Source organism: Pseudonocardia terrae, assembly GCF_021343995.1.
Classification (GTDB): domain Bacteria; phylum Actinomycetota; class Actinomycetes; order Mycobacteriales; family Pseudonocardiaceae; genus Pseudonocardia; species Pseudonocardia terrae.
The window spans coordinates 114,653-172,323 of record NZ_JAJTTE010000005.1; the positions used below are offsets into that span (position 1 = coordinate 114,653).

49 protein-coding genes and 1 pseudogene (2 of these 50 running past the window's edge) are annotated in these 57,671 nt (G+C 71.6%); 32 read left to right on the plus strand and 18 right to left on the minus strand.

Going from position 1 to position 57,671, the window contains the following annotated elements; genetic code table 11:
* From LWC33_RS05075 to LWC33_RS05105, 7 genes are all read left to right on the plus strand, one after another.
* Positions 1 to 873: the 3' portion of a thiolase C-terminal domain-containing protein gene (locus tag LWC33_RS05075; RefSeq protein WP_233303035.1), read on the plus strand. 306 nt of this gene lie to the left of the window's left edge; only the last 873 of its 1,179 coding nucleotides appear in the window; the start codon falls outside the window, past its left edge; it ends in the stop codon at positions 871 to 873.
* A 48-nt stretch (positions 874 to 921) separates the two neighbouring features.
* Entirely contained in the window at positions 922 to 2,439 is a 1,518-nt protein-coding gene (locus tag LWC33_RS05080; protein ID WP_233303036.1) for a class I adenylate-forming enzyme family protein, read from the plus strand.
* A 121-nt stretch (positions 2,440 to 2,560) separates the two neighbouring features.
* Positions 2,561 to 4,111 carry an aldehyde dehydrogenase family protein gene (locus LWC33_RS05085; RefSeq protein WP_233303037.1) on the plus strand — a complete coding sequence of 517 codons (1,551 nt, stop codon included), beginning with the start codon at positions 2,561 to 2,563 and terminating at the stop codon, positions 4,109 to 4,111.
* Positions 4,112 to 4,266: 155 nt separating this feature from the next.
* On the plus strand, positions 4,267 to 5,502 hold the full coding sequence (locus LWC33_RS05090; RefSeq protein WP_233303038.1) for a cytochrome P450: 1,236 nt from the start codon (positions 4,267 to 4,269) through the stop codon (positions 5,500 to 5,502).
* A 48-nt stretch (positions 5,503 to 5,550) separates the two neighbouring features.
* Positions 5,551 to 7,071 (plus strand): class I adenylate-forming enzyme family protein, encoded by a 1,521-nt coding sequence (locus LWC33_RS05095; RefSeq protein WP_233303039.1) that lies wholly within the window; start codon positions 5,551 to 5,553, stop codon positions 7,069 to 7,071.
* Between the two features lie 12 nt (positions 7,072 to 7,083).
* The gene (locus LWC33_RS05100; RefSeq protein ID WP_233303040.1) at positions 7,084 to 7,680 is read left to right on the plus strand and encodes a metallophosphoesterase family protein; all 597 of its coding nucleotides are present in this window, start codon (positions 7,084 to 7,086) and stop codon (positions 7,678 to 7,680) included.
* A gap of 9 nt (positions 7,681 to 7,689) precedes the next feature.
* On the plus strand, positions 7,690 to 8,322 hold the full coding sequence (locus LWC33_RS05105) for a TetR/AcrR family transcriptional regulator (protein WP_233303041.1): 633 nt from the start codon (positions 7,690 to 7,692) through the stop codon (positions 8,320 to 8,322).
* 52 nt (positions 8,323 to 8,374) lie between these two features.
* On the opposite strand, the gene LWC33_RS05110 is transcribed toward LWC33_RS05105, so the two are convergent.
* Positions 8,375 to 9,061 carry a TetR/AcrR family transcriptional regulator gene (locus LWC33_RS05110; protein ID WP_233303042.1) on the minus strand — a complete coding sequence of 229 codons (687 nt, stop codon included), beginning with the start codon at positions 9,059 to 9,061 and terminating at the stop codon, positions 8,375 to 8,377.
* A gap of 87 nt (positions 9,062 to 9,148) precedes the next feature.
* On the opposite strand from LWC33_RS05110, the gene LWC33_RS05115 reads away from it, so the two are divergent.
* Positions 9,149 to 11,269 carry a molybdopterin-containing oxidoreductase family protein gene (locus tag LWC33_RS05115; RefSeq protein ID WP_233303043.1) on the plus strand — a complete coding sequence of 707 codons (2,121 nt, stop codon included), beginning with the start codon at positions 9,149 to 9,151 and terminating at the stop codon, positions 11,267 to 11,269.
* A 39-nt stretch (positions 11,270 to 11,308) separates the two neighbouring features.
* Positions 11,309 to 12,469, plus strand: coding sequence for an aromatic ring-hydroxylating oxygenase subunit alpha (locus LWC33_RS05120; RefSeq protein WP_233303044.1), 1,161 nt, complete (start codon positions 11,309 to 11,311; stop codon positions 12,467 to 12,469).
* Positions 12,470 to 12,472: 3 nt separating this feature from the next.
* On the opposite strand, the gene LWC33_RS05125 is transcribed toward LWC33_RS05120, so the two are convergent.
* Positions 12,473 to 13,072 (minus strand): TetR/AcrR family transcriptional regulator, encoded by a 600-nt coding sequence (locus LWC33_RS05125; protein ID WP_233303045.1) that lies wholly within the window; start codon positions 13,070 to 13,072, stop codon positions 12,473 to 12,475.
* Between the two features lie 110 nt (positions 13,073 to 13,182).
* Between LWC33_RS05125 and LWC33_RS05130 the strand changes: the two genes are divergently transcribed.
* Genes LWC33_RS05130 through LWC33_RS05140 form a run of 3 tightly spaced genes read left to right on the plus strand, consistent with a single transcriptional unit; the run spans position 13,183 to position 17,050 of the window.
* Positions 13,183 to 14,355, plus strand: a complete 1,173-nt coding sequence (locus LWC33_RS05130) for a CaiB/BaiF CoA transferase family protein (protein WP_233303046.1) — start codon at positions 13,183 to 13,185, stop codon at positions 14,353 to 14,355.
* Complete coding sequence (locus tag LWC33_RS05135) at positions 14,352 to 15,908, plus strand: class I adenylate-forming enzyme family protein (protein ID WP_233303047.1); 1,557 nt, start codon at positions 14,352 to 14,354, stop codon at positions 15,906 to 15,908. Before LWC33_RS05130 ends, LWC33_RS05135 begins: the two co-directional genes overlap by 4 nt.
* Positions 15,905 to 17,050 carry an aromatic ring-hydroxylating oxygenase subunit alpha gene (locus tag LWC33_RS05140; protein WP_233303048.1) on the plus strand — a complete coding sequence of 382 codons (1,146 nt, stop codon included), beginning with the start codon at positions 15,905 to 15,907 and terminating at the stop codon, positions 17,048 to 17,050. The genes LWC33_RS05135 and LWC33_RS05140 overlap by 4 nt, the downstream gene beginning before the upstream one ends.
* A gap of 8 nt (positions 17,051 to 17,058) precedes the next feature.
* On the opposite strand, the gene LWC33_RS05145 is transcribed toward LWC33_RS05140, so the two are convergent.
* From LWC33_RS05145 to LWC33_RS05175, 7 genes are all read right to left on the minus strand, one after another.
* Positions 17,059 to 18,642, minus strand: a complete 1,584-nt coding sequence (locus LWC33_RS05145; RefSeq protein ID WP_233303049.1) for a FadD3 family acyl-CoA ligase — start codon at positions 18,640 to 18,642, stop codon at positions 17,059 to 17,061.
* 27 nt (positions 18,643 to 18,669) lie between these two features.
* Positions 18,670 to 19,878 (minus strand): cytochrome P450, encoded by a 1,209-nt coding sequence (locus LWC33_RS05150; RefSeq protein ID WP_233303050.1) that lies wholly within the window; start codon positions 19,876 to 19,878, stop codon positions 18,670 to 18,672.
* 34 nt (positions 19,879 to 19,912) lie between these two features.
* The gene (locus tag LWC33_RS05155) at positions 19,913 to 21,076 is read right to left on the minus strand and encodes an LLM class flavin-dependent oxidoreductase (RefSeq protein ID WP_233303051.1); all 1,164 of its coding nucleotides are present in this window, start codon (positions 21,074 to 21,076) and stop codon (positions 19,913 to 19,915) included.
* A gap of 13 nt (positions 21,077 to 21,089) precedes the next feature.
* The gene (locus LWC33_RS05160; RefSeq protein WP_233303052.1) at positions 21,090 to 22,199 is read right to left on the minus strand and encodes an NDMA-dependent alcohol dehydrogenase; all 1,110 of its coding nucleotides are present in this window, start codon (positions 22,197 to 22,199) and stop codon (positions 21,090 to 21,092) included.
* Between the two features lie 9 nt (positions 22,200 to 22,208).
* Positions 22,209 to 23,270: a protein kinase family protein gene (locus tag LWC33_RS05165; RefSeq protein WP_233303053.1), complete on the minus strand. Its 1,062-nt coding sequence runs from the start codon at positions 23,268 to 23,270 to the stop codon at positions 22,209 to 22,211.
* Entirely contained in the window at positions 23,267 to 24,778 is a 1,512-nt protein-coding gene (locus tag LWC33_RS05170; protein WP_233303054.1) for a class I adenylate-forming enzyme family protein, read from the minus strand. Before LWC33_RS05170 ends, LWC33_RS05165 begins: the two co-directional genes overlap by 4 nt.
* A gap of 192 nt (positions 24,779 to 24,970) precedes the next feature.
* Complete coding sequence (locus LWC33_RS05175) at positions 24,971 to 25,603, minus strand: TetR family transcriptional regulator (protein WP_233303055.1); 633 nt, start codon at positions 25,601 to 25,603, stop codon at positions 24,971 to 24,973.
* A gap of 115 nt (positions 25,604 to 25,718) precedes the next feature.
* Here LWC33_RS05175 and LWC33_RS05180 point away from each other — a divergent pair, with 115 nt between their 5' ends.
* The 13 genes from LWC33_RS05180 to LWC33_RS05240 all read left to right on the plus strand — a co-directional run bounded on the left by LWC33_RS05180 (position 25,719) and on the right by LWC33_RS05240 (position 39,050).
* Entirely contained in the window at positions 25,719 to 26,471 is a 753-nt protein-coding gene (locus LWC33_RS05180; RefSeq protein ID WP_233303056.1) for an SDR family NAD(P)-dependent oxidoreductase, read from the plus strand.
* A gap of 133 nt (positions 26,472 to 26,604) precedes the next feature.
* Positions 26,605 to 28,020: an aldehyde dehydrogenase family protein gene (locus LWC33_RS05185; RefSeq protein ID WP_233303057.1), complete on the plus strand. Its 1,416-nt coding sequence runs from the start codon at positions 26,605 to 26,607 to the stop codon at positions 28,018 to 28,020.
* Positions 28,021 to 28,262: 242 nt separating this feature from the next.
* Positions 28,263 to 29,453 (plus strand): aromatic ring-hydroxylating oxygenase subunit alpha, encoded by a 1,191-nt coding sequence (locus tag LWC33_RS05190; protein WP_233303058.1) that lies wholly within the window; start codon positions 28,263 to 28,265, stop codon positions 29,451 to 29,453.
* 10 nt (positions 29,454 to 29,463) lie between these two features.
* Positions 29,464 to 29,898, plus strand: a complete 435-nt coding sequence (locus tag LWC33_RS05195; protein WP_233303059.1) for a Zn-ribbon domain-containing OB-fold protein — start codon at positions 29,464 to 29,466, stop codon at positions 29,896 to 29,898.
* A complete protein-coding gene (locus LWC33_RS05200; RefSeq protein WP_233303060.1) occupies positions 29,898 to 31,067 on the plus strand; it encodes a thiolase C-terminal domain-containing protein in 1,170 nt (389 codons plus the stop codon). Before LWC33_RS05195 ends, LWC33_RS05200 begins: the two co-directional genes overlap by 1 nt.
* Complete coding sequence (locus LWC33_RS05205; RefSeq protein WP_233303061.1) at positions 31,067 to 31,531, plus strand: cupin domain-containing protein; 465 nt, start codon at positions 31,067 to 31,069, stop codon at positions 31,529 to 31,531. The genes LWC33_RS05200 and LWC33_RS05205 overlap by 1 nt, the downstream gene beginning before the upstream one ends.
* Positions 31,532 to 31,569: 38 nt before the next feature.
* Positions 31,570 to 32,922 carry an MFS transporter gene (locus LWC33_RS05210; RefSeq protein WP_233303062.1) on the plus strand — a complete coding sequence of 451 codons (1,353 nt, stop codon included), beginning with the start codon at positions 31,570 to 31,572 and terminating at the stop codon, positions 32,920 to 32,922.
* Positions 32,919 to 33,377, plus strand: coding sequence for a lipocalin-like domain-containing protein (locus LWC33_RS05215; protein ID WP_233303063.1), 459 nt, complete (start codon positions 32,919 to 32,921; stop codon positions 33,375 to 33,377). The genes LWC33_RS05210 and LWC33_RS05215 overlap by 4 nt, the downstream gene beginning before the upstream one ends.
* A 35-nt stretch (positions 33,378 to 33,412) precedes the next feature.
* Positions 33,413 to 34,615: a cytochrome P450 gene (locus LWC33_RS05220; protein ID WP_233303064.1), complete on the plus strand. Its 1,203-nt coding sequence runs from the start codon at positions 33,413 to 33,415 to the stop codon at positions 34,613 to 34,615.
* A complete protein-coding gene (locus tag LWC33_RS05225) occupies positions 34,612 to 35,415 on the plus strand; it encodes an SDR family NAD(P)-dependent oxidoreductase (protein WP_233303065.1) in 804 nt (267 codons plus the stop codon). Before LWC33_RS05220 ends, LWC33_RS05225 begins: the two co-directional genes overlap by 4 nt.
* Positions 35,412 to 36,353, plus strand: coding sequence for an alpha/beta hydrolase (locus LWC33_RS05230; RefSeq protein ID WP_233303066.1), 942 nt, complete (start codon positions 35,412 to 35,414; stop codon positions 36,351 to 36,353). Before LWC33_RS05225 ends, LWC33_RS05230 begins: the two co-directional genes overlap by 4 nt.
* Positions 36,350 to 38,182 carry a flavin-containing monooxygenase gene (locus tag LWC33_RS05235; protein WP_233303067.1) on the plus strand — a complete coding sequence of 611 codons (1,833 nt, stop codon included), beginning with the start codon at positions 36,350 to 36,352 and terminating at the stop codon, positions 38,180 to 38,182. The genes LWC33_RS05230 and LWC33_RS05235 overlap by 4 nt, the downstream gene beginning before the upstream one ends.
* A gap of 16 nt (positions 38,183 to 38,198) precedes the next feature.
* Positions 38,199 to 39,050, plus strand: coding sequence for a TIGR03619 family F420-dependent LLM class oxidoreductase (locus LWC33_RS05240; RefSeq protein ID WP_233303068.1), 852 nt, complete (start codon positions 38,199 to 38,201; stop codon positions 39,048 to 39,050).
* 21 nt (positions 39,051 to 39,071) lie between these two features.
* Here the strand turns inward: LWC33_RS05240 and LWC33_RS05245 are convergent, their stop codons facing one another.
* From LWC33_RS05245 to LWC33_RS35795, 3 genes and pseudogenes are all read right to left on the minus strand, one after another.
* Positions 39,072 to 41,324: a molybdopterin-dependent oxidoreductase gene (locus LWC33_RS05245; protein WP_233303069.1), complete on the minus strand. Its 2,253-nt coding sequence runs from the start codon at positions 41,322 to 41,324 to the stop codon at positions 39,072 to 39,074.
* Between the two features lie 19 nt (positions 41,325 to 41,343).
* Positions 41,344 to 41,910: pseudogene (locus LWC33_RS36430) on the minus strand (phosphotransferase); the annotation flags it as partial.
* A gap of 283 nt (positions 41,911 to 42,193) precedes the next feature.
* A complete protein-coding gene (locus LWC33_RS35795; RefSeq protein WP_233303070.1) occupies positions 42,194 to 43,342 on the minus strand; it encodes a PucR family transcriptional regulator in 1,149 nt (382 codons plus the stop codon).
* Positions 43,343 to 43,589: 247 nt separating this feature from the next.
* Between LWC33_RS35795 and LWC33_RS05255 the strand changes: the two genes are divergently transcribed.
* From LWC33_RS05255 to LWC33_RS05275, 5 genes are read left to right on the plus strand one after another with little or no spacing between them, the layout of a single operon-like run.
* Entirely contained in the window at positions 43,590 to 44,831 is a 1,242-nt protein-coding gene (locus LWC33_RS05255; RefSeq protein WP_233303071.1) for an MFS transporter, read from the plus strand.
* A 32-nt stretch (positions 44,832 to 44,863) separates the two neighbouring features.
* Positions 44,864 to 48,328: an indolepyruvate ferredoxin oxidoreductase family protein gene (locus LWC33_RS05260; RefSeq protein ID WP_233303072.1), complete on the plus strand. Its 3,465-nt coding sequence runs from the start codon at positions 44,864 to 44,866 to the stop codon at positions 48,326 to 48,328.
* Positions 48,325 to 49,182 (plus strand): 2-keto-4-pentenoate hydratase, encoded by an 858-nt coding sequence (locus LWC33_RS05265; protein ID WP_233303073.1) that lies wholly within the window; start codon positions 48,325 to 48,327, stop codon positions 49,180 to 49,182. Before LWC33_RS05260 ends, LWC33_RS05265 begins: the two co-directional genes overlap by 4 nt.
* Positions 49,167 to 49,940: an SDR family NAD(P)-dependent oxidoreductase gene (locus LWC33_RS05270; RefSeq protein ID WP_233303074.1), complete on the plus strand. Its 774-nt coding sequence runs from the start codon at positions 49,167 to 49,169 to the stop codon at positions 49,938 to 49,940. Before LWC33_RS05265 ends, LWC33_RS05270 begins: the two co-directional genes overlap by 16 nt.
* Positions 49,941 to 51,155, plus strand: coding sequence for an alpha-hydroxy acid oxidase (locus tag LWC33_RS05275; RefSeq protein WP_308190909.1), 1,215 nt, complete (start codon positions 49,941 to 49,943; stop codon positions 51,153 to 51,155). It abuts the gene before it with no gap.
* 68 nt (positions 51,156 to 51,223) lie between these two features.
* Here the strand turns inward: LWC33_RS05275 and LWC33_RS05280 are convergent, their stop codons facing one another.
* The 4 genes from LWC33_RS05280 to LWC33_RS05295 all read right to left on the minus strand — a co-directional run bounded on the left by LWC33_RS05280 (position 51,224) and on the right by LWC33_RS05295 (position 53,812).
* Positions 51,224 to 51,772 carry an LOG family protein gene (locus tag LWC33_RS05280; RefSeq protein WP_233303076.1) on the minus strand — a complete coding sequence of 183 codons (549 nt, stop codon included), beginning with the start codon at positions 51,770 to 51,772 and terminating at the stop codon, positions 51,224 to 51,226.
* An 18-nt stretch (positions 51,773 to 51,790) separates the two neighbouring features.
* Positions 51,791 to 52,573 carry an IS630 family transposase gene (locus LWC33_RS05285; RefSeq protein ID WP_255690929.1) on the minus strand — a complete coding sequence of 261 codons (783 nt, stop codon included), beginning with the start codon at positions 52,571 to 52,573 and terminating at the stop codon, positions 51,791 to 51,793.
* The gene (locus LWC33_RS05290) at positions 52,462 to 52,932 is read right to left on the minus strand and encodes a helix-turn-helix domain-containing protein (protein ID WP_233303078.1); all 471 of its coding nucleotides are present in this window, start codon (positions 52,930 to 52,932) and stop codon (positions 52,462 to 52,464) included. The genes LWC33_RS05285 and LWC33_RS05290 overlap by 112 nt, the downstream gene beginning before the upstream one ends.
* Before the next feature lie 289 nt (positions 52,933 to 53,221).
* On the minus strand, positions 53,222 to 53,812 hold the full coding sequence (locus LWC33_RS05295) for an acyl-CoA-like ligand-binding transcription factor (protein ID WP_233303079.1): 591 nt from the start codon (positions 53,810 to 53,812) through the stop codon (positions 53,222 to 53,224).
* A gap of 98 nt (positions 53,813 to 53,910) precedes the next feature.
* Here LWC33_RS05295 and LWC33_RS05300 point away from each other — a divergent pair, with 98 nt between their 5' ends.
* On the plus strand, positions 53,911 to 54,759 hold the full coding sequence (locus LWC33_RS05300; protein WP_305080846.1) for a mycofactocin-coupled SDR family oxidoreductase: 849 nt from the start codon (positions 53,911 to 53,913) through the stop codon (positions 54,757 to 54,759).
* A gap of 182 nt (positions 54,760 to 54,941) precedes the next feature.
* Entirely contained in the window at positions 54,942 to 55,904 is a 963-nt protein-coding gene (locus LWC33_RS05305) for a phenylacetaldoxime dehydratase family protein (protein ID WP_233303080.1), read from the plus strand.
* Positions 55,905 to 55,996: 92 nt separating this feature from the next.
* Here LWC33_RS05305 and LWC33_RS05310 read toward each other — a convergent pair whose 3' ends face one another.
* Together LWC33_RS05310 and LWC33_RS05315 are read right to left on the minus strand one after the other, a co-directional pair.
* Entirely contained in the window at positions 55,997 to 57,571 is a 1,575-nt protein-coding gene (locus tag LWC33_RS05310; protein ID WP_233303081.1) for a class I adenylate-forming enzyme family protein, read from the minus strand.
* Positions 57,572 to 57,607: 36 nt separating this feature from the next.
* Positions 57,608 to 57,671, minus strand: the 3' portion of a protein-coding gene (locus tag LWC33_RS05315) for a biotin/lipoyl-binding carrier protein (protein ID WP_255690931.1). It continues 149 nt past the right edge of the window; the window shows 64 of its 213 coding nt (coding positions 150-213); its start codon lies off the right edge, out of view; the stop codon is at positions 57,608 to 57,610.

Genomic DNA, 57,671 nt, shown 5'->3' on the forward strand with positions numbered 1-57,671 from the left:
GCGGTCGTCTCCGGCCAGGCGGACATGGTGTGCGTATACCGCGGCATCTCCGAGGCCGACGCCGGGCGGCAGAGCTACAGCAAGGGGCACATGGGTCCGCTGCTCTCCGGGCACGGCGTGTTCGCGCCGGCCCAGATCTGCGCCCTGCGCACCCAGCGGATGCTCGAGGTCGACGGGGTCCCGGCCTCGGCGATGAAGGCGCTGGTCCAGGCTGCGTACCACCACGCCCAGAACAACCCCGACGCCGTGGCGTACGGCAGGCCGCTGGACCCGGCGGTGTACGACGACGCCCGCTGGATCTCCGAGCCGTTGCGCCTCTACGACTGCTCGCGGGAGAACGACGCGGCGGGTGCCGTGCTCGTCACCACCGCCGAGCGGGCCCGGGAGCTGCGGCAGAAGCCCGCGTACGTGCTGTCCGGCGTGCAGGGCGCCGGGCCGGACTGGTCGGAGTCGGTCGAGAACGACCTGGCGTACACCAGCGCCGGCTTCCACCCGGCCATGGTGGCGCGGCTGTGGGAAGGCGCCGGCGTGAAGCCCGGCGAGGTCGACGTCGTGCAGGTCTACGAGAACTTCTCCGGGCCCGCGGTCGCGTCGTTGATCGACTTCGGCTTCGTGCCGAACGGACCGGACGCCGGCCGCGTCATGCAGTTCGAGAACCTCATCGCCCCGACGGGCTCGCTGCCGCTCAACACCGCGGGCGGCAACATCGCCGAGGGGTTCGTGCACGGTTTCGGGCTGATCGTCGAGGCCGTGCGGCAGATCCGCGGCACCTCGCCGAACCAGGTGCCCGACGCGGCCCTGTCGCTCCTGCTCGGGGGCCCGATGGCCCCGTCCGTCGGCGCCACGTTGTTCGGCTCCGACGCCGTGCTCTAGATCCTTCCCAACCCGGACGTACGCGACGACGCGTGAGGAGACCCCACCATGGCCACGTCGGTCGGATCCGCCCTCCACTGGTGGGCCCGCACGAAGGGCGACCACACGGCCCTCGTCTTCGGCGAGGACACCGTGGACTACCGCACCCTGCGGGACTGGTCCGGCGCCGTCGCGCGGTCCCTGCACGAGCGCGGCGTGGCCGAGGGCGACCGCGTCGGCCTGCTGGGCGGCAACACCCCCGAGTGGGCCGCCGTGGCGCTGGGGGTGATGAAGGCAGGGGCCGTGCTCGTCCCGTTGAACCCCCGGCTCGTCGGCGCCGAGCTGCACAAGCTGCTGCAGGACTCCGGGGCGCGGGTGGTCGTGGCCGACCCGCAGTTCGCGGCCATGCTGGACCAGGCCCGGGAGCTCGGCAGCAGCGTCGAGACGATCCCGTTGCCCGAGTTCGCCGCGCTGCGCGGAGCCGGCCACGAGGAGTTCCGGATCGACCGGGACCCGGCCGAGCCGGTCGCGCTCCTGTTCACCAGCGGCTCCACGGGCCTGTCCAAGGGCGTCATCTGCACCAACCGCACACTGCTCGACATCGTCTTCGAGGCGTCGCTGTGCGAGGAGGGACTGCGGCCCGGCGGCAGCAGCCTGCTCCTGCTCCCGCTGTGCTTCACGCCGGGTCTGGTGTGGGGCCTGGTCATGCAGGTCGTGCTCGGCGGGACGCTGGTCGTCGAGGCGCAGCTCGACCCCTCGCGGGCGGTGCGCCAGCTCGACCGGCACAAGATCGAGACGATCTTCGGGGTTCCGCTGATCTACGAGGTGATGGCAAAGGCACCGGAGTTCGCCGACGCCGACCTGTCGCACCTCAAGACCGCGGTGGTCGGTGGCGCTGCGGTGTCCGTGCCGCTGCTGGAGGCGTGGGGGAGCAAGGGCGTGAAGCTCCGCCAGATCTACGGCATGACCGAGGCGGGCGGGGTCGCGACGGCCACCTGGCCGTCGGAGGCGGATACGCACCCCGACTCCTGCGGCAGCGGCTCGGCGTTCACCGAGATCAAGGTCGTGCGGTCGGACGGGAGCGAGTGCGACCCCGGCGAGCAGGGCGAGGTCCTGCTCAAGGGACCGGGCGTCTCGCCCGGGTACTGGCAGGACCCGGAAACCACGGCCCGGGCCTTCCGGGACGGCTGGCTGCACAGCGGTGACCTGGGCGTCCGCGACGCCGAGGGACGGCTGACGTTCGTCGACCGGATGAAGGACCTGATCATCTCCGGCGGGATCAACATCTCGCCGGTGGAGATCGAGGCCGTGATCAGCCGGATCCCGGGCGTGCGCGAGGTGTCGGTGATCGCGGCGAAGGACGACCGGTTCGGCGAGACGCCCGCGGCGATCGTCACCGCGGACGACGGCGTGACCGAGGCGGCGATCATCGAAGTCTGCGGGGCGCAGATGGCCGACTACAAGGTCCCGCGCTACGTGGTGCTGCGTCGCGACGACCTGCCGCGCCTGCCCAGCGGCAAGATCTCGAAGCGGGCGATCCGGGACGAGTACTCGGACGTCTCCGAGCGCTACGCGAAGGTGCGCTGACCAGCGGGGATCGTTCACCCGCACGGGGCTTATGAGACAGATTGACGTATCGCGTCATTCATATCTACCCTGCCCCCTCGAGAGCCGGCACCGACGTCGGCGCGGACCTCACGGAGGCGCGATGAGCACGGCGACGGAGTCGAGACCGACCGGCGAGGGGGCGGCCGGTCCGCGGCTGGACGTGCACTGCCCGGCCGACGGTCGGCTCGTCGGCTCCGTGCCCGCGCAGGGCCCCGCCGAGGTCGGCGCGGCCGCGGCGGCCCTGCGTGCGGCACAGCCCGCCTGGGAGGCGCTCGGGCCGGCCGGTCGCAGCCGCCACCTGCTGCGCTGGCTGGACTGGTTGCTGGACAACGAGCGCCGCATCCTGGAGCTCGTCCAGGCCGAGGCGGGCAAGTCCTGGTCGGACGCGGCGATCGAGATGACCGTCGCCGTGGACGTGATCAACTACTTCACGGCGAACGCCGAGCGCTTCCTCGCGGACCGGAAGGTCAAGCCGGCCGGGATCGCGAACAAGGCGCGGCGGCTGCGCGTCCAGGCTCGGCCGCACCAGCTCGTCGGCCTGATCACGCCGTGGAACGGGCCGCTGGGCGGGCCGATGATGGACGTCGTCGGTGCGCTCGTCGCGGGAGCGGCGGTGCTGAGCAAGCCCTCCGAGGTGGTCCCGCTGACCTGGGTCGAGGTCGTCAGGGGCTGGGGCGAGATCGGCGCCCCGCCGGTGCTCGCCTGCATCACCGGGGACGGCGTGGCCGGGGCCGCCGTCGTCGACGAGGTCGACATGGTCATGTTCACCGGCTCCGTGCGCACCGGCCGGACGATCGCCGTGCGCGCCGCGGAGCGGCTGATCCCGTGCAGCCTCGAGCTCGGCGGCAAGGACGCGATGATCGTGCTCGCCGACGCGGACGTCGAGCGGGCCGCGGGCGGCGCGGTCTGGGGCGCGATGATGAACGCCGGCCAGGCCTGCGTGTCGGTCGAGCGCGTCTACGTCGAGGCCCCCGTGTACGACGAGTTCGTCGCGAAGGTCGTGGAGAAGGTGAAGGCGATCCGGCAGGGCATGGACGCGCCGGGTTCCTACGCCACCGAGATCGGCGCGATGGTCACGCCGGCGCAGGCGGACATCGTGGAACGGCACGTGGCAGACGCAGTGGCGAAGGGTGCGCGTGTGCTCGTCGGGGGGAAGCGGAACGGGGCGTACTTCGAACCCACCGTGCTCGTCGACGTCGACCACTCCATGGCCTGCATGCGCGAGGAGACCTTCGGGCCGACGCTGCCGGTCATGAAGGTCGCCGACGCCGACGAGGCGGTCCGGCTGGCCAACGACTCCGACTACGGGCTCAGCTCCAGCCTCTGGACGCGCGACCGCCACCGGGCGGACCGGCTCTCGCGCCGGATCGAGGCGGGTTCGGTGTCGGTCAACAACACCGTCATCGCCACGTTCCAGACGCCGGTGCCGATGGGCGGGTGGAAGCAGTCCGGGCTCGGGACGCGGTTCGGCGGCGCGAACGGGGTGCTCAAGTACTGCCGCCAGAAGTCGGTCGTCGAGGAGCGGATCGCGCTGCGGGCCGAGCCGAATTGGTATCCCGTCGTGCCCGCGAAGAGCGAGCTCATGGCGAAGGTCGTGCGGTTCCTCGGCGCCCACGACTGGCGCCGGAAGCTCGGCCGCCCGACCGCCTGACCAGCACGAACGTCGTCGAGTGTGGCGCTTGACACCTCAGAACCTAGGTGTATAAGGTTTCTGCCGACGGTGGCGCTCCCACCCTCCCGAACGCACCTGCCGAGACGCTTCCGGCAGTGCTCCTCCCTGCTCAATGCCGACAGGAGAGTCCCACCATGACCACGAGCCTGACCTCGGTCCCCGAGCACCTGAAGACCGACTTCGACATCTACGACCCGGCGCTGACGTTCCCCACCGACCGGATCAACGAGAAGGTCCGCGAGATCGCGGACCGGTCGCCGCTGGTGTACTCCGAGAAGTACGGCGGCCACTGGATCGTCACCCGGTACGAGGAGATCCACGAGGTGCTGCGGCACCCCGAGACCTTCTCCAGCTTCCCCAACAACCTCGTGCCGCACGGCGCCGGCAAGTTCCTCCCGCTGGAGGTCGACCCGCCGGAGCACACCGCCTTCCGCAAGGCCCTGCAGCCGCTGTTCAACCCCACCCGCATGCGGGCCCTGGAGCCGCGGATCCGGGAGATCGTCAACGAGCTGATCGACGGGTTCGCCTCCCGCGGGTCCGCCGAGTACATCTCGGAGTTCGCGCACGAGCTGCCGGCGCGCGTGTTCCTCGCGCTGATGGATTGGCCGCTCGACGACGCGCCGATGTTCACCGAGGCCACCGACACCACGCTGCGCGGCGTGCCGGGCGGGACCGAGGAGGAGAACAACGCCGCCCGTGAGGCCGCGGCCGGGCGGCTGTTCGCCTACTTCGCCGGCGTCGTCGCCGACCGCCGTGCGCGCGGGCCGGAGGCGGAGGACATCACCGCGAAGATCGTGCACCAGTCGATCGAGCTCGACGGGCAGGTCCGCCCGCTCACGGACGAGGAACTGTGCAACATGTTCTTCCTCCTGCTGATCGCCGGCCTGCACACGGTGACCGGCACGCTCGCCTGGTCCGTGCTGCACCTGGCCGACCGGCCGGACGAGCGGCAGCGGCTGATCGACGACCCGTCCTTGATCCCGGCTGCGGTCGAGGAGATGCTGCGGATCGAGGCCGCGGTGTCCCCGGGCCGCCGCGTCCGGCACGACACCACCCTCGGCGGGATCGAGCTCAAGGAGGGCGACCAGCTGCTCCTGGTGCTCGCCGGGGCGAACCGGGACGGGCGCGAGTTCGACGACCCGGACGTCGTCCACATCGAGCGCACGCCGAACCGGCACCTGTCCTTCGGCTCCGGCCCGCACCGCTGCCTCGGGTCGCATCTCGCGCGCGTCGAGCTGCAGTTGGTGTTCGAGGAGCTGCACAAGCGCATCCCGGACTACCGCATCGACACGGAGAAGCAGGTCGTCTCGCACCCCAGCCAGGTTCGCGGCGTCCTGGAGCTGCCGATCCTGTTCACCCCGGAGCGCTGACCCCCGCAGCGCCGACCCCGCAGCGCTGACACCCCTCGAGGAGACCCGATGACGGAGCTGGTGACCGACGGTCTCGGCTACTGGGCGGCGGCCGCGCCGGAGCGGCCGGCCATCGTGTTCGACGGCACGGACGCCGTCGACTACCGCACGCTGGACCGCTGGACGGATGCCGCGGCGCACTTCCACGCGGCCTGTGGGGTCGTACCCGGCGACCGGGTCGCGATCATCGGCGACAACGCTCTGGAGTGGGTGGTCGCCGGGATCGGGGCGTTGAAGCTGGGCGCGATCGTCGTCCCGCTCAACAACCGGTTCACCAGCGACGAGCTGCGGTATCTCGTGGAGGACTCCGAGCCGCGGGTGGTGCTCACCGACTCCGCGCACCGGGAGCGGATCGCCGCCGCTCTGGAGGGCACGTCGGTGAGCCTGCTCGGACTGTCGGAGTTCACCGGACTCCGGGACACCGAGCCGGCGCCGGTGCCCCGCCCGACGGCCGGGCCGGACGACGTCACGCAGATCATCTACACCAGCGGGACCAGCAGCCGGCCCAAGGGTGTGCTCTTCACGCACCGCAGCACGTTCAACCTGATCGCGGACTTCGCCTTCGCCGAGCCCGCGATCAGGCCGGGCGCGCGCATGAGCTACCTGCTGTCGATGTCGGGCGCGCCGGGGCTGCTCTGGCACTTCCTGCACCCGCTGACCCGCGGCGTCTCGATGTACTACGAGAAGGGCTTCGACGCGCCGACCGCACTGCGGCGGCTCGCCGAGGAGAAGATCCAGATCATGTGCGGCGTGCCCGTGCTGTTCGAGCAGATCGCGAAGCAGCCCGCGTTCGCCGACGCCGATCTGTCGTCCCTGGAGCTGGTCACGATCGCCGGGGCCAGGGCCTCCGTCGGCACGATCCGGGCCTGGCTGGACAAGGGCGTGCTGCTCCGCCAGGCCTACGGCATGACCGAGCTGGGCGGCATCTCCACGCTCAACCCGGCCGACCAGGCCGTCGCCCGGCCCGAGTCGATCGGCCGCGGCACGGTGTTCACCCGGCACCGGGTCGTCCGGCCCGATGGCACGGACTGCGACCCGGAGGAGCCCGGCGAGATCATCGTGGCCGGCCCCGGCGTCACGCCCGGCTACTGGCGCAACGAGAAGGCCTACGCCGACGCCATGCGGAACGGCTGGTTCCACAGCGGCGACGTCGGGATCAAGGATGCGGAGGGCTACATCCGGGTGGTCGACCGGCTCAAGGACATCATCATCACCGGCGGCTACAACGTCGCCCCGTCCGAGATCGAGGCGGTGATCTCCGAGATCCCCGAGGTCGTCGAGGTGTGCGTCATCTCGGCCGACGATCCGAAGTTCGGCGAGACGCCGGCGGCGATCGTGTACGCCGAGGCGCACCTGGAGCCGGAGACGGTCACGGCGTTCTGCCGGGAACGGCTGGCCGGGTACAAGGTGCCCCGGCACGTCGTCGTGCAGCGGGAGCCGCTGATCCGCATGGCGAGCGGCAAGATCGCGCGCCGGCAGATCCGGGAGGCGCACCCCGATCTGGCGGCGCCGGCGCAACCGGTGGCGTGAAGCCCCGCTGACGTGAAACTGGGGATCGTCGCCGACGCGCACGGCAACGCCGCGGCGTTCGACCGTGCGCTCGGCGAGCTCGCCAGCGAGGCGGACGCGCTGCTCGTCGCCGGGGACGCCTTCTCGGACCACCGGTTCTCGAACGACATCGTCCGGGCGATCCGGGAGGCCGAGGCCCTGTACGTGCTCGGCAACCACGAGCTGTCGTTCCTCGGCCCGGGCGGCGTCCGGGCCCGCGAGTCGGCGCGCGTCTCGCGGACCGAGTTGGCGTACGTGGAGGCGGCATCGACGGAGCTGCGGTGCACCATCGGCGGCCTTCGCCTGCTGATGGTGCACGGCAGCCCCTTCCCGCCGTACGCCCGCTACGTGGACCCGGAGAGCACGGAGTTCGAGCGGGCCGGGGAGCTCGACGCCGATCTCGTCGTGCTCGGGCACACGCACCTGCCCATGGCCCGACGGGTCGGACCCACGCTGATCGTGAACCCGGGCTCGGTCGGGATGAGCGACCAGCCCGCCCGCGGCGAGCAGGTCGGCTACGCGATGGTCGACACCGATTCGGGCGAGGTGACCTTCCGTTCCTTCGACAACCCGCGCCGTGCGGCCGTCTAGGCTGCACTGATGCCCCGTCCGAAGCAGCCGCTGATCTCCCGCGAGGCCGCCGTCGCGGCCGCGCTGCGGCTCATCGACGAGGAGGGCTACGAGAGCTTCTCGCTGGAGAAGCTGGCCCGCGAGATGGGCGTACGCAGCCCCTCGCTCTACCACCACTTCGCCAACCGCTCGGACCTGCTCACCGAGGCCTCGCGTGCGCTGCTCTCCGCGGTGCCGCTGGCGCCGAACCCGTCGGAGGGGGAGTGGCAGGACTGGTTCGTGGGGCTCTGCCTCGGTACCTATCGCCTGCTGCTCGACCATCCGCGGGCCGCCGGGCTGTTGTACGCGCACTTCCCGAACACCGTGATCATGCCGTCGCACGAGCGGGGCGCCCGGGTCCTGGCCGAGGGCGGGGTGCCCGCGGGTGACCGGTGGGTGATCATGCGCGGGCTGGAGAAGCTGGTGTTCGGCATGGCCTTCGCCGACGCCGGCGACGCGGTCCACGGCCGCACCCACATCCCGCAGGGCGTGGAGCGCGAGCGCTACCCGTACCTCGTCGAGGCGATCGAGTCGGGCGGCGCGGAGGGCGAGGCCCTGCTCGAGCGGGCCGTGCGGCTCTACCTCGCCGGGGCCACGGCGGCGCTGGCGACCACCGCGGGCTGACCTGACGCCGCGACGGAGCCGACCGGCCCCGCGCGTGGCGCGAATCGCGACCTCAGGAGGCGGCCGGTGCTCCCGGGTCCCCGACCGTGATCGCGGCGCGGCTGGGCGCCGGGGCGTCGGCGTCGATGTACGGGAGCGCACCGCGGAGGAAACAGCGGATGGACTCCGCGAAGAGGTCCTCGACGGAGCGCGGGTTGAGCTCCGCGGCCTCGGCCAGCGTCGGCTCCGTCGCGGGGTCGACGTTCGCGAACGCCCGGCCCCGCTCGTCCGGGCCCTTGACCGCCTCGGTGATGGCGGCCGCGACCGTGAGCTTGTCCATGCCGTCGAGGATCAGGACCCGCTGCTCGGGTGGCACACCCAGCTCCGCGAGCAGGCGCGCGCTGGTGTCGTAGGTGCGGGTGAGGACGTCGCGGGGCATGAACTGGAGCAGGACCGGCGCGGCGTTCCGGTGCCGCAACACCGCGCTCCGGAAGTCCAGGCTCAGTCGCACGAACCACTCCACCCAGTTCGGCACGCTCTGCTCGTCGGGCCATCTCGCCTCGAGCACGATCGCCCGCGCTACCGCCCGGAGGATCTCGGCCTTGTCCTGGAAGTGGTGGTAGAGCGAGGGCGCGCGGACGTTCAGCTCGCGGGCCAGCCGCGGCAGGCTGAAGGCGTCGAGGCCCTCGGTGTCGATGATCCGCAGGGAAATCTCGATCACCGCGTCGTACCTGATCAGCGGCTTCGCCGGGCGTGGCATGCGGGTCATTATCCGCGATCCCGCCCCGTACTTGTCGCGCGCCACGCTGCCTACTACCTTTAGTTTTCTCGACGCGGAGGAGGCGGGATGTCCGGAGAGCGACGTACGGCCACCTACTGCCGGGTGTGCGAACCGGCGTGCGGCCTCGTCGCAACCGTGCGCGACGGCGAGCTGGTCGCCCTGGAGCCGGACCGCGACCACCCCGTCTCCCGCGGCTTCGCGTGCCGGAAGGGCCTGGCCGGCGCGGCGATCCACTCCGACCCCGACCGCCTGGACCATCCCCTGCACCGCTTCGACGGCGAGGCCGAGGTGAGGTCCTGGGACGACGCCGTCGGCGGGATTGCCGCCACCCTCACCTCGCTCCTCGACGAGTACGGCCCGGAGAGCATCGGGCTCTACATGGGCAACCCCGCCAGCTTCAACTCGCAGATCGGCATCGGCACGCCGGAGCTGTTCGCGCGACTCGGCGTCACCCGCGTGTTCAACTCGGCCACACAGGACTGCAGCAACAAGTTCGCCGCGGCCACGGCGATGTTCGGTACCTCGGCGCTGCATCCCCTCCCGGACCTGCGCCGGACCGACGCGTTGCTGCTGCTCGGCTCGAACTGGCGGATCAGCAAGGGCAGCTTCCTCGTCGTGCCCAACGCCTACCGCGAGCTCACGGAGGCCGCCGCCCGCGGGGCGCGCATCTGGTTCGTCAACCCGCGGGACACAGAGACCGCGGGCTCCCGGACCGGCGAGACCGTACCGATCAGGCCGGACACAGACGTCTACCTCCTCGCCGCGCTGATCCACGAGATCGACCGGACCGTCGGGTTCGACCCCGTCGCCGGGGAGCAGGGGACGCACCTCGACGGGCTCCGCGCCTTCGTCGCGGACTACCCGCCGGAGCGGGTCGCCGAGGTCTGCGGAATTCCGGCGGACCGGATCCGCGGGATCGCCCGCGACTTCGCCGCCGCACCGCGCGCGGCCGCGCACATGTCCACCGGCGTCAACATGGGCCGGCAGGGCATGCTCGCGTACTGGCTGATGACCATGCTGGTGCTGGTCACCGGCAACCTGGACCGCGAGGGCGGCACCATCCCCGGCCGCGAGGTCTACCCGGCGGCCCGGAAGGCCCGCGGCGACCTGGCGCGCGACGTCGTCGACGGCGAGTTCGGCCCGATGCGCCGCGGGCACCTGCCCGGCGCGCTGCTCGCCGACTACGTCCTCGACGCCGAGCGGCCGATCCGCGCCCTCGTCGTGATCGCGGGGAACCCGCTGCTCACGATCCCGGGGGAGGAGCGGCTGCGGAAGGCCTTCGAGGCGCTCGAACTGCTCGTCGTCATCGACCTCTATCCGAACGCGACGGGCGAGTACGCGGACTGGCTGCTGCCGGCCGCCGACATGTACGAGCGGGCCGACGTCAACGTCGCCACCCTCGGCATGGCGGCCAGCACATTCGTGCAGTGGACGCCCGCCGTCGTCCCGCCGCGGCACGAGCGGCGCGAGGAGTGGTGGATCCTGGCCCGCATCGCGCAGGAGATGGGGCTTCCGTCGGTGCTCGACGCCGAGGACCCCGAGACCGCGCGGTGGTCCCGCGTCGACCACATGCTGGCGGCGGGCGGCCTCACTCGTGAGCAGGTGACGTCCCTCCCGCGCGGGCTTCCCGTCGGCGACGCCGAACCGGGGTCCCTGTTCGCCCGACACATCCAGACCGCCGACGGCCGCGTGGACTGCCGCCCGGCGGCCTTCGACGCCGCGATCGCGCGGTGCGCCCGGATCTTCGGAGAGCTCGCGGACGAGAGGCCGGACCAGCTCAAGCTGATCTCCCGGCGGGACCCCAAGGCGCAGAACTCCTGGTACGCGAACGTGCCCGAGATGAAGCGCGGGACCCGCGACCGCAACCCGCTCACCCTCAACCCCGACGACGCGGCGCGGCTGGGGTTGTCCCCGGGCGACGAGGCCGTCGTGCGCTCGGCGTGGGGCGAGGTCCGGGCGACCGTCGCGCTCGATCCCGGGCTGCGCGTGGGTGTCGTCGCGATGGAGCACGGCTGGGGACTCCAGCCGGGACTGCGGCTGTCGCGCGAGCGCCCCGGCGTGAACGTCAACCGGCTGATGCCACACGGGCCGGGCAGCTACGAGCCGGAGTCGAACATGGCCCGGCTGACCGGGATCCCCGTCGACGTACGCCCGCTCCGGCTTCCGCTGGAGCCCTCGGTGGTGTAAACCTAGAAGTAGTAGATAAACGTCGACGAGGGGGTCGCCATGACAGCTGCGCCTCGAGGGGACCGGATCCGGCGGGCGCTGGACCACCTGCGCAACGACACCACCGAGGAGTTCGACTCGGTCGTCCCGTTCGGCCCGGAGCAGTACCGCGATCCGGGAATCGCCCAGCGGGAGCGCGACCTCGTCTTCGGTCGCGTGCCGTCGATCGTGGCGCACGCGACCGAGCTGCCGAAGCCGGGCGACTTCCTCACGCTGCAGATGCCGCGCAACAAGGTGATCGTCGTGCGGCAGAAGGACGGCTCGGTGAAGTCGTTCGTGAACCTCTGCCGGCATCGGGGGGCGTTGCTGGAGGAGCAGGAGAAGGGTCGTTGCCGGCTGTTCTCGTGCGGCTACCACCGCTGGTCCTACGACACGGACGGGTCGTTGCGGGCGATCACGCGGGACAACACGTTCGGTGAGATCGACCGGGCGCAGTTCGGGCTGATCGAGCTCCCGACCGAGGAGCGGCACGGTCTGATCTGGATGGTCGACGACGCCGGCGCGGAGATCGACGTCGCCTCCTGGCTGGGTCCGGAGGTCGACGACATCCTGGCCGGCTACCGGCTGCAGGACCTGCTGGCCGTCCGGTCCGAGGGCTTCGACGAGCCCGCCAACTGGAAGCTCATGCAGGACGCGTTCACGGACAACTACCACATCCAGTACGCGCACCCGAACACCGCGGGCAAGCACGTGCACACGAACGTGCAGGTCGTCGAGGACTTCGGCCGCCACGCGCGCATGCTCTCGCCCCGCAAGAAGATCGACCGCTGGCTGGAGGAGGATCCCGGCGACCGCGACCTCGGCCGCTACGTCATCGACGGGCACTTCCTGCTGCCCAACAGCACCCTGCTGCGCCAGCCCGACGACCACTTCGAGCTGCTCACCTTCCGTCCGCACCCCACCGACCCGGGGCGCTGCCGCATGGAGATGCGGCTGCTGGTGCCCAGCCTCGAGGCCAGCGGCATGACGAAGGAGAAGTGGGACGAGGTCTGGGACAAGAACTGGAAGATCCTGCTCGCCGTGCTGCACCAGGAGGACTTCCCCCTGCTGCGGGCCGCCCAGACCGGGCTCGTCAGCGCGAACGCGGGCGGGATGGTGCTGGGCCGCAACGAGGTCGTGAACCAGATCTTCCACCGCGAGCTGCGCAAGCTGCTCGCCTGATCGTCACGCGAGGAACGCGGGCACCAGGAACGTGCGCAACTCGCGCCGGAGCTCGTCCGGTGCGAGGCGCATGCCCTCCTCCTGCGACACCATCATCGTGGTGATGCGGGCCAGCCACCGGGCGGCCTCGTGCAGGTTCAGCTCGGCCCGCATCTCGCCGTTCTGCTGCGCCGCCTGCAGGATCGGTTCCCACAGCTCGTAGGTCAGCTGGTGGGACACGCCCTCCCCACCGAGGATCCGCGCGGCGAGACCCGGCTGGTCGCCGGTGACGAGCAGCTGCACCACCGGGTCCTTGTGGCCGCGGTCGACGTTGTAGATCAGGCCCTCCACCAGCTTCTCCGCGAAGCTCGGACAGCGCTCGATGTGGGCCTGCGCGCGCGGGATGTTCAGGCGCGCCCGCCGGGTGATCGACGCCAGGACCAGCGCCTCCCGGTCGGCGAAGTACCGGTACACCGTGGCCCGCGAGACGCCGCCCGCCTTCGCGACGTCCTCCATCGTCGTCTTCGCGATCCCGAAGCGCTCGAAGCACTCCTCTGCGGCCTCGAGCAGCTGCGCCTGCATGCCGGCCGGCTCCTCGACCGTGCTCGCGCGTGGGGTCGCCATGGTCGGGAGTCTAGGCCAGGCCTGCGACATGAGACGCTTGACGGATAATGTCTCATGTGACACCGTCGAGGCATCCCGGATCTGGAGGCGTCGACGATGGGGTCGAGGACGTGAGCGGTTACTCCCTGCTGGCGGGCGTGCGGATCCTCGAGGTCGCCCAGCTCGCGCCGTCGTCCGTCGGCGGTCACCTCGCCGACCTCGGCGCGGACGTGGTCAAGGTGGAGACGGGCGCGGGCGAGGGCGTGCGGCACAACGGGGCCCGCGCCGTCGGCTCCCCGGACGGTCCCGGCTTCATGCACCTGCGGTGGAACCGCGGGAAGCGCAGCGTCGCCCTGGACCTGCGCGCCGAGGAGGGGCGGCAGGCGTTCCTGCGCCTCGCCGCCACCGCCGACGCGGTCGTCGAGGGCACCCGCCACGGGTACCTGGAGCGGCTCGGCCTCGGCTGGGACGCGCTGCGCGAGGTCCGCCCGCAGACCGTGCTCTGCGAGGTGTCCGGCACCGGCGCCGAGGGCCCGTACCGGGACCTCGCGACCGGCGGCATGTGGTTCGACGCCTACGCGGGCATGCGCACGGTCGACACCGACCGCCCGTCGCCGCCCGGGGTGACGGGCGGCTCGGCCGAGGTCCCGCAAGCGATGTACGCCATCGGCGCGTACGGGGCGATGGCGATCCTGGCCGCGGTGCTGCGGGCCCGCGAGACCGGCCGCGGCGCGCGGCTGCAGATCAGCAGCGTCGACGTGGCCACGGCGTGGATGCCGGACAGGATCGACGCCGCCCTGAACGCCGACCGCACGGTGGCGCGCCCCGGCTGGCTGCCGGACGGCAGGCTTCCGGACTGGCCCCTGCTCGACGCCTACGCCACGAAGGACGGCGGCGCGATCGTCCTCGGCTCGCACTACCCGAAGTTCTGGCGCGCGTTCTGCACGGCCGTGGGCCGGCCGGACCTGCTGGAGATCGACCTGTCGACGGTGGACGAGGGGAGCGAGGAGCGCGCTCTGCACGTGTGGCGCGAGCTCGACGCCCTGTTCCGCACCCGCACCAAGCAGGACTGGGTCGACCTCTTCCTCGCCCACGACGTCGCCGGCGGGCCGGTCAACACCGTCGAGGAGCTCCTCGAGGACCGCCATTTCACCGCGCGCGCCACGACGTACGAGAAGGACGGGCCCCACGGACGACTCAGGTTCGCCGCCAGCCCGGTGCGCGTCGTGGGGGAGGAGTTCGCCCCGGACCTGGCGCCGGAGCTGGGGCAGCACACCGACGAGGTCCTCGGGGAGCTGTCGTGAGCGGCCACTTCTCCGAGCTGCTGCGCTTCTGGGCGCGGCGGCTCCCGGATCACCTCGCCGTTCGCTTCGCCGAGCGCGAGTACACCTGGTCCGAGCTCGATCGCGCGACGGACGAGCTGGCCGCCGGTCTGTACCGAGCCGGGCTGCGCCCCGGGGACGTGCTCGGGGTCCTGATGACCAACAGGGTCCAGTTCGTGGAGGCGATGCACGCCGCGTTCCGCGTCGGCGCGGCCGTCGAGCTGCTGAACATCCGGTTCACGCCGGCCGAGATGGTGCACCCGGTCGTGGACGCGGGCACCCGGATGGTCGTCACCGAGCCCGCGCTGGTCCCGATGCTCGCCGACGCCCGAGCGGCAGTGCCCGGGCTCACCGTGCTCACCACGGAGCCGGTGGAGGGCTGCACCCCGCTCGACGACCTGCGCCTGGCCGGCGAGCGGCCGCCGGCCCGTCGTCCGGACCCGGAGGAGACGGCGCTGCTCGCCTACACCTCCGGCACCACCGGCGTCCCCAAGGGCGCGATGCTGCCGCACCGCGCGATCATCGCCAACGGGAACGCCCGGGCCGTCGCCGACGCGCTGACCTGGAAGGACCGGGTCCTCATCATCGTGCCGATGGCGTTCACCGGCGGCTCGTCGAGCTACCTGCGCGAGTCGGTGACCACCGGCGCGCCCGCGATCGTGCAGGGCACCTTCGACCCGCCGCAGATCCTGGAGCTGCTCCAACGCGAGCGGATCACCGTGTGCTCGGCCGTGCCGGTGGTGTGGGAGGGCGTGCTCGCGCTGCCTTCGTTGAAGGACGCCGACCTCTCCGCGCTGCGCGCCGGCGTCGGCGCGGGCGCGCCGATGGCGATCGAGGTGATCCGCGCCTGGCAGCGACTGGGCGTCGGCATGCGGCAGGGCTACGGGCAGACCGAGTTCGCCGGCGGCTACGCCACCCTGCTCTACGAGGACGAGGCCGCGGACCACGTCGGCTCGGTCGGGCGCGTGATCATGCACCACGAGATCCGGGTCGTCGACTCCGCCGACCGGGACGTCCCGGTCGGCGAGCCCGGTCAGATCCTGCTCCGCGGACCGTCGGTGATGACCGGGTACTGGAAGCGCCCGGAGGCCACCGCCGAGACTCTCGCCGGCGGCTGGTTGCACACCGGCGACATCGGCCGGCTCGACGAGCACGGCTTCCTCACGCTGGTCGACCGGGCGAAGGACATGCTGATCTCCGGTGGGCTCAACGTGTACCCGGCGGAGATCGAGACCGTGCTGGCCGGGCGGCCCGGGCTGGAGGAGTGCGCGGTCGTCGGCGTCCCGCACGAGCGCTGGGGCGAGGTGCCGATGCTCGTCGTGCCGGACCTGGACCGGGTGGACGTCGACGAGCTGCGCGCGCACGTCGGCACGGTCCTCGCCGACTACCGCCGTCCGAAATGGATCGTCGGCACGGGTGCCCCGCTGCCGCGCACGCTCGGCGGCAAGATCCTCAAGCGCGAGATCCGCGCGGCCTATCCCGAGGTGCCGCCCGGCGCGGTGCCCCTCACCACCACCCGGGGGAACCGGACATGACCCTGTTGAACAGCGATGTGGCCGACCTGCTCACCGAGCACCTCAAGGCGGGCACCACGGAGATGGCGGCCACCGACTTCCGCGTGCCGATCGCCCACTTCGTCAGCGACGAGCGCGCCGCGAAGGAGCGCGAGCTGATGACCCGGCTGCCGGTGATCATCGGGCACGGGTCGGAGATCGCCGAGCGCGGCAGCTTCGTCACCCGCGAGGTGCTGGGCCTGCCGCTGATCGTCGTCCGGAGGTCGGACGGCACGGTGGCCGGCTATCACAACATCTGCCGGCACCGCGGTGGTCGCGTCGAGGACAAGGCCTGCGGCAAGCAGCGTTACTTCACCTGCCACTACCACGGCTGGAGCTACAACCGCGAGGACGGTGGCCTTCGCGGCGTCCCGTACGACGACTTCTACACCCACGTCGACCGGGAGCGGCGCAGCCTGCACACGGTCCGGGTCGAGGAGCGGCACGGGTTCCTGTTCGCGGACCTGTCGGGCACCGCCGACTGGGACATCGACACCTGGCTCGGCCCCGACGTCGACACCCAGCTCGCGCCCTTCGGGCTCGACGGCGCGGAGATCTTCCTCGACAGGTCCTTCACCCTGGACATCAACTGGAAGATCGTCCTGGACGGTGCCATCGACGTGCTGCACCCGAAGTTCCTCCACCCCACGGGCGTCGGGAAACTGATCGAGACGAACACCAGCGTGTGGCGGCAGTACGGGCGGCACGGGCAGTCCTTCAGCCCGCGCACGCGGATGGGCGACGCCGCCCGCGCCGGCGAGCCGACCGACGCGAGCTTCCGGTACATGGGCAGCAACCTGTTCCTGTACCCGAACTCGATGGTGATCTCCACCCCGGACCACGTGGAGTTCTGGACGGTCTGGCCCGACACCGAGACCGCGGGCCGCTCGACCACGAACATCCGGTTCCTCGTCCGCCCCGAGAAGCGCGACGAGCGCATCGAGCGCCGGCTCATGCGGAGCTGGGAGATCCTCGAGGAGGCCGCCGTCAAGGAGGACTGGCCGATGGAGCTGACCATCCAGCAGAACGCCAAGGCCCACCCGCACGGCACCTTCCTCTACGGCCGCAACGAGCAGTCCTGCCAGCACCTGCACCGCGAGCTGGCGGCGGACCTGGGGGACTGAGCCGGAGCTCAGGCTCCGGTCGCGATCATCGTCCGCAGCTCGTTCTTCAGCACCTTTCCGGTGGCGTTGCGGGGAAGCCGGTCGACGACCACCACCCGCCGCGGCACCTTGAAGTTCGCCAGCCGCTCCCGGGCCCAGGTGATCAGCTCGTCCTCGCTCGGGGCGCCGGCGGCCGAGGGGATCACGAAGGCGGCGCCGACCTCGCCCAGGCGTTCGTCCGGCGTGCCGATCACGGCGACCTCGCGGACGCCGGGGTGCTCGGCGAGGGTCGCCTCGATCTCGGCGGGGTAAGCGTTGAACCCGCCGACGACGAACATGTCGCCCTTCCTGTCGGTGACCGACAGGTTGCCGTCGTCGTCCATGCGCCCGATGTCGCCGGTGTGCAGCCAGCCCTCGACGTCGACCTTCAGCGCGGTCTCGGCGGTGGCGTCGAGGTAGCCCTGCATCACGTTGTAGCCGCGCACCCGGACTTCGCCGAGCCCGCCGTGCGGGACCGGGTTCCCGTCGTCGTCGACGACGGCAACCTCGATGCCGGGCAGGGCGCGCCCGGAGGCCCGGGTCAGGACCTCCACCGGATCGTCAGGCCGCGAGATCGTGGCCAGGGCGCAGCCCTCGGTCATGCCGTAGCAGGTGGTCACCCGCTCGAACCCGAGCTCCGCGAGCACCCGGCGGATGAGCACCGCGGGGACGGAGGCGGCCCCGGTGATCGCGAGCCGCAAGGACGACAGGTCCCGTTCCCGAAGACGGGGATCGGCGAGCAGGGTCGCGTACAGCGTCGGGGGGCCCGGCAGCACCTCGATGCGCTCGCGGTCGATCTGGTCGAGCAGCACCTCGGCGTCGAGCACGGCGTGCGGATAGATCGTCATGCCGTGCATCAGGGCCGACAGCCACCCCGCCTTGTAGCCGAACGCGTGGAAGAAGGGACTGACGATGGCGTAGCGGTCGCCGTCCCGGAACCCGGCGAGGCGGGAGAAGTCGAAGTAGCCGCGCAGGTTCTGGGCGTGCGTGGTGAGCACGCCCTTGGGACGGCCGGTGGTGCCGGAGGTGAAAAGGACGTCCGAGATGCAGTCGCCGTCGACCTGGGTCATCACCTCGTCCGGCGTCACCGACTCGGCCAGGAACCCGTCCCACCCGAGAGCCCCGTCGCGGGCGCCGCCGAGGCGGACGGTGCAGGGGACCGACACGTCCTCGGCGGCGAGCATGCCGAGGTGGTCGTTGCCGAGGAACCCGTCCGCGACGACGAGCACGCGCGGGCGCGCCCGATGCAGGATGTGGGCCACCTCCGGCCCCTTGTACCGGGTGTTGAGCGGGACCAGGGCAGCCCCGACGCTCTGGGCGCCGAGGGCAGCCACGATCCACCGCCAGGAGTTCGGCGCCCAGACCGCGACGCGGTCGCCGATCCCGACGCCGTGGGCCAGCATCGCCCCGGCCGTCCGGCGGACCTCGTCGCCGAGTTCGCGGTAGCTCAGCGTCCGGTCGCCATCGACGACCGCGGGACGGTCACCGAACCGGGCCGCCGCGTCGGCCAGCAGCTCGCCGAAGGTGCGCCAGCGCCGGTCACCCCGCACGCCGCCGAGAAGGTCCTGCTGCACAGCGAAACCCTACGATCCGGATCCGGGTCAGGCTGTCTCCGGGGTGAAGCGGATGCGGAGCGAGTTGATCCCGCGAACCTGGCTGTGGTGCAGCTCGGGAGTGTGGTCGGGGTCCAGCTCGAAGTCCGGGATCCGGCGGAGGATCTCCGCGAGGGCGACCGACAGCTCGATCCGGGCGAGGTGCGAGCCCACACAGCGGTGCGGGCCGCCGCTGAACGCGAGGTGCCGATTCGGGGTCCGGTCGATGCGCAGCTCATCGGGTGCGGGGAACTCCCGCGGGTCGCGGTTCGCCGCCGAGAGCATCACCAGGACCATGTCGCCGGGTCGCAGGGTCACCCCCTGCAGCGTCGTCCCGCGAGTGACGACCCGGCCGCCGGCCACGGGCGCCTCCATCCGGAGCAGCTCCTCGACGGCGCCGCCCAGCAACGACGGATCGTCGAGCAGGCGCTGCCGCTCCCGCGGGTTCCGGACGAGATGGATGAGCCCGAGACCCAGCACGCCGCGGACGGTGTGCAGCCCGCCGAGCATCAGCAGCCAGAACATCCGGAGCAGCTCGTCGTCCGTCAGCGCGCGGCCCTCGAACTCCGCGTTCACGATCTGCGAGGTCGGGTCCTGGCCGTCGCCGCCGCGGCGGTCGGCGATCACGCCGGTGAAGTAGGCGAAGACCTCCTCGTTGGCCTTCTGGCGGAACGCCGCGTCCTCCTCCGGCGGGGCACCGGGCTTCCCGACGAGGATCGCCTCGGTCCACTCGGTGAAGCGCTCGCCGTCGTCGAGCGGCCAGCCCATCAGGGAGACGAACGTGGCCATCGTCAGCGGGTGCGCCAGCTCCTGCACGACGTCGCAGCGCCCGCGCCCGGCGAAGCCGTCGATCAGCGAGGTGGTGGTCTGTCGGATCGCCTCCTCCAGCGCGCGCATCCGGCCCGGATTGAAGAGAGGGTTGAGGATCTGCCGGTACAGCTTGTGCTCGGGCGGGTCGACCTGCAGGGGGATCGACGGGACCGGCGCGACCACGGGTACCTGGTTCTGCGTGTTGGAGAAGGTCTCCCAGTCGCGGACCACCGTGTGGACGTCGTCGTAGCGGGTGACGACCCAGTGCCCGCCGTGCAGCGGGGACCAGGCGACCGGCGTCTTCTCCTGCAGCACGGCGAGCGCGTCGTGGGGATCGGCGAGCGCCGGGTCGGTGATGTCGAAGTCGGTGATCAGCTCGGGTGGGACGTCCTCGAGACGGGTGGGCACTGGCGTCGCCTTTCTGTGGTGGGGAGCGTCCGGCTCAGCCGGCTGAGCCGCCTCGCCCGGCGGCATAGTCCGCCCGGGCCTTGCGGATGCCGGCGTGAAAGCGCTCGCTGAAGCCGTCCTTGCGCTCCGCGGTCCACGCGTAGGAGCGGCTCAGGGAGTCGGTGGTGCCGGTGAGGCGGGGCATGATCTCGTCGGCGAACAGCTCGTACTGCCGGGTCGTCGCGGCGGTGTCCGCCCAGTCGTGGGCGGTGAGCAGGAAGGTGCCGAAGCCGCCGGTCAGCTCGACGAGCCCCCGGACGTAGGCGGCGACCCGGTCCGGGCCGCCGATGCAGCCGTAGCCGGAGTCGTTGACTCGGCGCACCAGCTCCTCGTGGGACACCTCCTCGCCCGGTGCGATCATCTGCATCGGGGTCGTGACGTGCCGGTACGCCATGAAGTCCGCCAGCCCGAACCGAGTGTCCTCCAGCGCCTGCTCGTCCGACTCGGCGAGGTGGACGTTCCCGACGATCGCCCACTCGTCCCGCGACACGGTCTGCCCGTGCGCAGCCGCCTCGGCCTCCGTGATCCCCCAGGTCTTCGCCAGCAGCTCCGCGGCGGCCGCCGAGGTGCCACCGACCGACAGCAGCCCCAGCCCGTACCGGCCCGCCAGCTTCGGGCCCGACGGCGACATGGCCGCGGCGACGGCGAGCGGGATGCCGCCCGGCCGGTAGCCCTGGAGCTGCAGGCGGGCGTCGTCGAGGGTGAACCAATCGGTTTTGCGATGAACCGGGCCGGGGGTCCCCAGCAGCTCGATGATCGCGTCGAGCGCCTCCTCCATCCGCGGCCGGAGCAGGTTGTAGTCCATGCCCATCATCTGCGAGTCCGCGACGAGCGCGCCCGGGCCGAACCCGATCCGGATCCGCCCCCGGGTCATGTGGTCGAGGAACGCGATCCGGTCCGCCACCATCAGCGGATGGTGGTACGGCAGCGAGATCACGCCGCTGCACAGCTCGATCCGCGAGGTCCGCTGGGCAGCCGCGGCGATCATCAGCTCGGGCGAGGGGATGTACTCGAAGCCGCCACTGTGGTGCTCGCCGAACCAGACCTGCGAGTAGCCGAGACGGTCGAGCGCCTCGATGTGCCGCAGGTCCTGCTCGATCGCGACGGCGGGGCTGCGGCGGGGATTGTGGTACGGCGGCATGAACAGGCCGAAGCGCAAGGGGACTCCCGGGTCAGTGGACGACGACGCTGCGCAAGGTGCTGCCCTCGTACATCGCGGCGTACCCGTCGTTGATCTCGTCGAGGGTGAAGGTGCGGCTGATCAGCTCGTCGAGCTTGAGATGACCGGCGCGGTAGAGGTCGAGCAGGGCGGGAACCGCCTTCGTCGGGGACCACGCGCCGTACAGACAGCCCTGGATCCGCTTCTGGTAGGCCGAGAGCTGGGCGAGGTCCAGCGGGATCGGGCTCGGCGCCTGTCCGGGGACCGCGGTGGCGACCACCGTGCCGTCCTTGCGGACGGCATCGAAGGCCTGGGCGATGTGCTCGCCCTTCAGCACACTGGTGGTCACGACGGCGACGTCCGCGCCCTGACCGTTGGTGAGCGAGCGGGCGAGATCCGCGGCCTCCTCGATCGACCCGACGGCGTCGGTGGCCCCGAACTCGAGCGCGCGGGACCGGCGGAAGGACAGCGGGTCGGCGGCGATGATCCGCACCGCACCGGCGTGCTTCGCGCCCTGCACGGCGTTGATCCCCAGACCCCCGGTGCCCATCACGATCACCACGTGCCCGGGCTCCACGCCGCCCGCGTTGACGGCCGAGCCCCACCCGGTGGGCACCCCGCAGCCGACGAGCGCCGCGGTCTGCAGCGGGATGTCCTTGCCGATCGGGATGCAGCACAGCTCCGGTACCACGCTGTACTGCGAGAACGTCCCGACGAACGCGGCCTGGGCGACGTCCCGGCCGTCGAGGTGCATCCGGTACGTGCCGTCGAGCATGGCGCCCTTCGGGATCAGGGCGCCCAGGTCGCAGAGGTTCTGCATCCCGCTCGCGCACCAGCGGCAGCGCCCGCAGCCGGGGATGAACGCCGTGACCACGTGGTCGCCGGGCTTCAGCATGGTGACGCCCGGGCCGACCTCCTCGACGATCCCCGCCCCCTCGTGGCCGCCGCAGTACGGCAGGACCTGGGTCGCGTTGTCGCCGGTCGCGTGGTGCTCGTCGGAGTGGCAGAGGCCGGTCGCCACGTAGCGGACGAGGACCTCGTTCGCGCGGGGCTCGTCGACGTCGACCTCGACGACCTCCCACTTACCGGGTATCTCCATGAGCAGAGCTGCTCTGGACTTCATCGGTCCTCCTCACTGGCCGAGGGCGGCCAGGGTGTCGTGGTCGGCGACGGCCGCGGCGTAGCGCTCGCCCATCAGCCGGCAGACGTCCTCGCCCTGCTTCTCGGGCGGGCACACGGCGAAGAGCAGGCCGTGCAGGTGGTGGCGGCGGTAGGCCGCCCAGGCCTCGTCGAAGGTCGGGGCGGGTGCGCCGGTCGCGGCGAGCGCCGCCAGGTAGGTCCGCAGCAGGTCGCGTTCGCACGCTCGCCGGGTCTCGACGTCCAGCGCGCCCACCAGGAAGTACGCCGTGTCGTCCGACCACGGGCCGAGGCACGCGACCTGCCAGTCGAGGAAGCGGATCGCGCCGTCGACCAGGTACGTGTTGCCGATGTGCGGGTCACCGTGCGCGAGGGACTGGACGCCCGCGTCGTCGATCTCCCACAGCCGGTGCATCGCCCGCTCGACGCGCCGCCGGTCCCGCATCGCCGGGGTGAAGCAGGCCGTGGTCGGACGCTCCAGCGCTGCTGTCCAGTGGGCCTCCGACAAGAAGCCCGTGACGACGGTCCGGTACTGCGGCGAGCCGACGACCAGCCACGGCGTCGCACCGGGGCCGGTGCGGTCCCAGCTGCGGCCGTGCATGTCGGCCAACAGCTCGAGGGCGGCGGCAACCTGGTCGGGCGTGTAGCGGTCCTGCGGACGGCCGAACTCGATCCCCGGCCCGCGGAGGTCGTCGAGCACGACGAGGCCCTGCTCGCCCTCGTCGTCGACCTCGGTGCCCCAGCAGCGGGGGACGACGTCGCCGAGCGCCGGCGCAATGTCGGCGTAGAAGCGTGCCTCCGCCCGGTAGCCGCGGTGGCCGAGGGCGCGCATGGCGTCGTCGAACCCGCCCTTGAGACACAACGCCTCCGGCGGCCCGCCCGGCGGGTTCGCGGCGTAGCGGACCTTCAGCATCACCTTGGTCGCCGTGCCCCACACGACCGAGTCGACGGTCACCTCCGCGACCTCGACCCCGGGCGTGGCCCGCCCGAGTATCCCGGTGAGCCACTGCGGGGTGATCTCCGACAACGACGTCGGGGATCCGGCCGCCGTGCTCATCGCACCTTGGCGTGCGTGGCCGGGACGTCGGCGTAGAGCTCCCGGATCTCGCGTCGGGCGATCTTGCCGCTCGCCATGCGCGGCAGCGGGTCAGCGGAGCGCACCACGTACCGGGGGATCTTGTAGCCGGCGAGATGCTCGGTGCAGTGGGCGACGACGGCCTCCGCGTCCGGTGTGTCGAGCCCGTGCACCACCGCCGCCGGGGTCTCCCCGAACCGCTCGTCCGCGACGGGGATCACGCACACCTCGTCCACCCCGGGCAGCCCTGCGATCACGTTCTCGATCTCGGACGGGGCGATGTTGTAGCCGCCGGAGATGATCAGGTCCTTGACCCGGTCGACCATCCGGATCAGCCCGGTCTCGTCGGCCACGCCGAGGTCGCCGGTGTGGAACCAGCCGCCCTGCCAGGCCGCCGCGGTGGCCTCCGGGTTGCGCCAGTACCCCGGCGTGATCGACGGGCCCTTCGCGACGATCTCGCCCTCCTCGCCGGGCGCGCACTCGGTCCCGTCCGGCCGGACGACCCGGTGCGGGGTGAAGACCGAGCCGCGGCCCACTGCTTCCGGGTGCGCGATCGCCTCCTCGACGGGGTTCATCGACGACAGCCCGTGCAGCTCCGTCATCCCGTAGGACTGCCGGAGCACGACGCCCTTGTCCAGCCAGACCTTGAGGTTGTCCGGGGACACGCGCGCGCCGGCTACAGTGGCCAGCTGGATGCAGGACAGGTCGGCCTCGCCGAACTCGGGCAGCGCGGACATCTGCTCGAACAGCAGCGGGACGCCGCACACCACCTCGACGCGCCGCTCGCTGATCCGCTGCAGCATCGCCTTGGCGTCGAAGCCGCGCTCGTAGAACAGTGTCATCCCGCGCGTGAGCGGGTGCAGGACGTGCCACGGCAGGCCCGGCATGCCGGACATCGACAGCACGAAGATCATCCGACCGCCCGGCCGCATCACCGGCTCGGTCACCGCGAACTCGGTGAGGAAGCTGACGAAGCTGCGGTGCGAGAGCGTGACGCCCTTGGGCTTCGAGGTGGTGCCGCTGGTGTAGACGATGATCGCGACGTCGTCCGGGTCGACGGCGGGCGGCGGCACGGGAGTGTGTGGCGCCGTGCGCTGCGCGGCGAAGGACTCCATCGGCAGCAGCCGGATCGGGTCGTCCCCGATCGCTTCCGCCATCCGCTCGGCGGACGCCTCGTCCGCGACCACGGCGACGGGCTCGGCGTCGGTGAGCTGGTGGCGGAACTCCGTCGCCGTGAAGCGGTTGTTGAACGGGACGGCGATCGCCCCGAGCTTCAGTGCGCCGATGGCCGACGCGATCCACTCCAGGCTGTTCGCGCCGACGAACCCGACCCGGTCGCCGGTGCCGACGCCGGCCGCGGCGAGCCGGCGGGCGGCGTTGTCGGTCCAGCGGTCGAGGGTCGCGTAGTCCACCTCGTCCGTGCCGTCGAAGACGATCGCGAGGCGGTCGGGGTTGTTGCGCGCCCACCAGCGGACGCCGTCGGTGATCATGCGGTTCTCCCGGTGGTGGGCAGGAGAGAGTGGCGCCGAACGCGCAGCGAATCGAGACGCGGGGGCATTCGTCCGCACTCCTGTCTGCATTGACGAGGTATCGCACGGAATGGTTCGGAAAAGAGTCGAACGAATATTTACCTTACGAGGGTAGGTAGAGGGGTGTCAAGGGCTGCCGGGTACCCGTCGCCGTCAGGGCCGGCGGCCGAGGCGCGGGTCGTCGATACCGCGCAGGAAGGTCCGGATCGACTCGGCCCACAGGGTCTCGGGGTCGAGCTCGTTGGCCTCGATCGCCCGGGTGAGCGCCGGCTCCGCCCCGGGGTCGACGTCCGGAAAGATCTCCTTGCGGGTCGCCGGGCGCTTCATCGCCTCGGTCAGCGCGGCGCCCAGGGTGAAGCGGTCCAGGCCGTCGAGCACGAGAACCTGCAGGTGGTCGGGCACTCCCACCTCGGAGAGGAACGCCGCGGAGATCTCGTAGACGGGCGCGAAGACGTCCCGCGGCATGAACTGGAGCAGGACGGGGGCGGCATTGGCGTGGCGCAGGATCGTCCGCCGGAAGTTGAGGCTCTGTGTGACGAAGTACTCGATCCAGTCGTCCGGGTTCCGCTCCCGGGGCCGCGGCGTCTCCAGCACGATCGCCCGGGCGACCGCCTCGAGGATCGAGGCCTTGTCCGGGAAGTGGTAGTAGAGCGACGGCGCCTGCACGTTCATCTCGCGGGCGAGGCGCTTCAGGCTGAACGCCTCCAGACCCTCCTCGTCGATGATCGCCAACGCCGACGACACGATCGACGGGTAGCTCAGAAGGGGCTGGGCGGGCCGTGGCATGTGCGGATTATGGCGTACCGGCGATCGTGTTCGGACCTTCTCTCACCTATTTGCGTAAGGTACGTTCGCCCCCCATCCGGGCCGCTGTGGGCCCGGCGGGGGAGGGAGTCGAACCGTGGGCGTACTGGACGGGAAGATCGCGCTGGTGACCGGCGGAGCCTCCGGAATCGGACTGGCGTCGGCCCGGGCGCTGGTCGATGCCGGCGCGGCGGTCGCGGTCGCCGACCTCGACGCGGACCGCGGCGAGTCCACGGCGAAGGAGCTGGCGGCCGCGGGTGCGCGCAGCATCTTCGTCCCCGTCGACGCCACCGACGAGGGGCAGGTGGCCGCCATGGTGGGGCGCGTGGTCGGCGAGCTCGGCGGCCTCGACCTGGCCGTGAACAACGTGGGCCGCGGCGAGCTCGGCCGCACGGTCACCACGACGTCGCTCGAGAAGTGGAACTGGATCCTGGGCGTGTCCCTGACCTCGGCGTGGCTGGGGATGAAGCACGAGATTCCCGCCATGATCGACCGTGGCGGCGGGGCGATCGTGAACGTGGCGTCGAGCGCAGGGGTGAGTCCGCAGACCACCGCCTCGCCGGCCTATGCGGCAGCGAAGGCCGGGGTCGTGCACCTGACTCGGTACGCCGCCAAGCAATACGCGGCCGAGGGGATACGGGTCAACGCCGTCGCGCCCGGCCTGACCCGCACTCCGACGGTCGAGGCCTGGTTCACCCCGGAGGCGGTCGCCGAGCAGGTGTCGAGCGGGCAGTTCGTGGAGCGGGCGGTGTCGCCCGAGGAGGTGGCAGCCGCCGTCGTGTACCTCTGCTCGCCCGCCGCCGCGATGGTCACGGGGCACACGCTGCCGGTCAGCGGGGGAGTCGCCTGATCGGCGTGGTTGACACCGTTCTATCTACAGTCGTAAGGTAAAGATCGGTTGCCGCGGAATTGTCGCGGCCCTGTTGCCGGCGGCGATTCTGCCGCCATTCCCGGAGCCTGCCCGACGAGGGGGAGTGCACGTCGTGACCTTCGATCTGTACGTGGACGGGGCGTGGACCGCCTCGGCGAGCACGGAGCGGGTGGAGGTGCTGAACCCGGCCACCGAGGAGCGGATCGGCGATGTGCCCGCGGGCTCGCCCGCCGACGTCGACCTCGCGGTCGCCGCGGCCCGCCGGGCCCTCGAGGGGTGGGCCGCGACGGACCCGGGGGAGCGGGCCAAGCTCGTCTCCCGGCTGGCGGACGAGCTGGAGCGCCGCCAGGACGAGATCACCGAGATCGTGGTGGCGGAGGTCGGCACGCCGCGGCGCACCGCGCGCTGGGCCCAGGTCGGCCTCGGCATCGTCGACCTGCGGGAGGCGGCGTCCGCGGCGGCGGACTTCCCCTGGGACGAGTCGCTGCGCAACTCGCTGATCGTGCGCGAGCCGGTCGGCGTCGTCGGCGCCATCACGCCGTGGAACTACCCGCTGCACCAGATCACCGCCAAGATCGGCGCCGCGTTCGCCGCGGGCTGCACGGTCGTCGTCAAGGCCAGCGAGGTCGCCCCGCTGACCGCGCGGGCGCTCACCGAGGCGATCGAGGCCATCGGCGTGCCGCCCGGGGTGTTCAACCTGGTCAACGGGTACGGGCCGATCGTCGGCGAGGCGCTGGCCGTCCACCCGGACGTCGACATGGTCAGCTTCACCGGCTCCAACGCGGTCGGCAAGCGGATCCTGGAGCTGGCCGCGGGCACGGTGAAGCGGGTGTCGGTGGAGCTCGGCGGCAAGAGCGCCGCCGTGCTGCTCGACGACCTGTCCGAGGAGGAGTTCGCCAAGGCCGTCCCGCACACCGTGCGGGCCTGCTACATGAACGGCGGTCAGTCCTGCAATGCGCAGACCCGCATGCTCGTCCCGCGCGCTCGGCTCGCCGCGGCCGAGGAGCTCGCGAAGGCGGCGGCCGAGGCCTACGCGCCCGGCGACCCGACCGCCGACGCCACCAAGCTCGGCCCGATGGTGACCGCGGCGCAGCGGGACAAGATCCTGCGCTACATCCGCACCGGGGTCGAGGAGGGCGCGCGGCTGGTCACCGGTTCGTCGGAGGCGCCCACGGGCCCCGGCTACTACGTGCGCCCGACGGTCCTGTCCGACGTCGCGCCCACGGCGACGGTGGCCCAGGAGGAGATCTTCGGGCCGGTGCTGTCGATCATCCCCTTCGGCTCCGAGGAGGAGGCGGTGGCGATCGCCAACGGCACGATCTACGGCATCGCGGGCGCGGTGTGGTCCACCGACCCGGCGAAGGCGCAGGCCGTGGCGCGCCGGCTGCGGGCGACGCAGATCGAGGTCAACGGCGGCCGGTTCAACGGTTCGGCCCCCTTCGGCGGCTTCAAGCAGTCCGGGTACGGCCGCGAGGGTGGCGCGTTCGGCCTCGAGGAGTTCGTCGAGATCAAGAGCCTGCAGCGGTGAGCTGCACCTTGACCGCCTCAACCTAACCCAATAAGGTGACATCGACCACGCATCGGAAACGGTGCGCGGCGGTGCCACCATCGACCGGGGGAAACGTCGAGCGAGCCCTTCCCCGGGGCCGCGAGCGCATTCTCCCGATCGCATTTCCCGTTCCCGACAATCGTCGACGACGACGAGCCGGAGCCGTCCCACCACCACGGCACGATCCACAGTGGCGGGCGGCCCTCAGGAGGAGGGCCCCGATGGTGTACACCGACCTGCCCTACGACGCGGAGACGAAGGCCGGGTTCGCCCGCGCCCTCTTCGACCACCTCGACCACGGCACGACCGACCTCGCGCCCGAGGTCCTCGAGATCGACGCGCGGGTCTACTCGGACCCGGCGCTCGCCGCACGCGAGCGCGCCGACCTGTTCGGCCACGTGCCGATCATCGCCGCACACGGCAGCGAGCTGCCGAACCGCAACGACTTCCTCGTGGCCCAGCTGCCGAACAACGAGGTGGTGCTGGTCCGCCAGGCCGACGGCCAGGTGCGCGGCTTCGTCAACACCTGCCGGCACCGCGGGGCTCGGCTGGTGAACGAGGACTCCGGGTCGCGGCGGTTCTTCTCCTGCCGCTACCACGGCTGGTCCTACGCCGGGGACGGCTCGCTGCGGGCGATCGCCGACGAGCCGACGTTCGGGACGGTCGACAAGTCCTGCCTGGGGCTCAAGGAGGTCCCGGTCGAGGAGCGACACGGCTTCGTCTGGGTCGTGGACTCCGCCGCGGACGACCGGAAGATCGACGTCGGCGAGTGGCTGGGCCCGGAGTTCGAGGCGTCGCTGTCCGCGCTGGAGATGGACCGCTACACCTGCTACGTGGCGGGCAACTTCGACGTGGACATCAACTGGAAGGTGCTGATGGACGCCTTCCTCGACGGCTACCACATCGCCTACGCCCACACCGGCACCGTCGCACCGTACTTCTACAACAACCTGCAGACCTGGCAGCCGATGGGCCGCCACGGCCGCATGGTCTCCGCGCGCAAGAGCATCGACAAGGTCCGTGGCCAGGACCCGGAGACCGCCGAGATCGACCGGCACATCACCGTCGCGCACTTCCTCATGCCGAACATGAGCGTGCTCCGCCAGCCGGACCACCTCGAGGTGCTGAACTTCGTGCCGGCGCCCGGCACCGCCGTCGGCACCCGGATGCAGATGCGGATCCTCACCCGCGAGCCCGCCGTGACCGACGAGCAGAAGGCCCGCTGGGACAAGAACTGGAACATCCTGATGGCGGTGCTGCGGGACGAGGACCTCGTGGTCAACGAGGGGCTGCAGAAGTCCGTGTCCAACCAGGACATCGGGCCGCTGTACTTCGGCCGCAACGAGATCGCCAACCAGCACTTCCATCGCTGGATGGCAGCTGCGCTCGACGACCCCCGGCACTGGGGCTGAGGAGGGATCCGTGGAGTACGAGTTCCACGCCCACCGGATCACCGGGGGTATCGGGGCGGACGACCGCTTCTGGGAGTCCCTGGAGGAGGGCGAGTTCCGGCTGCCCCGCTGCGCGGACTGCAAGCGGTGGATGTGGCCCGCCCACTTCCGCTGCGGACAGTGCGGCTCGTGGGAGCAGCTCTGGGAGCCCGTGGAGATGAGCGGGCGGATCTACTCCTGGACGCGCGCGCACTACGCCTTCGACCGTACGAAGGAGCGCGCCGAGGACGTGCCCTACGTCGTGGTCGTCGCGGAGTTGCCGGGCGCCGACGGGGCGCGGGTGGTCGGCGCGCTCGCGGGGCCGGACTCCGGGGTCCGCTGCGGCGTCGAGGTACGCGGACACATCGACCCTCCCTCGACGAAGAGCAAGGGATATCCGGCCGTGCGATGGAGCGTGGTGGACTGATGGTGAACACGATGCTGCGCGGCACCACCGCCGTCGTCGGCGTGAGCGACACGCCCTGGTACAAGCGCGGCACGTCCGGCGAGCCCGCGCTCAAGCTGGCGTTGCGGGCCATCGTGTCCGCCGCCGAGGATGCCGGGATCGACCCGTCGGAGATCGACGGGTTCGTCTCCTACGGCTCCGAGCGCAACGATGGCCAGCGGATGATGCCGGCGCTCGGCACGAAGGAGCTGCGCTTCGGCGCCCTGGTCTGGACCCACGGCGGCGGGATCCCGGGCGCGCTCGGGCTCGCCGCGTTGGCCATCGTCACCGGCCAGGCGGACGTCGTCGCCGTCTACCGCGCCATGTCGGAGTACCGCGGCCGCCGGCTGCGAGTGGACGTCGCGCAGGACGACACGTCACCCCAGCACCTGGTCAACGGCCTGGACTCGCCCGCCCAGCTGTGCGCGTTGCGGTCGATGCGGCTGATCGAGGCGGAGGGCGTGCCCGCGCGGACGTTGCGGGACATGGCGCTGGCCTCGTACCACCACGCGAAGCGCAACCCGCGGGCCATCGGCCGCGACACCGAGTTGGACGCGGAGACCTACGAGGAGTCGCGCTGGGTCTCCGAGCCCTACCACCTCTTCGACTGCTCCCGGGAGAACGACGCCGGGTCCGCGGTCATCCTCGTGTCCGCGGACCGGGCGAAGGACCTGCGGCAGAAGCCCGCCTACCTGCTCGGCGCGCCCATGGGCGCGGCCGCGGGTTGGGGGCTGCGCGAGGAGAGCGGGAACCCCTACTGGTCGGCCGGCTTCCAGGGCGTGGCGGACCGGCTGTGGGCGGACACCGGTTACGGCCCGGGCGACGTGGACGTCGCGCAGATCTACGAGAACATGACCGGGATGGGTGTGTCCGCCCTGATCGAGCACGGCTTCTGCACGCCGGCGAGTGCGGGGGAGTTCGTCACCTTCGACAATCTCATCGCGCCGAACGGCGGCCTGCCGATCAACACCTCGGGCGGCAACCTCGCCGAGGGCTTCATCCACGGCATGAGCCTGGTCGGCGAGGCCGTGCGGCAGATCCGCGGCACCTCCACCAACCAGGTGCCCGGCGCGACCCTCTCGCTCATGACCGGCGGCCCCGGCGACCCGGTGGTCTCCACGGCGCTGCTCGCCGACGCGGCAGCCCTCTGATGCGCCGCGTCGTCACCGGCGAGACGTCGGACGGGAAGTCCTACGTGGTGTCCGACGGCGAGGCGGCCACCGCCGACGTCGGGACGATGGACCTGGACCTGCTGTGGCGCAACGACACCGCGCCGCCGCTGCCGGCGCTGACCACCGTCTCGACCGAGGTGTCCTTCCCGCCGCCGGGCGGGGTCTGGGTGATCACCTGGACGATTCCGGCCGGGACGACCGGGGAGGACCCGGCGGACATCGTGCAGAGCACCGGGGAGCGGCCGGGCTTCCACTCGACCGACTCGGTCGACGTCAACGTCGTGCTGTCCGGCGAGGTCGTCCTCGAGCTCGACGACGGGGAGGTCGGCTTGCGTGCCGGTGACCTCGTCGTGGTCAACGGCAGCAGGCACGCATGGCAGAACAGGTCGTCGGAGCCGGTGCGGGTGCTCTCGACGATCGTCGGGGGCACCCGCACGCCCTGAAATTCCGAGCAGTCACCGTCGACTACAGGAGCCACCACATGTCCCGACCCGACGCACGATCCGCGGGAGCCCGCGCGGTCGTCCTGACCTGCCTCGCGGTCACCGTGCTCGACGGCATCGACCTGCTGATGTTCGGCGCGGTCATGCCGGTCCTGATCCAGAACAAGGAATGGGGCATCACCGCCGTCGAGGCCGGGTTCATCGGCAGCCTCTCGCTGTTCGGGATGATGCTCGGCGCGATGTTCGCCGGGTACCTCACCGACATCGTCGGCCGCCGGCCCATCGTGCTCGCCTGCGTCGCGAGCTTCAGCGTCTTCACCGGCCTGTGTGCCGTGGCGACCAACCTGCAGATGTTCGGCGCGTTCCGGCTGCTGGCCGGTCTCGGCTTCGGCGGGGCCCTGCCCACGGTCATCGCGCTGACGATGGAGTACGTCCGGATCGAACGCCGTCAGTACTACAACGGCGTGATCCAGACCGGGTTCCCGATCGGTGGCGCCCTCATCTCCGTGATCGCCATCTTCGTGATCCCAGCGTTCGGCTGGCACTCGCTCTTCGCCGCCGCCGGGGTCATCGGGGTCGTGCTCTTCGTGGTGGCCTACCGGAACCTGCCGGAGTCGCTGGCCTTCCTCGTGGCCCGCGGCCGGCACGAGGAGGCGCAGGCGCTGGCCGAGCGGTACGACCTGGGTCGCAGCGCCGAGTCGGCCGTCGCCCTGCAGGCCGCTCCGCCCGCGGTGCAGGACCGCCGGTCCGCGCTGCGGAGCCTGTTCGTGCCCGGCTTCCGCCTCGCCACCGTGCTCTTTCCTCTGATCAGCTTCTTCGGGCTGCTCGTGTCCTACGGGATGAACACCTGGATCCCGCAGATCCTCCGGTCCACCGGCTACGACCTCGGCTCCGCGCTCACCTTCCTCCTGGCGTTCAACATCGGCAGCGCGATCGGCATGGTCGTCCTCACCGGACTGGCGGACCGCTTCGGCTCCCGCAAGGTGATCTCCACGGGCTTCGTCCTGGGCGCGCTGGCCGTCGCCACGCTGACGATGGGCCCGGCGCAGGGCGTGGTCTTCGCGCTGGTGCTCCTGATCGGGTTCTGTGCGTCGTCGCAGACGGCGGTCTACGGGTTCGCGGGGATCTACTACCCGGCCGCCTCCCGCGGCACCGTCCTCGGCCTCTGCACCGGCCTCGGCCGGCTGGGCGGCGTGGTCGGACCGATCATGGTCGGTCTCGTCATGGCCACCGCCGCCGGTGCGACCGGTGCCTTCTGGGCCTTCGCGGCCGTGGGCCTGGCCGCTGCCGTCCTCGTGGCGGCCCTGCCACGGACGGGCCTCGCGGATCGGCGGCCGAAGCCGCGGCCCGTCGCCGAGCCGGGTGCCTCCGAGACCCCGGCCACCGCATGAGCACGAGCGAACGGGTGGAGCTCTCCGCCGAGCAGCTGTGCGGCACCTGGGACCTGGTCCGCTTCGTCCGGCTCGTCGATGGCGAGATCATCGGCGACGTCCTCGGACCCGATCCCGTGGGCCGTATCAGCTACCAGCGCGACGGACGGGTGACGGCACTGCTCATGCAGCGCGAGCGCGCCTGGCCCGCCGACGGCGACTTCCTGCAGGTCGACGACGCCACCCGCGGTGCCGCCGCCCTCGGGTTCGTCGGCTACGGCGGCTGGTTCGAGCTGGCGGGGGACACCGTGACCCACCACCTCGACATCTCCCTCTACCCGGAGCACCCCGGAACGGACCTGGTGCGGGTCGCGCGCCGGGAGGACGGCCTGCTGGTGCTGCGGACCGAGGAACGCCGCACCCGGTCGGGCCGCCCGCTGTACGACGAGCTCAGCTGGCGCCCGCTCACCCGCTGACCGCACTCCGTCCCGACGACGATCGGAGTACCGCCATGCCCACCCGCACCGAGGACGTCCCCGCCGAACTGGTGGTGGACTTCGACATCGCCGATCCCGCTCTCGCCGTGCCGCACGAGACGCTGGCCGCGTACCAGGAGAAGACGCCGGTCGCCTGGTCGCCGCGGCACGGCGGCCACTGGATCCTCACCTGCTACGACGACTGCTACGAGGCCTGCCGGGACTGGGAGGTCTTCTCCGTCGAGAACGCGCAGGTCCCGCGCATCACCACCGAGCCCTCGATCCCGAACGAGATCGACCCGCCCGCGCACAAGCACTACCGGGACGTGCTCAACCCGCTGTTCAGCCCGCGCCGGATGAAGGCCCTCGTGGACCGGATCCGCGCGGTGGCCGTCGAGCTGATCGACGCCTTCGCCGCGCGGGGGACCTGCGAGTTCGTGACCGAGTTCGCGCAGCCGATCACGGCGGGCACCTTCGTCGCGCTGATGGGCTGGCCCGCCGAGCACGCCCCGCAGTTCGACCGCTGGACCACCGACATGCTCGTCGGGAAGCCGGGGGCGTCCCCGGAGGAGGACGCCCGGGTCCGCTCCGAGGCCAACGACGCGGTGTTCGCCTACTTCGGCGACATGATCGCCCGGCGGAACGACCCGCGTCCGGACGACGTCATGTCCGTGCTGTTCACCGCTCGGTACGACGACGAGCGCCCGCTCACCGACACCGAGCTCCAGAAGATGTTGTGGCTGCTGATGGTCGGCGGCCTGCACACCGTCCGCGGGGTGCTGTCTTTCGGGATGTTGCACTTCCTGCGCGACCGCGCCCAGCGGGACGCCCTGATCGCCGATCCCGGCCTCGCCGGTGCCGCGGCGGAGGAGCTGCTGCGCATCGACTCGCCGGTCGCGCTCGGCAGGCTCGTGAAGAAGCGGACGGTCGTGCGCGGGGTGACCCTCGAGCCCGGCGACCGGGTGCTGCTGATGTCGTCGGCCGCGGGCCGGGACCCTGCCGAGTTCGAGGACCCGGACACCCTCCGGCTCGACCGCCCGACCAACCGCCACCTGGCGTTCGGGGCCGGGATCCACCGCTGCGTCGGCTCCCACCTGGCCCGCATCGAGATCCGCACGGCGCTGGAGGAGATCCACCGCAGGATGCCCGACTACGAGCTGGACGGGGATCCGGTGTTCCACCACAGCCAGGTGCGAGGACTCGAGGCGCTGCCCCTGCGCTTCACCCCGACCGCATGAAGGGCCTCGACTTCAGCGGCCGGTACGCCCTGGTCACGGGCGCGGCGTCCGGCATCGGCCGGGCGACGGCGCGGTGGCTCGACGAGGCCGGCGCCGCCGGGCTGATCCTCGTCGACGTCGACGCCGCGGGACTGGCGGACGTCGATCTCTCGTGTGAGATCCGGCGGGTGGTCGGGGACGTCGGGGACGCGGCGCTCTGGGAGCGGATCGAGGCCGAGACGCCGCGTCTGGACCACGCCGTGCTGAACGCCGCCGTGAACGCGACCGGGCTCCCGGTGGCGGAGACGTCGGTGGACCAGTGGCGTCGGGTCATGGGCGTCAACCTGGACGGGGTGTTCTACGGCCTGCGGTGCGCGCTGCGGCTGCTGCGCCGCGGGGACGGCGGCAGCATCGTGCTGACCTCGTCGGTCGCCGGGATCCGGCCGATGGAGAACACCGCGGACTACGGCGTGGCGAAAGCGGCGCTCATCCACCTCGCCGAGGTCGCGGCGTTGGAGAACGCCGGGTGCGGGATCCGGGTCAACGTCGTCGTCCCGGGCAGCGTGGACAGCGGAATCTGGGATGCCCAGGAGTCCTTCCGCCAGGCGGTCGCCGACCGCGGCGGCGACCGGGCCGACCTCGTCGCGGAGCTGGGCGCGCTGAACACCCCGCGCGGCCGGTGGGCGCGGCCGGAGGAGATGGCGGACTCCATCGGCTTCCTGCTGTCCGACCTCGCCGCGAACGTGACCGGCGCCCATCTCGTCAGCGATGGTGGGATCTCGCTGGTCAGCGCCCGCAGCCGGATGCCGGAGCCCCGATGACCGCGATCGACCCGGAGCTCGAACCCCTGCTGGAGCGGATGCCGACGCGGCCGTTCGGCGCGGATACCCTCGAGGCCGACCGGGCGGGAATGCGCGCCGTCTGGTCCGCCGCGGCCCCGCCGCCCGAGGACGGGGTCACACGGTCCGAGCGACCGGTGCCCGGCACGGACGGCGGGGTCGTCATCTTCGAGCCTGCCGTGCGGACGGGCGTGGTGCCCGCGCTCCTCTTCATCCACGGCGGCGGCTTCGTGGGGGGCACGGCCGACAACGGGGCACCGTTCAACCGGCGGATCGTGGCGGAGCTGGGGATCGTGGTCGTCTCCGTCGGCTACCGGCTCGCACCCGAGACGCGCTACCCCGGCCAGATCGAGGACTGCTATGCGGCCCTGCGCTGGCTGCACGCCGAGGCGACGGCGCTCGGCGTCGATCCCACGCGGATCGCGGTCGAGGGCGTGAGCGCGGGCGGAGCACTCGCGGCGGCACTCGCGTTGCTGGCCCGCGACAAGGCGGAGTTCCCGCCGCTCGTCCTGCAGTCGTTGATCTACCCGATGCTCGACGACCGCACGGTCGAGCCCGACGGCGTCACCGGCGAGATCGCCTGGTTCCGGGAGAGCAACGACTTCGGCTGGTCCTGCCTGCTCGGCGACGCGGCGGGCGGCCCGGAGGTGTCGCCCTACGCCGCCCCGGCCCGCGCGACGGACCTGTCCGGGCTGCCGGCCACCTACATTGGTGCCGCCGGACTGGACCTGCTCGTCTACCAGGATCTCGACTACGCCACGCGCCTGATCGCGGCGGGCGTCCCGACCCAGGTCGAGGTCTACCCGCGGACCTTCCACGGCTTCGACGTGGGAACGGCGCGGGTGAGCGAGGGCTTCAAGCGCAGCCGCCTCGCCGTGCTGCGGCGCGCTCTCGGCCTCGACGGAGAGGACACCCCATGACGACCTGTGGACCCTCGTCCACGCCCACTGGCCTCGACCTCCCGGCCCTGCGCGAGAAGTACGCCGCGGAGCGGGACAAACGGCTGCGCAAGGAGGGCTCGGCGCAGTACGTCCACACCGGACACGGGGAGCGCGACGACTTCTTCGAGAAGGACCCGCACAGCCCGCCGGTCGTGCGCGACGCGCTCCGCGAGGACGTCGAGGTCGTGGTGGTCGGCGGCGGCTTCGCCGGGCTGCTCGCCGGGGCGCACCTGAGGAAGACCGGCGTCGAGGACGTGCGCATCCTCGACATGGCCGGGGACTTCGGCGGCGTCTGGTACTGGAACCGGTACCCGGGGATCCAGTGTGACAACGAGGCGTACTGCTACATGCCGCTCCTCGAGGAGCTCGGCGCCATGCCGTCCAAGCGGTTCCCGGACGGCGCGGAGATCTACGAGCACTGCCGCGCCATCGGCAAGCACTTCGGCCTCTACGACGGCGCCCTGTTCGGCACGATGATCCGCGCGATGCGCTGGGACGAGACCACCCGGCGTTGGACGATCACGACGAACCACGAGGACGAGCTGCGCGCCCGCTACGTCGTCATGGCGATCGGCCCGTGGAGCAAGCCGAAGCTGCCCGGGATCCCCGGCCTGCACGACTTCACCGGGCACACCTTCCACTCCGCGCGGTGGGACTACGACTACACCGGGGGTGCCCCCGGCGACACGGTGCTGGACAGGCTGCACGACAAGCGCGTCGCGGTCGTCGGGACCGGCGCCACGGCGATCCAGATCGTGCCGTACCTGGCCCGCTACGCCCAGCACCTGACCGTCTTCCAGCGCACCCCCTCCGCCGTGGACGCCCGCCGCAACACGCCCACCGACCCCGAGTGGGCGGCGTCGCTCGAGCCCGGGTGGCAGAAGCGGCGCCAGGCCGCCTTCCACACGTTCGCGACCGACCCCTTCCCGACGCTCTCGCCCGCCGAGGACGTCGCCTGCGACTTCTTCACCGAGGTCGGCCGGAACGTGTCCGCGCGCATCGCCGGGCAGTCCTTGACCCCGGAGGAGCTCGCGGCGATCCGCGAGGAGGAGGACTACGGCGTCATGGAGCGCGTCCGGCGCCGGGTGGACGAGATCGTGCGCGACCCCGAGACGGCCGAGGCCCTCAAGCCCTACTACCGCTACCTGTGCAAGCGGCCGTGCTCCAGCAACGACTACCTGGAGGCGTTCAACCGGCCGAACGTCACGCTGGTGGACGTGTCGGCGACCAAGGGCATCGAGCGCATGACGCCCACGGGCGTGGTGACCGGTGGGCGCGAGTACGAGGTCGACTGCGTGATCTTCGCGAGCGGCTTCGAGATCTCCGCGCAGGATCAGCAGCTCGCCTCGGGCATCGACGCGATCGACGGCCGCGGCGGGCTGTCGCTCTACGACCACTGGCGCGACGGCTTCCAGACCCTGCACGGCATCACGAGCCATGGCTTCCCCGGGCTGTTCTTCACCGGCAACACCCAGGGCGGGGGCAACGCCAGCGTCACGGCGAACTACGTCCAGCAGGGCGAGCACATCGCCTACCTCATCGCCGAGGCGAACGCCCGCGGCGCCGCGACGATCGAGCCCACCCGCGAGGCGCAGGACGGGTGGGTAGCGCTGATCAAGGAGCTGGCCCCGCCGAAGACCTTCCTGGAGCAGTGCACGCCGGGCTACTACAACAACGAGGGCGGCGGGACCGGCGGGATCCGGCCCGCCACCGGCGAGCGGTACGGGCGCGGGTTCTACGAGTTCGACCGGCTGCTGCGGGAGTGGCGGGACGCGGGTGACCTGGCCGGGATCGAGCTGGTGCGCTGAGGTGAGGATCGGGGCGGTGTTCCCGCAGTACGACGTGCTGCGGGACGCGGCCGACATCGCGGAGTTCGCCCGCGGGGTCGAGGGGCTGGGGATGGACCACCTCCTCGTCTACGACCATGTGCTCGGCGTCGATCCGGCGGTCCGTCCGGAGTGGACGCACCCCTACCGGAACGACTCGGAGTTCCACGAACCCTTCGTGCTCTTCGGGTACCTGGCCGCCGTGTGCGGGCTCGAGTTGGTGACCGGCGTGCTGGTGCTGCCGCAGCGGCAGACCGCGCTCGTGGCCAAACAGGCGGCGCAGGCGGACTGGCTCGCCACGGGCGGCGTGCGGCTCGGGGTCGGCCTGGGCTGGAACGAGTCCGAGTACCGCGCGCTCGGCGTGCCCATCGCCCGTCGCGGGGCGCGGATCGAGGAACAGGTCGAGCTGCTGCGGTCACTGTGGTCGGCGCCGTCGGTGACGGCGCGGACGAGCGTCGAGGAGCTCGACGGTGTCGGCCTCGCGCCGCGGCCGCGCCGGGAGATCCCGGTGTGGCTGGCGGGGAAGGCACCTGCCGCGCTCGCCCGGGTGGGGCGGATCGCCGACGGCTGGTTCCCGTTGGAGAAGCCGGGCGCGGAGGCGGCCGCGCATCTGGAGGCGGTGCGCCGGGCGGCCCGCGATGCGGGGCGCGACCCGGCCGAGATCGGCGTCGAGCCGCGGATCCGGGTGCCGGGCCGACCCGCGGACGAGCTCGCGGCGGAAATCGGCTTCTGGGTCGGCCAGGGGGCCTCCCACCTGTCGTTCAGCACGATGGACGCCGGCCTGGGATCGGTGGCGGAGCACCTGCGTCATCTGGAGAGCGCGCTGAGCACGGTCTCGCGAGGAAGGTGAACCTCCCGTCCCCTCCTGGGCTCAGGCGCGCGCCAGGCGGACCGGGATCGCGTTCATCTGCACGGTCCCCGACAGCGGGTCCAGCACGGTGCCGTCGGTGAGGGTATTGCTGTTGACCCCGGGCTTCTGCGCCGCGACGCGCAGGCGGGCGTGCGGGTCGTCGTGGCCCCAGCCGTGGCCCAGCGAGACGACGCCGGGCGCCACCTCGTCCGTCACCCGGACCGGAACCCGGATCTCGCCGGCGGCCGAGGTCACCAGCGCGAACCCATCGTCGGCCAGGTCGTACGCCTCGGCGTCGGCGGGGGAGACGTGCAGCGCCGACCGGTCCTTGCCCTTCGCGAGCGGCGAGACGTTGTGCAGCCAGGAGTTCTTCGACCGCAGGTCGCGCCGGCCGATGAGCAGCAGGGTGCCGGGCTCGGGTCGGCGGACCTCGACCCGGGCGAGGGTCTCCAGGATCATCGGCGGGGCCAGCTCGATCGTGCCGGACGGCGTGCGGATCACCTCGTCCAGGCGTGGCTCGAGCGGCCCGAGGTCGATGCCGTGCGGGAACTTCAGCAGCCGGGACAGCGACAGCCCGCCGGGGTCGCGGCCGAACAGGTCGCCGTAGGGGCCGGAGCGGACCCGCAGGTCCAGCAGTCGCCGCGGGCCGCGGCCGGGCACCCCGGCGACGATCTCGGACTCGTCGATGCCCAGGCTGCGGGCGATGGAGCGGCGCAGGCCGGTCGCGATCTCATCGTCGATCTGGTCGGGGTCGGCGTGGGGGCCGCGACCCTCGTAGATCGCACAGAGCCGCAGGAGGATCTCCCACTCGGAGAGCATTCCCGCGGGGACCTCGCGGGCGGGCGTGGAGAAGCGCGCGTAGTTGCGTTGCGCGTACTGGTAGAGGACGAGATCGAAGTGGTCGCGGGTGAGCGAGCCCGGCGGCGGGAGGATCACGTCCGCGTACCGCGTCGTCTCGTTCAGGTAGGGATCGACGCAGATCAGCGCCTCGACCTCGGCAAGCGCGCGCTGCATCCGTCCGGAGTCCGGCAGCGAGCGTGCGAGGTTGCCGGCGTACACCACCAGCCCGCGGACACGACCGGGCCCGGGGGTGAGGATCTCCTCGGCCAGCGCCGCGACCGGGAGCTCGCCGAGCACCTCGGGATGCCCGCTCACCCGCGTCCGGTACCGCCCGACGGTGAACGGGCGCGCCGGCTTCGTGGCCTTTCGCGTCGTGGGGCCGCCGGTGACGGGCCGGGTGAACAGCAGCCCGCCCGGCCGGTCGACGTGTCCGCAGAGGACGTTGACGGCCTGGAGCGCCCAGCACGTGAGCGTGCCGTACCGGTTGAGCGTCGTGCCGAGCCGGCCGTACACGGCGGCCCGCTCGACGGTCGCGAGATCGCGGGCGAGGTGCGCGATCGTCTCCGGCGGGAGGCCACAGACCTCGGCGACGGCCGGGGGCGGGTACGGCGCGACGGCCTCGCGCAGCTCACGCAGCCCGCTGAGCCGGCCCGCGGTCGCGCGGGGTCGCACCAGGTCCTCGGCGAACAGGACGTGCAGGATCCCGAGGAGCAGGAACAGGTCCGTGCCGGGCCGGATCTGCAGGTGCTCGTCCGCTGCCCCGGCGGTGGCGGTCCGGGCGGGGTCGACGACGACCACCCGGCCGCCGCGGGCCCGCAGCGCCTTCAGCTTCCCGCGGTAGTCCGGCGCGGCGCCGATGCTGCCGTTCGACACCAGCGGATTGCCGCCGACGATCACCAGCAGGTCCGTGGTGTCGAGGTCCGGCACCGGGATGCTGCTCGGCTCCCCGAACAGCAGGGCCGCTGTGACGTTCTGCGGCAGCTGGTCCATGGTCGCCGGAGAGTAGGCCTGGATGCTGCCCAACGACCGGGCGAGCCGGCCCGCGAGCAGGGTGAACGCGACGTTGTGGCCGGTCGGGTTGCCGGTGTACGCGGCGACCGAGTTGCGGTCCTCCGCGAGCAGGGGCGTGAGCAGCCGGTCGACCTCGGCGAACGCCTCCTCCCAGGTCGCCTCGACCAGCTCGCCGTCGCGACGGACGAGTGGGCGGGTCAGCCGGTCGGGATCGTCGTCCACGGCGCCGAGCGAGGCGCCCTTGGGGCAGAGGTAGCCCTTGCTGTAGACGTCCTCGGTGTCGCCACGGACCGAGACCACCCGGTCCTCGGCGTCGAGGGTGACGGAGAGGCCGCACATGGCCTCGCACAGGGGGCAGCCGCGCGGGACGGTCCGCACGGCCAGGTCCGGGACGGTGGCTCGGGTGGCGGCATCGCTCGTCATCGGGCCTCCTCGCACATATCTAATGATTGTAGGTTAGCGGTGAGGACCGGTCAATGGTGCTCGTGTGCGGTGAGCCAGTCCCGGTGCCGGTCCGAGGGGGCGGCCCGCTCGCGGACCGCGAGATGGCTGAGCGAACGCCGAGGCGGTGGGGCCGTCGGGGACCTCTGCGGCGACCCGGCCGAACACCTCGTCGTGCCCGTCCCGGACGACTCGTGGTCCGACACGCGGTTACCGCGCACCACGAGCGGCGCGGTGGGACGGGCAGGCCGTCGCGGGTCCGGTCGGCAAAGGCACCTGCCTGCAGCAGCGAGAGCTGGAACAGGGCGAACACCTCGTGCCAGCGCAGGTCGACGAGCGGGAGCCCGGTGCGCCCGCGCCACCGGTCGAGCGTCTTCTCGGGTGCCCAGGCGGCGACCCGCGCGACGCCGGCGTCCGTCGAGTGGTTGCGGTCGAACATCAGCCACCAGGCGAGGTCGACCATCGGGCCGCCGAGCGAGACCATCTCCCGGTCCAGGACGGCGACGCAGCGGGTGCCGGCGAACATCATGTTGCCGAGGCGGGCGTCGCCCCAGGACGGGCCGCGAGGGGTCCCGGCCGGGGAGGTTCCGTTCCAGCCACTCGCGGACGTCGGCCAGCGGGCCGAGCGGGGCGCGTTCGCCGACTCAGTCGGTCATCCGGTGCCAGTAGCCGACCAGTGGCTCCAGGGCCGGTTCGAGGACCTTCTGGGCCGGCCCCGAGCGGGTCCGGTACCAACAATGCCGCTGATCCCCGACAATCGCCGGGCGGATCCTGCCCGGCCGGCGGTCCTTCGTCGAGGGGCTCATCCCCGACATCGGCGACCACGCCGGCCAACGAGAGGGTTCTGCAGGTCAGGTGGAGTCGGGGTCGTCGAGGATCAGGCACGTCAGTGAGGCGAGCAGGCCGGGGACGGTGTAGACGTCCCAGCCGGTCAAGGCGTGCCATCTCTCCAGTCGGTACTTCGCGGTGTTGGGGTGGATGTGCAGCGCTCGCGCGCAGGCCGAGACCGAGTAGCGGTGTGCAGCGAAGCCCCTGACGGTGTCGGCGAGGGCGGGGTTGTCTCGCGCGATCCCCGCGCCACCCTCCAGGACGGGTCGGAGCCTCGCCCGTGCCCGACCCAGGATCACGGACGGCCACTCCTTCCGGAAGTCGACGACCTCTCCCGGGCGAGCCGTCGCCAACGCCTCGGCGGCGTCGACGATGCACGACGCCGCCGTCCGCAGGCCACTCCCGGGCGCTGCAAGCCCGACTGCCGCTGTCGGTTCCCCCGCGCGAACGGCCCCGACGAGGTCGTCGGGGCCGATGCCCTGCGCAACCACGATCGCCTGCCCCGCCTCGCCCGCTGCGCAATGCCCGACACCCGGGCCCGCTTCGAGCGCCACGTTCGTCTGCTCGATGTGGACCTCACCCCTCGAGGTCGAGCAGGCGACGAGGAACTCACCGGTCGGTTCGAAGCCCAGCGCGAGCGCGGCGTCGAACGCCGCTTCCGAGGCGGCGCCGTCCCTGGCGAGGGCGTCGATGAAGCGGCGCCGGAGGGCGAGCATGCTCGCGGCCTGGACGCGGGTCTCCTCCGCATGGGCGTCGGCGAAGGCGGCGCTAAACCGGTGGACCCACGTCCAGAGCAGGGCGACGGTGCCGACGAGTTCCCCGGTCAGGTCGGGCTCGTGCTGCTGGGCGCGGCGGAGCAGCTCCGCCCAGATCTCCCGGTACGAGATGTGGTAGGCCTCGATGGAGGCGGTCAGGGCAACGGGGAACAGCGCCCGACGCCGCCCCATGCCGCGGGTATGGGCGATGGCCGCCGCCGTGGGCGGCCGCCGTTCCCGCAGCCCCGCGAGGATGGCGACCACGCCGACCTGGACGTCGCGGTGGTGCTCCGGGTAGGGGAACTTCTCGTACCCGGGTACCTCGGCGCGGATACGCCCGACGATGTGGGTGGTCAGCTCGGCCGTGCGCTCGGCCATCGCGTCGAACAGCGCTGTGACCTCGGTGTCGCGCGACACGGGACCTGCCCTTCGTGAAATCCACGAGACCCGCCGACCGGATTCGGGGTTTAGTCACTTCATTTTGCCCTGCCGGCCCCGCATCCTCGTGAAGTTCCTCAGAAGCGAGTGTCGACGGAGACACTCCGCCACCACCCCCGGGAGCTCCCGACGATGACGAACTCCTCCAGCCCGGACCAACTCCGGACCGTTCGCCGAGCCACGCTCAGCGGGATGATCGGCACGATCATCGAGTGGTAACGACTTCATGATCTACGCGACGCTCGCGGCGAGCGTGTTCAACACGCTCTTCTTCCCCGCGCTCGACCCCGTCGCCGGCACCATCGCCTCGCTGAGCACCTTCGCGGCGGGCTTCATCAGCAGGCCGCTCGGCGGCATCGTGTTCGGGCACTTCGGGGACCGCCTCGGGCGGAAGACCCTGCTGGTGTGGTCGCTGGTGTTGATGGGCGTCTCGACCGCCCTAATCGGGCTGCTGCCGACCTACGCGACCATCGGGGTCGCCGCGCCGATCCTGCTCACCGTCCTGCGGATCCTGCAGGGCTTCGCGCTCGGCGGCGAGTGGTCCGGGGCCACGACGATGATCGTCGAGCATGCACCGGAGGGCAGGCGGGCGTTCTTCGCGAGCTTCGTGCCCTTCTCCTCCGGCATCGGCTTCCTCGCCGCACTGGGAACCACCCTGGGCCTGCGTGCGGGCCTGAGCCCCGAGGCGTTCCTGGCCTGGGGCTGGCGCGTGCCGTTCATCGCGAGCGTCATCCTGGTCGCCATCGGCCTGTACCTGCGCCTGCGGGTCGAGGAGACCCGGACCTTCCGAGAGGTGGCCGAGGCCGGCACTGTGCAGCTCCCGCTGGTCCGGCTGCTTCGCACCCAGTGGCGCACCGTGCTGCTGACCTTCTGCATGCACCTCGGCACCACCACGGTGGCGTTCGTCGTCGCGACGTTCATGCTGTCCTACGCCACGCTCCGCCCGGGCCTGGACAACACCGTCATGATGGCCGCGCTCGCCACGGCGACGGCGATCAACCTGTGCTACGCCTGGACGATCGGCATCCTCGCCGACAGGATCGGCCGTAGGTGCGTGTTCGCCGCGGGATGCGTGGTGCTGATGGTCATCGCGTTCCCGATGTTCTGGCTGGTCGACACGGCCGTGTTCGTCGGCATCGTGGCCGGTCTGCTGCTCGGGCTCGCGGCCCAGTACCTCTGCAACCAGGTCGAGGCGTCCTACCTCTCGGAGCTGTTCCCGCCCGAGGTCCGCTGCACCGGGGTCAACCTCGGCTACCAGCTGTGCAACACGATCGCGGGCGGCACGGCGCCCCTCGTCGCCGTCCTACTCATGGAGTGGTCCGGCGGCGAGCCCTGGTCGATCTCGGTCTACCTGATCGTGCTGGGAGCGATCTCGCTCGTCGCGGGCCTGCTGGCCAAGGAGACGAGCCCGCGCACCGCCGCGATGGTCGTCGACGCCGACCCGGCCCGCGCCGCCGCCCAGGCCTGACCCCACCCCGTCCCACCACCGGGAGACCGCACGTGACAGAGACGATCAGCCGCCTGCCCGCCGAGGCGCCCGATGTCGGAGAAGCCGCACCGGATCGCCTGACCGGTATCGAGGCCCTCGTCCGGGTCCTGACCGATCAGGCCGCCGCCGACGCTCGCGCCGGCCTCACCACCGGCGGGTTCGTGTCCGGCTACCCGGGCTCGCCGATCGGCAGGCTGCACGACGTCCTGGAAGCCCGTTCCGCGGAGTTGGCCGAGCGGCGGATCGTGCACTCACCCGGGCTCAACGAGGAGCTCGCCGCCACCGCGGTCTGGGGCAGTCAGACGGTGGCCGGCACCCCCGGCGCGGCCGTCGACGGTGTGTTCGGGATGTGGTACGCGAAAGCCCCCGGAGTCGACCGGGCGGGCGATGCGCTGCGCCACGGCGCGATCCGCGGGGCCGCGCCGCACGGCGGGGTGCTCGTCGTGGCGGGCGACGACCCCAAGCCCAACGCCACGATGTACCCCAGCGACAGCAACCTCGCGTTCCACGCCTGGGGCATGCCGGTGCTCTTCCCGAGCTCAGTCCAGGAGGTGCGGGACCTCGGCCTGCACGGCTACGCGCTCTCACGCGCCGCGGGCGTGTGGGTCGGGTTCAAGATGGTCACCTCGGTCGCCGACGGTACGGGGACGGTGCGGGACACGCCCGTCGTCCCGCGGATCCCGACCGTGACGCTCGACGGCGTGCCCTTCGCTCCTCGCCTGCGGGTGAACGACGCCGGCGAACTCATGAAGGACGCTGAGCGGGACCTGCACGCGGCACGGCTCCGGCTCGCCGCCGAGTACATCCGACAGAACCGGCTCAACCCGGTCGTCGTGGATCCGCCGGGGGCCACGATCGGTGTGGTCGCCGCAGGGCCCGTCTACGCCGAGCTGCGCCGGGCCCTCGATCGGCTCGGTGTGGGCGAGGCTGACCTGCATCGCCGGGGGGTCCGGCTCAAGAAGGTCACGGCGCTGTCCCCGATCGACGCCGCGGAGTGGGAGGAGTTCGCGGACGGGCTGACCGAGATCATCGTGGTCGAGGAGAAGCGCCCGATCCTGGAGCCCTCGCTCAAGGACGCGCTGTACGGGCGCACCGACCGGCCGACGATCGTCGGGAAGACCGACGAGTCCGGTGCGGAGTTCCTGCCGGTGCACGGGGAGATCACCACAGGTCTGCTCGCCCGCCGGTTCGCCGAGCGCTGGGGGCTGTCCGCCGCCGTCCCGCGTTCCCGCCCGGCGCCGTTGCCGCTGCTGACCACCTCCCGGACCGGCTTCTTCTGCTCGGGCTGCCCGCACAACACCGGGCTGAAGGCGCCCGAGGGGGCGAGCGTCGGTGCGGGCATCGGCTGCCATCTGCTGGGCCTGTTCGCAGGGCGCCCGGAGCACGGGGAGATCTCGGGCTACACGCAGATGGGGGGTGAAGGTGCGCAGTGGCTGGGCATGGCCCCGTTCACGAACACCCCCCACCTCGTCCAGAATGTCGGGGACGGCACGTTCCACCACTCGGCCAGCCTCGCTGTGCGGGCGGCCGTCGCCGGCGGGGTGAACGTCACCTACAAGGTGCTCTACAACGGCACCGTCGGGATGACCGGTGGGCAGGAGGTCCGCGGCGGGATGACCGTGCCCGCGATGGCGCGGATGCTGCTCGCCGAGGGTGTCGCGCGAGTCGTGGTGACCAGCGACGATCCGGGGAAGTACCGGCGGCGGGACCTGCCGCGCGGTGTCCGGGTCAGACCGCGCGAGGAGATCGTCGCGGTGCAGGAGGAGCTGGCCGGGGTGCCCGGTGTGACCGTGCTGATCCACGACCAGATGTGTGCGGCGGAGAAGCGGCGGTGGCAGCGCCGGACCGGCACCACGGCCACGAAGCGTGTCATGATCAATGAGCGCGTGTGCGAGGCGTGCGGTGACTGCAGCCGGACCTCCCAGTGCCTGTCCGTGCAGCCGGTGGAGACCGAGTTCGGCCGCAAGACGACGATTCACCAGTCCTCCTGCAACACGGACTACACCTGCGCCGCGGGAGACTGTCCGTCCTTCCTCACCGTCGAGACGAAGAACGCGACCCGTCGGAGGGCGGAGATCCCGGAGGCACCCTCGGTGCCGGAGCCCACGGTCGTGGTACCGCGGGACTCGTTCTCGATCCACATGACGGGGATCGGCGGGACCGGGGTCATCTCCGTGAGCCAGATGCTCGGCGCGGCGGCGACACTCGAGGGCAGGCGTGTGCGCAGCCTCGACCTCACCGGATCCACGATCAAGGCGGGCCCGGTCGTGTCCCAGCTCCAGGTCGTCGCGACAGGCGAGCCGCCGGCCGGTATCGCCGACGGCGGTGCGGACCTGTTCCTCGCGTTCGACCTGCTGGCGGGGATGACCCCCGCGAACCTCGCGCCGGCGGGCGCCGACCGGACCGTCGTGGTGGCGTCCTCGGCCGTGACGCCCACCGCGCAGATGGCCGTCGACCCCACGGTCCGCTACCCCTCGACGGAGGAGCTGCGCAGCACGCTCGACGCGACCAGCAGGGCCGACCACAACGTTTACCTCGACGTCGAGATCCTGGCGGAGAGCATCGTCGGGACGCACATGGCGGCCAACGCGCTGCTGGTCGGTGTCGCCTTCCAGGCCGGGGCCCTCCCGCTGCGCGCCGACTCGATCGAGCAGGCGATCCGGGATCAGGGCACCGCGGTCGAGCAGAACCTGGCGGCCTTCCGCTGGGGTCGCGCGGTCGTCGCCGATCCCGCACTCGCCGAACGACTCGGAACCCGCCCGACGGGCCACGGTGCGGTCGACGGGCAGACCCGCGCCCTGGTCGAGCGGATCGGCGCGACCGGCGAACTGGCCCGGTTGCTCGAGATCCGGATCCCGGACCTGGTGGAGTACCACAGCGAGGCCTACGCCCGCACCTATGCGGACGTGGTCGCCGAGGTGGCGGCGGCGGAGCGGGCCGTCGACGGTGACGGGCTGGCCCGGGCGGTGGCCTACCACCTGCACCGGGTCATGGCCTACAAGGACGAGTACGAGGTCGCCCGGCTGCACCTGCTGGACTCCGCGACCGCGACGGTGGAAGCCGAGTTCGGAACGGGCGCGCGGGTCTCCTGGAACCTGCACCCGCCCGTGCTGCGGTACCTCGGGATGGACCGCAAGATCACCCTCGGACCGTGGTTCCGGCCTGCGTTCGGGGCACTCCGGGCGATGCGCAGGGTGCGAGGAACCCCGGCCGACGTGTTCGGCCGCGCCCGGGTCCGCCGCGTCGAGCGGGCGCTCGTCGCCCACCACACCGCCCTCAGCCGAGCCGTCGCGGTCGGGCTGACGAACGAGAACCACGCGGCGAGGACCGCGCTGATCGAGGCGGTCGGGGAGGTCCGCGGCTACGAGGAGATCAAGATGGGCGCCGTCGTGCGGTACGTCGAGGCGGCACGACCGCTGGCGGTCGTCGCAGGTGTGCCGTTCGCGACCGACGGGTTGGCGGAGGCGGACCGATGAGCACCGCCCTCTCCGGACTGTGCCGCTACACCGTCGAGGCCTACGACGACGTCGTCGGCGGGCCCGGTCCGACAACGCCGACCGGGCGGGCCCGCCCGCTCCCCGCCGAGCTCGCCGCGTTGTCGCAGGCCGAGGCGTACGCGGTCCAGCGCGAGTGCGTCACGGAGCTGTGCGCGACGTGGGGAGCCCGGCCGCGCGGCTACAAGATCAGCGTTACCGGGAAGGCCGACCAGGAACGGATCGGGGCCACCGAGCCGACCTTCGGCAGGCTGACGGACCGGCACCTCCTTCCGAGCGGTGCGGTGATCCCTCTCGATCTGGCCAACCAGCCGCTGCTCGAACCGGAGCTCGTCCTGCGCACCTCCGCCGACCTCGGACCGCAGGCGGGCCCGGACGAGATCCACGCCGTGGTCGAGATCGCCGCCGCGTTGGAGATCCCCGTCTGCCGGTTCGTGGACTGGTGGCCCGAGGGACAGCTCCCTCGGCTCACCCTCATGGGTCTGATCGCGGACAACTCCGTCGCCGGCTTCGTCGTGCTGGGCACACGGTGGTCACGGCTGCCGAGAGAGCGGGTCCGGCAGGTGACGGCGACCGTGGACACACCCGACGGCGATGTGGTGCACGGTCACGCGTCGGCAGTCCTGGGCGACCCGCTGGCGGCGCTCTCCTGGTTGGTCGGCGCCCTCGCGCGGACCGGGGAGATCCTGCCCGCCGGGTCGCTGGTGTCCAGCGGGACCCTGGCCGCACCCACCCGAGCCGTGCCCGGTACCTACCGGGCACGCTTCGACCAGGGGATCGGCGAGGTCGCCGTCACGTTCGCGGAAGGGGTGGGATCGTCGTGGATCTCGAGCTGAAGGACCGTACGTTCCTGGTCACGGGCGGTACTGCGGGCCTGGGGTTCGGCATTGCGGAGGTGCTGGTCCGGGAAGGCGCACACGTCGCCGTCTGCGGCCGCGACTCCGGGCGCCTGGCCGACGCCGCGGAGCGGCTCGGCGGCGACGTGCTCGCGGTATGCGCCGACGTCACCCGCGCCGAGGACATCGAGGCGCTGGTCGCCGCGGCGGGCGAGCGCTGGGGCAGGCTGGACGGGCTGGTCAGCAACGCCGGGGTGCACACTTCGGGCACGTTCGTCGACACCTCCGACGAGGAGTGGCAGGCGGACTTCGAGCTGAAGCTGCTCGCAGCCGTCCGGCTGGTCCGGACAGCACTGCCGCTCCTGCGGGCAGCGGAGGGCGGCGCCTCGGTGCTCAGCGTGCTGAGCATCTTCGCCCGGTTCCAGCCGGCCCGGTCGATGCCGAGCTCGGTCTACCGCTCCGCTGGTCTCGCGCTCACCAAGGGCCTGTCGAACGAGCTTGCGGCGGACCGGATCCGGGTCAACGCCCTGCTCGTCGGGTTCATCCGCAGCGACCAATGGGTCCGAGCCGCTGCCGCCACCGGGGAGGACGTGGCGGACTACGAACGCCGACGCGCAACCGAGCTCGGCATCCCGCTCGGCAGAGCCGGCACGACCGAGGAGTTCGCCGACCTCGCGGCGTTCGTGCTGTCGCCACGGGCGGGGTACCTCACCGGTACCGCGCTGAACGTCGACGGCGGACTCTCACCGGTGGTATAGGTGCACGCATTCGGCTTCGATGTCCGGCTCCGGGCGCCCGAGCGTCTGATCAGCCTGGAGGACTACCAACGGGCGGCGCGACGCGTCCTCCCACGCATGGTGTCCAGTTTCGTCGACGGCGGTGCGGAGGGGCTTCGCACCGTCGCCGCCAACCGCGCCGCCTTCGACGACTGGCAGCTCGTGCCTCGTCTGCTTGTCGGGCACGACACCCCGCGACTGGGCGTGACCGTCGCCGGCACCCCGCTCGCGCTGCCGGTCCTGCTGGCACCGACCGGGTTCACCGGGCTCTCGCGGTGGAGCGGCGACCGTGATGCCGTGCGCGCCGCGGAGCGGTGCGGGACCCGGTACTGCGTCAGCACCGCGGCCTCGTGGACGCTGGAGGAGATCGCGGAGGCGGGGACCACCGACCACGTCTTCCAGCTCTATCCCACCGGCACCGCCGGGCTGTCGGCGGAGCTGCTGCGACGCGCTCGGAACGCGGGTTACCGCACGCTGATGGTCACCGCCGACGTGCCGGTCATGGGCAACCGCGAGGGTGAGCGACGGGAGGGGATGGGCATCCCGCCGGTGCTGACACCTCGGCGGCTGCTCGACGTCGCCCGGCACCCGCGCTGGGCGGCCGCCGTCGTGCGCCACCGTCGGGTGGGCGGTCGCAACATGGTCGACGAGGGAGGCGTCGCAGCAGCGGTCCGGGCAGCCGAGCTGCAGGAGCGGGCCGTGATGCAGGCAGAGCTGAGCTGGGACGACCTGGCCTGGATGCGGGACGGGTGGCCGGGCCGGATGTACCTCAAGGGCGTGCTCCGGGCCGAGGACGCGAGCCGCGCGGTGGACCTGGGATGCGACGGCGTGGTCGTGTCGAACCACGGCGGCCGCCAGCTCGACGGTGCACCGCCGAGCCTCGCCGTCCTGCCGGAGGTCGTCGGCGAGGTCGGTGACCGCGCGGAGGTGCTGTTCGACGGCGGCATCCGGCGCGGTTCGGACGTCGTCACCGCCCTCGCCCTGGGCGCGGACGCGGTCCTGATCGGCAGGCCCTACGTCCACGGACTCGCGGTGGCCGGCCAGCGGGGCGTGGAGCACGTCCTGGAGATCCTCCGCGAGGAGATCACCCGCACCCTCGTCCTGCTCGGCGTGGCGGGCGTCGCGGACCTGGACCGCTCCCATCTCCGTCCCGCGACCGGCGGTCACGCGTCCACGGATCGGGTCCCGGCGTACTGAGTGCTCGGTCGGCGAACCGTCTTCGTCGGCCGCTGTCGTCATCGGCCGCCGCCAGCCACGCGAGGAGGTCACCGCATCCCGGCGGTCTTCTCCAGGTAGGCGAGTGCGGCCTCCCCGTCGTCGGCGAAGAAGACCAGGGCGGCGAGAGGGACGGGCAGAAATCCCTCTGCGTCCATCCGCCGGAGCTGGAGCGTCAGTCCGTCGTAGAAGCCCGCCGTGTTCAGCAGCACCACCGGCTTGTCGTGCAGTTTGTGCTTCCTCAGCTCCAGGATCTCGGTCGCCTCGTCCAGAGTGCCCAGGCCACCGGCCATCACCACGATGGCGTCGGCGCCGGCCAGCATCAGCGCCTTGCGTTCGGCGAGATCTCCGGCGATGACCATCTCGTCGGCGTCCTTCCTTGCCACGTCGCGGAGGAAGCCGACCGAGATCCCGACGAGCCGGCCTCCGGCCTCCCGGACCCCGTCGGCGACGACCTTCATCAGTCCGGTATCGGATCCGCCCCAGATCAGGGTGTGGCCGCCCTTGCCGAGAAGCTCGGCGAACTCGCGGGCCGGACGGGTGTAGCGCTCGTCGAGATCGGCCCCGGAGAGGAAGACGCAGATTCTCACTGTGCGCACTCTAGTAGTGTGTCGCAGCTAATTCATTGGGTATAGGTGGCGGAGTTTGGTGCGGGCGTCGGCGGTGGTGAAGTGCCATTGGATTTGGCGTTGGTCGGCGTTCACGGCGGTCTGCCAGGCGGCCAGCTCGGTGTTGAGCAGGTCGAGGTCGGCGATGCGGCGGTCGAGGCAGTGGCGGGTCAGTGCGGAGAGCTCTATCTCGGCGATGTTGAGCCAGGAGCCGTGTGTGGGGGTGTGATGGATCTCCAGGCGTTGAGCGAGGGCGAAGGCGGTGGCCGGGTCGAAGGCCTCGTAGAGCGAGCTGGTGCCGTGGGTGTTGAGGTTGTCCATGACCAGGACGACGGCCTCGGCGTCGGGGTAGTCGACGGTGAGTAGCTGCTGGACCTGGTGTGCCCAGTCGATCCTGGTGCGGTGGGGTCGGGCGTCGACCCGTCGCCATCCGGCGAGGGGTTCGACCCAGCAGAAGATCGAGCAGGTGCCGCTGCGGACGTACTCGTTGTCTTCCCGGCGGTCGCGGCCCGGGACGGCGGGGATCGGGTCCCGGACCTGCCCGAGCATCTGGTAGGGCTTCTCGTCCATGCACACCACCGGACGGCGTGGATCCAGAGGGCGGGTGTAGACCGCTAGGACGTCCTCCATCCGGGCGGCGAACTCGGCGTTGGCGTGCGGCGGGATGGTCGGGCACTTCTTCAGATGAGGACGCAGTGCCGTTTTTTTAGCACCCGGCCGATGGTGGAGTGGTCCAGGTCGGGCAGGTCCTCGACGAGGGCGACATGGCGCTCCAGCAGCCGCAGCGACCAACGGTTGTAGCCCTGGGGTGGAGCCGAACGGGCCAGCGCGATCAGACGGGCCTCGACCTCACCGGTCACGATCGGCGCCACTGGCGGGACCTCCCGCGCCTTGCGCCCGATCGTGGCCAGCACATCACCCTTGGTCTCCACGAACCGCTTCGTGACCACCCGCACCGTGGTCGTCGAGGTACCCGCCCGCTCGGCGACCACCACCTGCTCGGGTACCGGGCCGGCGTTGACGTCGAGCTCCAGCAACACACGCGCCCGCATGATCATCCGTGCCGGGTGCACCCCGGACCTGGTCAGCTTGGTCAGGAACTCACGCTCGGCCGCCGACAAGCCGACCGTGAACACCTTCGGACGAGGCATCGGATGCGCATCCTCTCAGCAGCAGATCAGGACTGCCGAGTACCGATACACCATATAGCTTGACATTCAGCGGCGACACGCTACTAGGTAGGGCTCGCGGCCGCCGGAGCCTCCCCAGGCCCCCTCTCGTTTCTCGAAGGTCACCGGCAACGTGGGGTCCCGACCCCGCGTAGGGCCACCCCGAGCAGCACCAGCAGGGTCGCGGCCGCGACGCTGCCGAGCAGGACCAGCACCGCTCCGACCGCCCGCAGCGAGTCCGTGGTCTGACGGGGTCCGCTGAACGGTGTCCTCAGTCCGCGGGGAGCAGCAGGTCGAGGAAGCGGCCGTGCAGGTCCGGCAGGTCCTGGTCGGAGTGCGCGATCCAGTACTCGTGTGCGCCGAGGGTGGCCGCCAGGGTGGCGTGCCCAGCGGCGATGGCGACGAGGTCGCCCTCGTCGGTGTCGCGGCGGCGCGCCACGAAGGCCGTGGCGATGCGGCGCCACTCGTCGTGCCGGAGCGCCGCCTTCTCCTGCACGGCGGGCACCGTGAGCAGGAGCTGGGCCCGGTGCAGCATCCAGGTCCGTTCCTCGGGCGGGTGGTGCAGGGCGGTGGGGGCGGTGCGGATGATGGCGTGGCGCCACGGCTCCGTCGCGGGCGCCTCGTCGAGCAGGCGGCGGAAGGTGGCGATCTCAGTGGGCGACTCGACCCAGAGGACGTCGGCCTTGGTGGAGAAGTAGCGGAAGAAGGTCCGGCGGCTGACTCCGGCTGCGGCGGCGATGTCGTCCACCGAGGTCTGTTCGAACCCGCGCTCGACGAACAGGGCCTGGGCGACGGCGGCGAGCTGGTGCGCGCTGGTGAGCGCGGGGCGGCCGCCGCGGTCGGTGGCGCCGGTGGTGGACACCTCGGGAATGGTCGCACGGGGTGTCGCGGCGAGCGCGGTCAGTGGATCTCCTCGACTTTTGACACACCGTGTCATAACCTGCGGGCGACGGAGCAACGATGCAGGTCGGAGGCAAGGTCATGGGGCGGGTCGAGGGCAAGGTCGCGTTCATCACCGGGGCCGCGCGCGGGCAGGGGCGCAGTCACGCGGTGCGCCTGGCCGAGGAGGGCGCGGACATCATCGCGATCGACACGACGAAGCAGGTCGACTCGGTGCCCTACCCGTTGGCGACGGCGGAGGACCTGGCCGAGACGGTGCGCCTGGTCGAGGCGCTGGACCGGCGGATCGTGGCGCGGGAGGCCGACGTGCGGGACGCGGCGTCGCTGGCGGCGGCGGTGGAGGCGGGGGTCGGGGAGTTCGGCCGGTTGGACATCGTGTGCGCCAACGCCGGGATCTCCAGTCCGGCGTCGACGTTGGAGATGTCCGAGCAGACCTGGCAGGACATGCTCGACATCAACCTGACCGGGGTGTGGAAGTCGCTGAAGGTGTCGGTGCCGCACATCATCTCCGGCGGCCGGGGCGGCGCGGTGGTGATCACGAGCTCGTTGGCGGCGATCTGGGCCAACGAGAACACCGCGCACTACAGCGCGGCCAAGGCCGGGCTGGTGATGATGGCCAAGGTGATGGCCAAGGAGTGGGCAGAGCACTCGATCCGGGTCAATACCGTGCACCCGACCACGGTGGCCACGGACATGATCCTCAACGACGCCACCTACAAGCTGTTCCGGCCGGACCTGGAGAACCCGACGCGGACGGACTTCGAGGAGGCCGCGCGCACGCTGAACCGGCTCCCGGTCGCAGCGTTGGAACCGCGGGACATCTCCGAGACGGTGCTGCACCTGGTCGCCGACAGCGGCCGCTACATCACCGGCACGACCCAGGTGGTCGACGCCGGCGGACAGCTCTAGCGAAAGGCACGGACGGACACCTGCTGATACCCGGCGTCAACGCAAACCCGGTACGCGACTGACGTAACGGGTGGGGTGCGCCCCACCGCCGGCACGTCCGGTCGCGAGGGCGCCCGCGACGGGAAGTGCTGCGGCGCACGGCACCCTCGCGGCGGACCTTGCCGCCGTGCGACGCTGGAACCATGGTCGACATCGCCGTCGAGTCCGCCGTCCCGGCCCACCTCCGAACTGTCCGCGGCCGCCCGCTGCGGGTCCCGGAGGACTACGTGCCGCAGTTCCCGTCGTTCGTCGCGCGCCATCCGGAGTCGGTGTCGCAGCTGGTCATGGCCTACCTCGGCGGCGCGGCCACCCCGGATCTCGACGGCGCGGACGGGCCCCGCCACCACGACCGCGCGGTGGGCCATGGCGAGACCGTCACCACGGCCTACTGGGACGATCCCACCGCCTTCGAGCGGTGGGCGGCGGCGCACCGGGCGGCCTGGCTCGCGACTCCCGGGCACTGGCTCGAGGTCGCGGCACCGGGTGTCGAGCGCTACGAGACGATCTTCGGCAGGAGGAGCAGACCGGAAGGCGCGGCGGTGCTCGCCGAGGGCTTCAGCGGCGCGATCCGCGAGCACGGCTACTGGGGCGGTATGCGGGACCGGATGGCCGCCGCTCAGACCGATCCGCTGCACCGGCCCGGTGACCTCGCCGCGGAACAGGAGGGCGACGTCGTCCGGGTCCGGCCGCAGGGCAGCCTCTGTCTGATCCGCTCCGGTCAGGACTGGACCGACACCACCGGCGACGAACGTCGGATGTACCTCGAGGAGATCGAGCCACGGCTGCGGGAGGGCATGGAGTTCCTCCGCACCGAGGGCCGCGCGGTCGGCTGTCTCGCCAACCGTTATCTCACCGTTCTCGACGCCGACGGGGCCCCGAGCGAGCGCAGCTACGGGTGGAGCTGGTGGCGGAGCCTGGCGGACCTGGAGCGCTGGGCAGAGTCGCACCCCACCCACCTCGAGATCTTCGGCGCCTTCGGGAGGATGGCCGCCGCCCAGCGGGGCCGCATCGACCTGCGGCTCTACCACGAGGTCGTGGTGGTGGAGCCGCACGAGGCGTGGTTCGGCTACCGGGACTGCGCGCCGGGCACCGGGCTGCTGCCCTAGTGCGTCCGCCGGGCCGACGCGCCGGTGGTCCGCCGCCCGTTCGGAGCTGCCGCGATGCCGCTCGGGTGCCCGTTGACCGCTCGAACGGGATTTCAGCGTGCCGAGGCCTGGTGGCCAGTCGGAACGTGCTTGTACTGCTCCCGCATGATGTGCTTCAGGACCCGGCCGACGGCGTTGCGGGGCAGTTCCTCCTCGAACACGACGTACTTCGGGACGTTGTAGCCGGCGATGTTGCGGCGCACATACTGCTTCAGCTCCTCGGCGGTGTCGTCCGTGGCCTTCCCGGTCGGCGTCAGGACCACCGCTGCGAGGACCGACTCACCGTAGAGCTCGTCGGGCACGCCCACGACGGCGACGTCCGCGACATCGGGATGGCGACGGATCTGCTCCTCGACCTGCTTGCAGTACACGTTCTGCCCGCCGGACCGGATCATCTCCTTCTTCCGGTCGACGATGAAGTAGAAGCCGTCCGCATCCCGCACCGCCACGTCGCCGGTGTGGAGCAGACCGTCGTCCAGCGCCCGCGCCGTCTCCGACGGGTTCTGCCAGTACCCGGTCATCATGGGGCCGCGTACGCAGATCTCGCCCGCCTGGCCGTCCGGGCAGGGGTTCCCGTCGTCGTCGAGCAGGACGACGTCCACACCCGGGAGGGGGCGGCCGATGGAACCCCATTTCTCGAACACGTGTTGCGGGTCGCAGAGGCAGATGAAGGGCCCGGCCTCGGTCTGACCGTACTGGTGGGCGAGTTCGGCCCGACCCTCTCGCACGCCGAGCAACTCGACGACCTCGTGTGTCGTACGGTCGGCGGATCCGCCGAGGAACGCCAGACGGATCGAGGAGAGGTCCGGCCGGCGGTCGCCGGCGGCGTCGATGATCCGGCGCCACATGACAGGCGCCGAGAGGATCACGCTCGTGCCCTGTTCCTCGATCGCGCGCAACGCCTCCACCTCGTGGAACTCGCGGAGGAGGATCGTGCGCGCCCCGACCAGCAGGTAGAGCTTGATGTGGTCCCACAGGCCGACGTGGAACGCCGGGAACATGGCGAGGAAGGTGTCGTCACTGCGGATCGCCAGGGCGAGCGAGCACGCGAACGCGTCGTCGACCGTGCGCCGCTGGGACAGCATCGCCCCCTTGGGAACACCTGTGGTTCCGGAAGTGAAGATGATGAGGTGGGGGTCCGCGCCGCTCACCGATGTCTCGGGTTCGACCCCGGAACGGCCCTCCGTGCTGAACCGCGGACGGCCCGCAGCCGCCTCGGTGTCCGCGCGCAGACCGAATGCCATGGCGCGCGGCGCGCGGCTCGCACCCGCCAGGGCGTTGTCCATCAGATCGGCGAGATCGTCCTCGTAGAGAGCGAGGGCGGGAGTGACCTCGTCGATCACCCGCGCGAGCTCGCCGGCGCGCTGCCAGAAGCTGAGCGGGACCAGGATCGCCCCCAGCTTCGCGGTGGCGAAGTACAGCGCGACGTACTCGGGAGAGTTCTTCGCGAGCACCACGACCCGGTCGCCGTGCCCGACGCCGAGTTCGGCCAATGCGGCTGCGGTCCGGTTGGTCAGCGCGTTGAGTTCGCCGTAGTTGAGGATCTTGTCGCGGAACACGATCGCGGGGTCGTGAGAACGGTGGACGGCGTGCAGGCGGATGATGTCGCCGACGAGCTCCATGGACATGTGTCTCCCGACAGGTGCGAGGGCGGGTGAGCCGGGTCAGTCGAGGACGACGAGCAGGTCGCCGTTCTCCACTGCCGCGCCCTCGGCGACGGCGACCTTG

Coding starts and splice junctions, on each gene's coding strand:
- LWC33_RS05080 (WP_233303036.1), top strand. CDS start 922: ATGGCCACGTCGGTCGGATCCGCCCTCCACTGGTGGGCCCGCACGAAG.
- LWC33_RS05085 (WP_233303037.1), top strand. CDS start 2,561: ATGAGCACGGCGACGGAGTCGAGACCGACCGGCGAGGGGGCGGCCGGT.
- LWC33_RS05090 (WP_233303038.1), top strand. CDS start 4,267: ATGACCACGAGCCTGACCTCGGTCCCCGAGCACCTGAAGACCGACTTC.
- LWC33_RS05095 (WP_233303039.1), top strand. CDS start 5,551: ATGACGGAGCTGGTGACCGACGGTCTCGGCTACTGGGCGGCGGCCGCG.
- LWC33_RS05105 (WP_233303041.1), top strand. CDS start 7,690: ATGCCCCGTCCGAAGCAGCCGCTGATCTCCCGCGAGGCCGCCGTCGCG.
- LWC33_RS05110 (WP_233303042.1), bottom strand. CDS start 9,061: ATGCCACGCCCGGCGAAGCCGCTGATCAGGTACGACGCGGTGATCGAG.
- LWC33_RS05115 (WP_233303043.1), top strand. CDS start 9,149: ATGTCCGGAGAGCGACGTACGGCCACCTACTGCCGGGTGTGCGAACCG.
- LWC33_RS05120 (WP_233303044.1), top strand. CDS start 11,309: ATGACAGCTGCGCCTCGAGGGGACCGGATCCGGCGGGCGCTGGACCAC.
- LWC33_RS05125 (WP_233303045.1), bottom strand. CDS start 13,072: ATGGCGACCCCACGCGCGAGCACGGTCGAGGAGCCGGCCGGCATGCAG.
- LWC33_RS05140 (WP_233303048.1), top strand. CDS start 15,905: ATGACCCTGTTGAACAGCGATGTGGCCGACCTGCTCACCGAGCACCTC.
- LWC33_RS05160 (WP_233303052.1), bottom strand. CDS start 22,199: ATGAAGTCCAGAGCAGCTCTGCTCATGGAGATACCCGGTAAGTGGGAG.
- LWC33_RS05165 (WP_233303053.1), bottom strand. CDS start 23,270: ATGAGCACGGCGGCCGGATCCCCGACGTCGTTGTCGGAGATCACCCCG.
- LWC33_RS05170 (WP_233303054.1), bottom strand. CDS start 24,778: ATGATCACCGACGGCGTCCGCTGGTGGGCGCGCAACAACCCCGACCGC.
- LWC33_RS05175 (WP_233303055.1), bottom strand. CDS start 25,603: ATGCCACGGCCCGCCCAGCCCCTTCTGAGCTACCCGTCGATCGTGTCG.
- LWC33_RS05190 (WP_233303058.1), top strand. CDS start 28,263: ATGGTGTACACCGACCTGCCCTACGACGCGGAGACGAAGGCCGGGTTC.
- LWC33_RS05200 (WP_233303060.1), top strand. CDS start 29,898: ATGGTGAACACGATGCTGCGCGGCACCACCGCCGTCGTCGGCGTGAGC.
- LWC33_RS05205 (WP_233303061.1), top strand. CDS start 31,067: ATGCGCCGCGTCGTCACCGGCGAGACGTCGGACGGGAAGTCCTACGTG.
- LWC33_RS05210 (WP_233303062.1), top strand. CDS start 31,570: ATGTCCCGACCCGACGCACGATCCGCGGGAGCCCGCGCGGTCGTCCTG.
- LWC33_RS05215 (WP_233303063.1), top strand. CDS start 32,919: ATGAGCACGAGCGAACGGGTGGAGCTCTCCGCCGAGCAGCTGTGCGGC.
- LWC33_RS05220 (WP_233303064.1), top strand. CDS start 33,413: ATGCCCACCCGCACCGAGGACGTCCCCGCCGAACTGGTGGTGGACTTC.
- LWC33_RS05225 (WP_233303065.1), top strand. CDS start 34,612: ATGAAGGGCCTCGACTTCAGCGGCCGGTACGCCCTGGTCACGGGCGCG.
- LWC33_RS05230 (WP_233303066.1), top strand. CDS start 35,412: ATGACCGCGATCGACCCGGAGCTCGAACCCCTGCTGGAGCGGATGCCG.
- LWC33_RS05235 (WP_233303067.1), top strand. CDS start 36,350: ATGACGACCTGTGGACCCTCGTCCACGCCCACTGGCCTCGACCTCCCG.
- LWC33_RS05245 (WP_233303069.1), bottom strand. CDS start 41,324: ATGACGAGCGATGCCGCCACCCGAGCCACCGTCCCGGACCTGGCCGTG.
- LWC33_RS05255 (WP_233303071.1), top strand. CDS start 43,590: ATGATCTACGCGACGCTCGCGGCGAGCGTGTTCAACACGCTCTTCTTC.
- LWC33_RS05265 (WP_233303073.1), top strand. CDS start 48,325: ATGAGCACCGCCCTCTCCGGACTGTGCCGCTACACCGTCGAGGCCTAC.
- LWC33_RS05290 (WP_233303078.1), bottom strand. CDS start 52,932: ATGCCTCGTCCGAAGGTGTTCACGGTCGGCTTGTCGGCGGCCGAGCGT.
- LWC33_RS05300 (WP_305080846.1), top strand. CDS start 53,911: ATGCAGGTCGGAGGCAAGGTCATGGGGCGGGTCGAGGGCAAGGTCGCG.
- LWC33_RS05305 (WP_233303080.1), top strand. CDS start 54,942: ATGGTCGACATCGCCGTCGAGTCCGCCGTCCCGGCCCACCTCCGAACT.
- LWC33_RS05310 (WP_233303081.1), bottom strand. CDS start 57,571: ATGTCCATGGAGCTCGTCGGCGACATCATCCGCCTGCACGCCGTCCAC.